Origin of the sequence: Clostridium brassicae, assembly GCF_026738875.1 — a bacterium.
GTDB lineage: Bacteria > Bacillota > Clostridia > Clostridiales > Clostridiaceae > Clostridium_H > Clostridium_H brassicae.
The window spans coordinates 230,686-288,356 of sequence record NZ_JAPQFJ010000001.1 but is presented as its reverse complement, the minus strand read 5'-3'; the positions used below and the strand labels follow the sequence as shown (position 1 = coordinate 288,356).

Here is a 57,671-nt window from a genome sequence, read left to right as displayed (position 1 = left end):
GAAGGAATTCCCCAAAGGCCTACATCTGAACGTTTTTGTAATAAGACTCTATTTTCTTCATCAAAAATAATTATAGCAACTCCTGGCCAAATATTATCAATTTGTTGTGTCATTTGTATTACTCCTCTCAAATTAAAAATTTTGTTGTACACTCAAAAGCTTAATACATTGACATAAAAATACCCTTTAATATAGCATTAGTGTATATTACTACATTATTCTATGTATATACATTATTTTACTCTATTATATGTGAAATGTAAATTTCAAATAGCTTATCCATTAATAAAATAAGTATCATATTTAACACACTCTGTATATAAATTTATACTCTATTCATATCTATACTAAACTTAGAATTATTTTAAAAAGTATTTTACCCCTGGAGTAATCCAGGGGTGTGTTCTATAAAAATATATTTTTCATTTCTTCATATTTTTCATGGGTAAGAAGCGCATCCTTATCAGTGTTTCTAAGTTTTGCAATATATGTCCATCTTCCGTAAGGGTATATTTTTTGTATCATAGAAAGATTAATAATGTATGATTTATGACTTCTAAAAAATTGTGTTTTATCAAGTTTTTCTTCTAAAGAACTTAAAGCTTCAGAAGTTACATAATTATTATCTATAGTATATATAACTGTACTCCTGTCTTCCCTTTGAATCATAATTATATCTTTTATATCTACAAAACTTAGACCCTCTTTATTTTTTATCAAAATTTTGTCTAATCCTTTTTCATGACGAATTATTTTGTTTATGGATTGTTCTTCTTTTAATTTATTAATATCTTTGATTTTTTGAAGTGTTTGATAAATTCTCTCTAATTTAAAAGGCTTTACTATATAGTCAAAGGCATAAAGTTCAAAAGCTTCTGACATATATTCATTGTAACCTGTTGCAAATATAATAATAATTTTAGGATCTATATCAGCTATTTTCTTTGCACATTCTACACCACTCTGTTTTGGCATTTCAATATCGAGAAATACTATATTAGGACGAGTTTCTTCTACAAGTTCGATGACATCTTCTCCATCTTCAGCTTCCCCCACTATTTTAAATCCATCAATTTTTTCTACAGCTTTTCTTAAAACTGTCCTCATGCCAAACTCATCGTCACAAATTAATACCTTTAGATCCAATTTTTACGCCTCCTTCTACTTTTGGCTTTAGGCTTATCTAAAATTTCAGAATATATTAAGGAATTTCTTAATGCCTCTGTATTAAAGTTCAGATTGCTACTAACTACTTCATCATTATATATCTCTTTATTTGGTTCAATATCATAATATAAATTATTGTGACTGCTTTGTTGATTATCACAGACTAAGCCATCTTTACCAATTTGCTTAACATTGTAAACCTCAAGTAAATTATTATCTAATCCTAAATTTCCAACCTTACTTGAATAATTTACTTGTTCCTCTTGATTTACTTCATATAATTGATTTTTTTCATCCTCTAGTTTTTCTTGGCTCGTTTGATTCCAGTCAGATACTTCATTCCACTTATCTACTACCTTCCATTCCTTTACTTCATTCCATTTATCTTCCCCATCTTCACTTTTGCCAGACGTTTCATATACAAATCTATCATCACTTTCTTCACCTTTAAATTTTTTCTTAGATGATTTAGTTAAGAACCCTAATATACCTTCTAATAGCTCTCCTATAATATCCATAATTAATTCCATAAATTAATCACCACTTATTTTTTTATTTTGGAATTATCATCTCTAATTATTTTCTCTTGACTTCCAGTCTTAGAAATAGATTGTCTCATCTTAGTGTCTGAGATAACATTCTCCATATCATAATAATCCATTACTCCAAGATTACCATCCTTAAGTGCAGCTGCTATAGCTTTTGGTATTTCTGCCTCTGCTTCTACAAGGCCAGCTCTCATTTCCTGCTCTTTTGCAACAGCCATTGCCCTTCTTTCCTCCGCTTTTGCTTGAGCTATATTCTTATCTGCCTCTGCTTGAAGTGATTGAAGTTGTGCTCCTATATTTCTTCCAATATCAATATCTGCTATATCTATAGATAGTATTTCAAAAGCAGTTCCCGCATCTAATCCCTTTGATAAAACTGTTTGAGATATCTTATCTGGATTTTCTAAAACTTCCTTATGGGACTGAGCGCTTCCTACAGTAGTAACCACCCCTTCACCTACTCTTGCAAGTACAGTAGCTTCTCCTGCACCACCTATTAATCTTTCTAAATTTGCTCTAACAGTTACTCTTGCCTTTGTTAACAATTCTATACCATCTTTGGCCACCGCTGAAATACTTGGTGTTTCAATTACTTTTGGATTAACACTCATTTTTACAGCATCTAATACATCACGACCAGCAAGATCAATTGCCGCTGCTCTTTCAAAAGGTAACTTAAACTCTGCTCTATGTGCCGCTATAAGAGCATCTACCACTCTGTCTACATTTCCGCCTGCAAGATAATGAGCTTCAAGTTCATTTATATTAACTTTAATTCCTGCTTTTGTTGCCTTTATTAATGGACGTACAATTTTCTTTGGAACAACTCTTCTAAGTCTCATTCCAACCATATTACCTATACTTACTTTAACCCCTGCTGCTAAAGCTGAAATCCAAAGTCCAAGTGGAACAAAGCTAAAAAATAAAGCTAAAAAAGTTACAACTAATGCTAAAATTATTATCATACCTATTGTACTATTCATAAAAATTCTCCCCTCATTAATAGTTTTTTTATAATCCTTTTTCTTTATATAATCTCTTTTACTACTATACGTCTTCCCTCAACCTGTATTATTTTCACTTTCTTTTCTCTTTGTATAAATTCACCTTCTGAAACTACATCAAGTTTTATGCCATTAAAATCTGCAGTACCTGAAGGTCTTAAAACTGTGGTAGTTACCCCTTCTTCATTAAGAAAAAAATTAAGATCTTCCACACATATATATCCTAATTCCTTTTTTTGTATATCCTCTAAAACAAGAGTCTTAGAAAGTTTTCCCTTTGAAAATGATTTCAGAACTATAGTAAGAGATATACCTAACACAGTCAATATAATAATAAGCATAATCAGTGCCTGTACTATAGTTTTAGCACTAAATACTATACCAACTATAAGCAATATTCCTCCAATAACTCCTGGGAACCCAAAACCTGGATGAAACATCTCTATTATCATAAGTAAAAAACCTATAACAAAACATATTACAGAAAGTGTTGAAATATCAATTGCCACTCCTTAATCACCTCCTAAATAAATTCACTCTTAATTAAATGTTTTGTATATCTTGCTTATACCTTACTACCTAACCTCACATTCTTAAATACAAAAGAGCTAAAAAGTACATATTAGAGTCTGAAATGTCCTTTTTAGCACCTGAACTACTTCTTTATCCAACCTTCAAAAACAGTTACATTTTCATCACTTTGTAAATAAATATCTCCTCCGTAATTTGTGATTATCTGCTTTACGATAGCAAGTCCCATTCCTTCTCCTCGTTCTCCTTTAGTAGTAAATCCTACATCAAATAATTTACTTCTAATATCCTTTGGAATTTCAGGACCATTATTTTTTATTCTGAATCTATACATCTTTACATCTTCATACAATTCCACCTGTAAAAGCCTATTTTTATCTTTCTCATGAAGAGCAAATATAGAATTATCAATCATATTTCCAAGTACTCTGCAAAACTCCCATGAAGGTATTTTTAAACCTTTAAGTTGAGAGGTTACAACAATCTCCATATTTATCCCTCTCTTTTCTGCATATAAAAGCTTTGCCTGAAGAAGTGCATTAACAGCTGGGTTCAATGTTTTTAATGCTTTATTAACTTTTTGAATATCTTTAAAAACTTTATCAATATAACCTTGTGCTTCATTATATTCTTCTAATTCCATAAGACTATACACCACTTGCAGATGATTCATAAAATCATGCCTCTGAGCTCTCAAAGTTTTATTTAGGTTTTCTACCTGCTCTAATGATTTTTTCATCATATCGTATCTATAATTATGTTTGTTTAATAGGTAAAAATCCCTTACTATAATGAAACCATTCAGTATTACTATAGATAAAATTAAATATATAAAAATATTTATCTTAAAATTCTCCTCTTTTACTAATTGTTTTTTTATTGAATATTTAAACAGTACAATTGCTATAATACTCCCTAGTTGTATTATATTTAACATTACTATTGTTATAATGGTTTTATTTATATTTAAGTTTTTGTTAAGTCTCTTTTTCATAATATATCTCAGCCTCTCTATTTCAGCTTTTTATCAGCTTTCCTTAAAATTATAACAAAATAATATAAGACAGTTAACAAAAATTTAAAAACATATCATATAATGAGAAAAAATTGAAAATAGTTAATAAAAAATAAAAGAACCTCTTAAAGTATCATAGGTAAAGCTCACCTATATATGTAACACTTTAAGTAGTTCTTTCACACATTGAAAACTGTTAGTATATGTTAATATTCTATATTTTAAATTTCACTTCTTTGGATTCTTGTTCAGTACCTAATGCTATATTTAGCCCTTCTTTAGCATTCTCAGCTACATTAATTATGTCTTGCTACTATTGTTGCCATAAATGAAGCAAGAAAAAAATCAAAGTATATTTGCTTAATAAATGTACACTCCATATACCCTTAATGTTCCATTAAAGCTTTATAAAATTTTTATAAGTCATTATCATTATTATTTTCTACTCTTTTTATTTCTTTACTATGAACCCTAAAACTTTCTTTGCCTGAATTGCTCAACAATAAAACCATATCATCTAATTTAATAGAATTTTTTAATGATACAGCTTCTAGAACTAAAGGTAAATTCACCCCGGTAATTATGTCCATATTCCTCTTGTTATAAGAATATTCTGCAACTACGTTATAAGGAGTCCCTCCAAAAATGTCAATCATAAATAGAACTTCATTATCATCTTCACCTTTTCCTAAAACATCCTCAATTTTCTTTTTCAAATCATCTGTTCCTTCTCCATTGAAAAAAGGAACAGCAAAAACCCCTTCCTGTTCTCCAAAAATCATATTAGCTGCATTTAAAATTCCTGGGGCAATGCCTCCATGACCACATACTATTAATTTCATATATATTCACCCTTTCTAAAATATTATCATATAGCTTCAACCTTTATAGAGTCTAGATACTTAAATGACAAAATTTCAAATGCAAAATACAAGTTTTATCTCATGTTTCCAACTCCTAGATAAAGTTTACTAACGTTTATCTACATAAAAATTTTCTACGGTTTTAGGATTATTCAAATTTCTCAAATAGTAAATTTAAATTTATCTCCTAATATATATTGAAAAGCTTTATGTGAAATTTTTCCGTAATTGTCTTCAGCAATTCCTTTAATTAATATTATTGGGTAATCTTTTTCTACCTTTAGATATTCACTTAAAATATCATTTGCCCAAACTAGTTCAATTGTTCTTTTTGCATTTATAAAATAAAGTTCTTTCTCTTCATATAAAAGTTTATATAATGAATTATTATCTAGGTTTTTGGTCAGTAAAAATTTAAAGCTGCTTGGGAATTTTGATATCTCATAAGAAATAGGAATCTCATTCATATATCTAATTCTTTTAATAACTACTATAAGTTCCCCTTCTTCTAAATTAAGATCTTTTATATCGTCATCTGTTGGAATTTCTAAAGATGCACTTATTAACTTAGCTCCTGGTTTAAATCCTTCTTTCTCAATTAGCTCACTAAAACTATGAGATCCTTCAATAGGTTGATTTAATCTATTGTCTTTTATAAAAGTACCCTTTCCTACCTCTCTAGAAATTAGATTTTTATCTTCTAACAATTTAAGCGCCTGTCTAACAGTAATTCGGCTTACATCATATGCTTTAGCTAACTCATTTTCAGTTGGTAATTTAAAATTTTCATCATATTTCTTGTTATTTATCTCTACTTCAATAACCTGTGCTAATTGTTTATATAATGGAACATTTGTATTTCTATTTAATTTAATTTCTTTCAATTATTAACCCACCTTTTTTATTTGTTATATCCTTTGATTATAATGATTTATGTTTATTACTTTTAAATATTTGTTATATCCTTTTATTACAATTATTAGTATAGCATAACTTAGGCCAATATACTAGCATATCTAAATAAAAAAACATTGTTATAACCATTGCGCACAATACAAATTTGTGCTATAGTTATAATACAATATAGTACAAATTAAATAATTATAAATAAGGGGGCTTTTTTATGATTAAACTTTTGCGCATAGATCACAGACTACTTCATGGACAAGTAATTTTTTCATGGTGTAAAGCTTTACAGATTACAAGAATCATCGTTATTGATGACGATTCTGCTAACAACGAGTTTAAAAAAATGTCACTAAATTTAACTAAACCACCAGAAATAAAACTAAATATTTTTACTGTTGATGCTGCAATTTCTAAAATGGATAAAATAGAAAACTTAAGTGACAATGTAATGATTATATTTGGTGGAACTAATAGTACCTTAAGATTTTGTGAACAATATCCTAATATTAAAGAAATTAATTATGGTGGAATAGCAAAAAAAGATAACTCAAAACAATTTAGTACAGCCATTTTTTTAAATGATTCTGAAATAGAGGATAGTAGAAAATTAAAAGACATAGGAATCTACTTATATATGCAACAAGTTCCTACTTCTAGAAAAGAAGATTTAAATCCAAAACTCTAAAATTATGAGGATAGGGGGATAAAAGATGTTTCTTAAATCAATACTGATAGGATTAGTTGGAGTATTTTGTATATTAGACTCACGTCTTCTTGGAAGACTTAACTTTGAGAGACCCTTAATTGTTAGTACCCTAGTAGGAATAATATTAGGAGATATAACAAAAGGACTTATGGTAGGTGCATCTTTAGAATTAATATCATTAGGAATTGTAAATATAGGTGCAGCAGCACCCCCTGATATGAACTTAGGATCAATTATAGCAACCTCTTTTGCAATCTTAACAAATGCTAGTGCTGAAACAGCTTTAACTATCGCTATACCTATTGCTATATTAGGACAAATGCTCGGGATTGTATTAAGAATGTTGTTATCACAATTTACTCATATTGGAGATAAATGCATTGAAGATGGAAAATTCAATAAAGCTAAAAACCTTCATATAGTTTGGGGAGTAATTCTTTATTCTTTAATGTATTTTGTACCTATTTTTATAACCATTTACTTTGGAACGGATTTAGTTAAACAAATAGTAGATATGATTCCAACTTGGCTAACAAATGGATTAAACCTTGCAAGTAAGATATTACCTGCTTATGGATTTGCACTATTATTAACATCAATGTTAACAAAAAAAATGTTGCCATTTTTACTAATTGGGTTCTTTATAACTGTTTATTCTGGTATAAGCTTAACAGGTGTCGCAATATTCGCAATACTATTAGCATTTATTTTATCCGAGATAAAATTTAACAACAATAATACTAGCGTAGATACTCTTGATTAGATAAGGAGGTATAAAAATGTCAACTGAAGCAAACAAACCAATTAAAAAAGATCCTAATAAGAAAAAATATTGGAACTTCTTTTGGAGGTCATGGGCTATACAAGCTTCTTGGAATTATGAAAGACAAATGAACATGGGATATATGTACGGTATGGCTCCTATAATAGATGAAATATATAAAGACCCTAAAGATTTAGAATTAAAAAAGGAAGCTTACAAAAGGCATATGGTGTTCTTTAATTGTACTCCTCAAACCACTTCTTTTATTATGGGTCTTACTACATCTATGGAAGAACAATATTACAAAGATAAGGAAAATTTTCAACCTGATACTATTAATGCTGTAAAAACCAGTTTAATGGGTCCACTATCTGGAATAGGAGATTCATTCTTTCAAGGAACAGTTAGAATCCTTGCTTTTGGATTAGGTGTTAACTTTGCAAAACAAGGAAGTATATTAGGACCTATTTTAGCAATGCTTGTATCTTTTATCCCTTCTTTTTTAGTAACTTACTATGGCGGTAAAATCGGATATACTATGGGAAATACATACCTTTCAAAATTATATAAAGAAGGTTTGATGGACAAGCTAATGTATATATCAACAATTGTAGGTTTGATGGTTGTTGGATCTATGATAGGAAGTATGATCGGTATTACAACACCTATAAAAATAGGCACCTCATTTGAGCTTCAAAAAGTTTTAGATGGTATTATACCAGGCATGATACCTTTAGGTTTAACCTTCTTCATGTATTGGTTGCTTCAAAAGAAGGTTAAAACCGGTTGGATTCTATTCTTATGTATTGCCGGAGGAATATTATTAAATTCCCTTGGTATATTCATATAGCTTAAATTTTAATCCGGCTGTTAAGGTTTAGATATTCAATAAAAATATTAAATTTATTTGCTCAATAAAAAGCAAAATATGTTAAAAACCTTACTGTGGTATTTTAAATTTATGTGGTGTATCTTTATTATATCACAGGAGAGGAAAATATAAAAGCTAGGGAAATCAACACTCACAAAGCTTTGCATAGTTCTAGCTAAATATACTTTAAAGGAGGAAATTTTTATGACACCCAAAAACATTATCACAACTATAAAAGAAAGACAACCTAATATAAAAAGTATTGTTTATGTTGGTTGTGGAGCTTCTCAGGCAGATTTATATCCTGCTAAATATTTCTTAGAGGAAAATAGCAAAGATATCCGTGTAAGCTTATACACCGCAAATGAATTCAATTATGCAACTCCAAAAGCTGTTGATTCAAGTTGTATTGTTATTACAGCTTCTTTGGGGGGAACTACTCCTGAAACAGTTGAAGCTACCTCTAAGGCTAAAAAATTAGGAGCCCATGTTATAACTTTAACTCATATTGAAAACTCTCCAATAACTAAAGATGCTGATTATGTACTAGTACATGGATTTGAAAAAAATTATGCTGCTAAATTAGAAAAAATGACTTTAGCAGTACAATTGGCAGTAGAAATTTTGTATCAGTTTGAAGGTTATGATAATTATAAAGAAATGATTAATGGTTTTGATAAAATATATAACTTAATAGAAGAATCTGTATCAACTGTACTGCCTGAAGCTAAAAAATTTGCTAATTCTTATAAAGACGACAAGCTAATTTATCTTATGGGTAGTGGTGCAACAGCTAAAGTAGCATATTCAACTTCTCTTTGCTTACTTATGGAAATGCAATGGGTTAATTCTGGCAACTTCCATAACGGAGAATTTTTCCATGGTCCTTTTGAAATAGTTGATAAGAATGTTCCTTTCTTACTATTTATGAATGATGGTAAAACTCGTCCAATGGATAGTAGAGCTTTAACATTTCTACAAAGATTCGATGCTAAAATAACAGTTATAGATGCTAAAGATTTTGGTATATCTTCTGTAATTTCTCCAAAGGTTGTTGATTATTTTAATCCAATGCTAATTTCAGGAGTTATGAGAGTATATGCTGAGCAATTAGCTATTGCTAGAAGTCATCCATTGACTAAAAGAAGATACATGTGGAAATTGGAATATTAAATATACTTAGCTTAGAAAATTGTATAATTTTAAAACTGTATAAGCATATTCAAATTTTAATTATACAATTTTCTCAACCATATAAAACTACATGAAAAAACGATCTATCATTTTATGATGGATTGTTTTTTCATTAATATAATGATATATTTAATACTTAGATAAATCTAAATTATCTAAGTAACCATTTATTGACGATTGCAGAGACACCCTACTGACTAAATACTAACATTAATTAAGTTTATTATTGGCTATGTTTTAATAAATTGTTGATTTTGTAAATTTCAACAGCAATACTCTTTTAAAACAGAACCTTGTTATTTAGATAAAGGAAAGGGATGAAAATAAATATGATTAAAGCAGTGATTTTTGATATGGACGGGCTTATGTTTGATACTGAAAGATTAGCAAAAGAATCCTGGCAAAAAATTGGTGAAAAATATGGATATATTTTTAATGATGAGCTTTTCAACAAGGTAATGGGTCTTACTATAAAAGCTACAGAAAAAGTTTTTAAAGATACCTATGGTGACAACTTTCCTTACACTAATCTTAAAAGTGAAAAAAATAAAGTTATGCTAAAAGAAATTGAAGAAAATGGTGTAGGTATAAAAAAAGGCTTAATTGAATGCATTAAATACTTAAAAGAAAACAATATTTTAATAGCTATAGCCTCTTCAAGTCAAAGATCAGTAATAGATTTTTATTTAGAATCAGCAAATTTAGTTGATGAATTTGATTATATAATAAGTGGACAAGAGGTTACAAATGGCAAACCTGATCCAGAAATATTTCTAACATGCTGCGAAAAGCTTAATGTAAATAAAGAAAATGCTTTGGTACTAGAAGACTCCATTAATGGAATAAAAGCAGCCTATGATGGCAATATCAATGTTGTGTTAATACCTGATTTAGTACAAGTACCTAAAGAAGTTGAAAGATTAACCTTAAAAAAACTATCTGATTTATCATTTGTTCCAGAATTAGTAGAAAGCATTAATAGAATATAATTATTTTTTTAATTAAACATCCTGTTCATCGTTTTTTTACCATATGTATAGTTATCATAATTGTTATACACAACTGAATTTTTTTAATCAACATATAATTTAATTGTTTATATTGTACTAATACTCTAAAAACCTAAAAACACCCAAATCTTCTAGAGTATTAGTACTACTATACTATTAATTATATTTTTTCAATTCAATAAAATATTCTAAAGATATTTTATAACATTATTTCCTCTAAGGATAATTTTTTTATAGATTTAGGCTCTTCATTTGGATATCCCAATGTCAGCATACTCACAAATTTTATATTTTCATCCCAACTAAATAATTCTTTAATCTTATTTTCATCAGCTATTTTCACCCAACAACTGCCAATACCAAGTTCAGTAGCTCTCAATACAATATGTTCAATTGCCATTGCTACATTAAAAGACACTTCTACTGCTAGTTTTTCAGCTTGTATTTTCTTAAGACCATTGCTTCTATTCTTAATCATTTTATAAAGGTCTTTATCAATAACATCTAGGTTGTATAACTCATCACTACCAAATAAAGATTCTCTAACATACTCCTTCAGATTAGCACAGCATACAAGTACTACTGGTGCTTCTGAAATATGCTTTTGATTAAATGAAATTTTAGATAAAGTTTGCTTTGTTTTTTTGTCTTTAACTATTTTAAAACGCCAAGGCTGCGAATTACATGCAGAGGGTGCAAGTCTAGCACAATCAAGCAAGTCAAAGATTAATTCATCAGGAATATCATCTTCTTTATATTTTCTTATACTTCTTCTCATAGTTATACATTGTTTTATACTCACGCTTACTCCTCCTTATAATAGACCGGTTGGTTCATATAGAATAAAAAATAACTTCATGGAAGTTGATTACTACTTCAAGATTTATTATCCTATTTTAGAGATAATAAATCTTGAAGCATATATTCAAAAGACTTTTCATCTTTACTTATTCTATAATAAAGTACATACCCTTCATATATAGCAAAAGCTTTTCTACCAATTAAATCAGCTTTATCTTTCGTTAATCCAGATATTTGTAGAGAATTTGAAAAAATACTGATTAATTTACACATACCTTTTGAGTATGCCTCTGATAGATCATTTTCAATAAAAGCTATTTCTAAACCCAATACAGCTATTGGGCAACCAAAATAATTACCTTGTGACACTGAGTTTTTTATATCCATAACCATATTATTGATAAATACATTCCAAGGATTATTTGATAATGGTTCTATCCAATCTCGTAACATTACTTTTCCATAATATTTTGCTACTTCAAATCCAAGTTCTTTTTTACTAGAAAAATAAAAATAAAACGAACCTTTTGACACATTAGTTTCATGTAATATATCATTTATTCCCGTATTTGAATATCCATTTTTTAAGAATAATTTAGATGCCGTTTCTATTAACAACTGTTTTGTCTTTTCCCCTTTACCTGATTTCATTACATACATTCCTTCCATAAAAGTTATTTAACACAATAATAAACCAGTCGGTATATTTTTGTCAATAGATTTTTAGTCTCTATGTAAATTACAATATCTATGTTCTAAAAAAATAAATAACAAGCAACTTTTAAATATTTTAAAAGCTGCTTATCTATTATTTTTACCATTTATTCACTTCATCTGCTATTATTATTTTGCAAGCTTTTCTAAAATTTCATTACTTCTTTCTATAAACTTTGTCATTTTCTCAGCATCCAAAGTTTTATGACTCATTAAAGCAAGATCATAAATATGTCTGCATATAAGCTTTACATCTTCTTTTCTATCTTCTTTTTTATTAATTTCAAGTAATGATCTTACTAGGCTACTATTCCTATTTACAACTATACTTTCTTCACCGCTAGGCATATTCATATTAATTCCACCAAACATCTTAGCCATTTCTTCCATTCTTCTTGATTGTTCGTCTAGTAGAATAACTGCTGGTATACTTTCTGTTTTTAAACCTTCTACCTTAACATTAAATTTATCATTATCAAAGGTTTCTTTAAATATAGTAGTTATTTCATTAACTTGTGCATCTAGTTCCTCTTTATTTTCCTCTTCAGATAGTTTATTATCCTTCATTGTTTCTGATAAATCTGAATCAATTCTATTGAATTTAACACCGTTTTCCTTCATTTCTAAGAAACTTACAAAATGAGAATCAATAGGTGCATCAAGTACTATAGCCTCTATATTATTTTCTTTAAACATTTTAATATATTGTGCTTGTTGCTGTTCATCTGTTGTATAGAATACTTTATTTTCATGGTTTTCCTTGTTCTTTTCAAGATATTCCTTAAGAGTTATATATTCTCCATTTGTAGTTTTATATATTAGAATATCCTTAACTTTGTCATAAAAATCTTCTTCTTTCATGCAACCATATTTTATAAATACATTTATATCTTGCCAATTTTCATTGTATTTATCTCTAGAATTCTTAAATAACTCATTAAGTTTATCTGCAACTTTTTTACTTATGTGCTTTGAAATTTTCATTACACTTCTATCATTTTGAAGAAAACTTCTTGAAACATTAAGTGGAAGATCTGGGCAATCAATAACACCCTTTAGTAGCATTAAAAATTCAGGAATTACTTCTTTTATATTATTAGCAACAAATACTTGATTGTTGTATAATTTAATTTCACCTTCAATAGTATTTAATGTATTGTCCATTTTAGGGAAATAAAGAATTCCTTTAAGATTAAAAGGATAATCTACATTAAGATGAATCCAAAATAATGGATCTTTATAATCATGAAATACTTTTTTATAAAAATCTTTATATTCATCTTCTGTACATTCGTTTGGACTTTTACGCCAAAGAGGTTTTGTATCATTTAAAGGCTTTGGTTCTTCCTTTTTAACTTCTCCATCTTTAGACTCTTCCTTTACTTGTGCTTCTGCATTTTCATCCTCAAGATATATTTCTATAGGTAAAAAACTGCAGTATTTTTCAATTATGCCTCTTATTTTAAACTCTTCAAGAAACTCTTTACTATCATCATTAATATAAAGTGTTATTTCAGTTCCTCTACCCTTTTTATCTGAAGGAGCAATTTCATATTCAGTACCTCCACTACATATCCACTTTACAGAAGAAGCACCTTCTTTATATGAAAGTGTATCAATTTGTACTTTATCTGATACCATAAAAGCTGAATAGAATCCAAGTCCGAAGTGACCTATTATTTGATCCTTCTCGTCTATTTTATCTTTATATTTAGATATAAAATCTTCTGCTCCAGAAAACGCCACTTGATTTATGTATTTTTTAACTTCTTCATCTGTCATTCCAATACCATTGTCAATAAATTTAAGGGTTTTATTAGTTTTATTGTAAACAACCTTAACATAGTATTTAGGGTCATTCTCAACCTTTGCTTCTCCCATCATAGATAGGCTCTTTAATTTGTTTATAGCATCACAACCATTACTTATAAGCTCTCTTATAAATATGTCCTTATCTGAGTAAAGCCACTTTTTAATAATAGGAAAAATATTTTCAGTGTGAATAGAAATATTACCTTTTTCTGCTGCCATATTGTTCACTCCTTACCTTTATTTTATCTCATGTCTATATCCACTAATACGTGAATACTTAATATTAAAATCCCATATAATGGGTATAAGCCTCAGATAGAACCTAAAAAAGCCCCACTTGAAGCTTAAAACTTACTCATATAATACAATATATATTTTAATGTTCATTGCAATATATGTCAATATAAGTAAAATAGTTATTTATCTTTTATAAATTTTTGTAAACTAAAAAAATTTAATTCATAAAAAATCCCAACACTCAGTTTCCTAAGTATTGGGATTTATGGTTTTACAAGTATATACTTGTTTTATAATATTAGTTTTCCGTAAGTTTTAAACTTATAAAAACTAATGTTACATCTAAAGAGCATAACAATCTAAGTTACACTAATATAGATAGCTTATTACCTTACTATAATCTTTCGACTACAATAAAGCAGGTCACAACCTATACTAATGGTTTCCTCGACCATATAACATATCTCATAAACTTTATAAAATCTTTCGACCTTATAAAACCTATTTCAATACATCATATAATCTTAGCTCGACCTTACACTATAAGTTTCAACCTCATTATAATGAATTTATTTTTCAAAATTCACTATAATAAAGCTTTACCCCACAGTGTAAAATCTTCTCTCTGACCTTATATAAGCCTCTATAGACCCATATAAAATCTTTGACCGACCCATATATACCCCAAAACCTTAAGAGCATATATAAGTCTTGACTCAACTGTCATGTTCCTTATGCTATTATTATGTTCATTTATAAAAAAATAATTCACAATTATTTTTGGTAAATTTCCCTAAAAATAATTGTGAAACATCTCTATATTACCTTCTATATTTATATTTCTTTTTTAAACCCGATTTTTGTTAACTTCCCCTTATTCTATTTTGCTTTTTGTTACTTATAGCGAACTACTACTATTCTATTGTTTTTCTCTTGATACACTATTCCGATTATATAATTATAACCTTTCATCATTATTACAAAAACGTAAGTTACAAAACTCTAAATGTAATTCAAATCAATGGTTGCTAAAACACTTAGAATATATAATTAATACATAAAGAGAACTAAAGATAAGTTACAAAATAAAAAAACAAATTACAGGGGGCAATATAAATGAAAATATTTAAAAATTTATTAGATAAATTAGTTAAAGCTATGAATGAAAATGAATTAGGAGCTACAGATTACTTAGAAGAAGTTGAATTCAAACTTAATAATGATGAGGAATACAATCTGAAAGCTTGTGAAACTTTAATAAACATGAACAATATGTTTAGTGTTTAATTCTTTTCAATGTATTAGTATTTTATATAAGTTTACATAGACTTATTCATTGTATCAACAAATCTATTAATGTTTTCATCTAAAATATCTGATACATTTTTATTTATATTTAGTCGAGGAATACTCTTGTCTTTTTTAGATATCATCTTTATTATAAATCTTTCCATAAAATTCATCTTATCAAACCTAAACTCTCCTCCAAAAGATTCTGTAACAACAGCATTAATTAATAATTCTTGTGGAAAGCAATCATTAATCTGCATTTTTGCTTTGTCTCCCTTTAACATACCACATATAAAAAATCCTACTTTTCTATCTTTTAACATACAAATATTTTTTAAACAAAATTCACTCACTTCTTTTTGAATTTTTCCTGCATAAATTGATCCACCAATAATAATTTTATCGTATTGTAAAAGTTCTGGAACTTTTTCAACTTTTAAATTGCATAAATCAACTTTTCCCATTAATTTTTCTGATAAAATCTCAGCGCATTTTTCTGTACACCCATACTTAGTAGCATAAATTATTAAGTTATTCATATTTTTTCCCTCCATTAATTAATCGATATAATTCATAATTTAATATTTATTAATAGCAACTTCTACTGCTTTACGAATTACATTGCTACTTAATGTAGAACCACTAATACTGTCTACATCTAAGGATTGCTTACTTATGATCTTATCTATTATTTTTTCTGCGTTCTTTCCCATACCATTCTTATGCTCCATAATAATTATGTTCACTATCTTGTTATTCTTCACCTGAACCTTAACAACAGCTTTTACTGGATTAGCAAAATATTCACCAGTATATGAACCATCACTAACATTTTTCAAGTCTACATTAACAACAGGAATCTCTGGCACTTTTATTGATTTGATATAAAAAAAAGCTATAGACATAACAATACATAATGTTAAAAATACTATTCCTAATATTTTTATTACTCTTTTCATATTTTTACTCCTCTTTTGTTAAAATTACTCCATTAAATAGTAAAGTAAAATGCCTTTCTATCAGATTGTCCACTTGTTCTTTTGGAGTGTTCTTTTCAATTATTAGTCTTATTATTAGTCCAAATGTCGATGTCCATATAATTTGAGCTGTAAGTTCAGCGTCACAAGGTATATATCTTCCTTGCTTTACTCCTCTTTGAATATTGTTACACAATAACTGTAAAGACTGTCTTTTTTGAGAAATTCCTTTTTCCAGTATTCCTATTCTATTTAATATAGAAGGATTATCATTTAACATAAAAGCCTTATATTCTTCTGAATACTCTAGCGCTGCTTTTATATAATTTGTAAATACTTCCTTAATTTCTTTTTCTGGCTCATCATAATTTATTTTTGCTTTTTTAATTGAATTAAGTATTTTTTTATACCCCTCCATCATTACTGACTCTACAATCTCATTTTTATCTTTAAAATAATGATATATGATAGCCGGGGAGTACTCTATTTTATTAGTAATTTTACGTATTGACAATCCTTCAATCCCCTCTTTTGAAATTATATTTCTCGCAGTATCCATAATTAATTTTTTTATTTCTTCCTGCTTACGCATTTGTCTTTCCTTACCCATAATCGTCACCTTCTTTTTTATTAAACACCGTTAATAAATTAAACACTGTTTAATTTATTATATTTATAAATATATATTATGTCAATCATATCTTTAGAAAATATAATTTATCATAGCATTATTAAAATTTTTTTGTTAACTGTTTCTTATTATTTACAATTATTCAAACTTTGTTAACTATCCTCTTTTCTTTATAAATAATGAAATTTCAGATGAAGTTTTAGAAATATCAAAAGGATGGTAAATAATTGAACCTTTACTTTACAGATTTATTTACATTTTTAAACTTGAATGATATTATAAATTATACCCATTTATTTCCATTAATTAAAAGTAAAAGGGGGGAACTTTTTATGATTAAACATTCTTTACCATTGATTACAACTACAGAATATAAAAATACTCTAAACACTTATCCCGTAATTTTAGTCCATGGTTTCAGGGGGTGGGGAAGAGATGAAGCCTTAGGTTTCAAATATTGGGGAGGGTTTAGAGACTTAGAAACTGAACTAAAAAACAAAGGCTATAAAATATATACAGCTTCTATTGGCCCCATATCAAGTAACTGGGATAGAGCTTGTGAACTTTATGCATACATAAAAGGTGGTCAAGTAGATTATGGAGAAAAGCATTCAAAAGAACATGGACATAATAGATTTGGCAGGATTTATCCTGGTATATATAAAGATTGGGGAGAAAGAGATAACAATGGTAAAATAAAAAAAGTTCATTTAATAGGCCATAGTATGGGTGGACAAACTATTCGTGTACTAGATCAACTTTTAGCTAAAGGTTCAAAATCTGAAAGAAGTTATAGCCACTATAGTATGTCTTCATTATTTTCGGGAAAAAAACATTGGATTTGTAGTGTATCAACTATATCTGCTCCCCATGACGGAACAACCCTTGCAGATTCTAACTATTTATTAGCTTATGCTAAAGAACTAACTGCTTATTTAGGAACGTTATCAGGGAACATGTTAAATCATTTACTCGACTTTAAATTAGAACACTGGGGATTGAAAAGAGAATCTGGAGAATCAGCCGTAAAATATATCCATAGAGTTTTAGAAAGTCCTCTTTGGGAAAATAACCGCGATATTGCTGCTTATGATCTAACTACTGAAGGTGCAAAAGAGCTAAATAAGTGGGTACACACTCAAGCTGATGTATACTATTTTGCATACTCAACAAAAGCCACTAGAAATAATTATTTAACTGGAAATGTGGTTTTTGATTCTCGTATGAATCCTTTCTTTTTATTATTTTCAAATAAAATGATTTATTATAGACGTAATGACCCTATTAAAGTTATCATAGGTAAAAATTGGGCACATAATGATGGCATTGTAAATGTTATAAGTCAAAATGGTCCTAAGGAAGGTTCTAATGATAAAATAGTAAAGTTTAATGGTCAATCTAAAAAAGGAATATGGCACGATATGCCTATGTTAAATAATATGGATCATGGCGATATAATAAATATCTTCAACACCTTTGGTAATGATATACTACCTTGGTATACAAACTTAATGGAACACTTAATATCTCTACCTGAATAATAAAATCTATAATCTCTTTTAGCAAATTAATAAAATGGGGTATTTTTGATTTTACTTCGTCTTAAAAAATATAATTGTTTGTTAACTATCCCCTATGATTTGTTATAATGTAAATAAGTTTTATACTAAAAGGTATTAGAGAAAAATAGAAATATAATGAAGAGGTATGGTAAATATATAATGAAAAAAGATATATTAGTAGAACAATTATATCCATCACTTGTCACAAAATGTAATAATTCTGATAAAACTTTTAATGATATACTCCTAATGGCATTAGATTCAGTAAACGATGGCATATCATTTTGTGATAAAAATGGATATTTATTATATGTAAATAATGCTTGTTGTGAAATAGTCGGGGCTACTAAAGATGAGCTACTTAATAAAAAAGTAGATAGTTTATCTCCAGATAAACCCATGTTAATAGAAGTTATTGAAAAGAAAAAAAGCATTATAGATGTAGAATATTTTTGGAATTTTAAAGGTAAAAAAACACATCTTATAAATTCGGGTTATCCCATATTTGATAAAGATGGTAATATTATTGGAGCCATAGATATATTTAGGAGTATTGAACGTTCTAGAGAACTTGCAAATACAATTGCAGGTCATCAAGCATTTTTCATGTTTGATGATATTATTGGAAATAGTAATACTTTAAAAAAAGTTATAAATTTAGCTAAGTCATTTTCGAAAAGTAATGAAAGTATTTTAATTTATGGGGAAACAGGAACTGGTAAAGAATTATTTGCCCAATCTATACACAATTATAGTAACAGAAAACGTAAACCTTTTGTTGCGCTAAATTGTGCAAACTTACCAAATGAGCTTATAGATAGTGAACTTTTTGGATATGAAGAAGGTTCTTTTACTGGAGCTAGAAAAGGTGGAAAACCTGGAAAGTTTGAACTAGCAAATGGAGGAACCTTATTTCTTGACGAACTTGGAGAAATGCAGATAGATATTCAAGCTAAATTATTAAGAGTACTTGAAACTATGTGTATAAATAGAATTGGTGGAAATAAACCCATAAACGTAGACGTAAGAATAATAGCGGCTACAAATAGGAATTTAGAAGAAATGGTTGAAAATGGTCAATTCAGACGAGATTTATATTATAGGTTAAAAGTTTTATATCTTGAAATTCCTCCCTTAAAAAATCGAGGAAATGATATACTTTTACTTGCAGATTATTTTGTACAGAAACTTATAGATAAAGGTAATAAATATGTTAAAGGAATAGATGATAAAGCAAAAGAAATTCTTATGAAACATAGCTGGAATGGAAATATTAGAGAACTTGAAAATGTAATTTCTAGATCTATGTTTGTATGTGATGAGAAGTGGATTACAGAAAAAAACCTCTCTATGGCTGGATTTAAAGAACCAAATTACGAAGAAATTATAAAAAAAGAATCAGTAATAATAAGTAAAGAAATTTTAATGAATACATTAAACTCAACTGAAGGCAACAAGAAAAAAACAGCGGAAATTTTAGGAATTTCGAGACCAACACTATACAAGTTTTTAAAAAAATATAATTTGTAATTAAGTGTAAAGTGTTTACATGTAAATACTTTACACTTAATATCTGTAGTAAATCCCTTATAAATAGTAATGTTTTAAAATAATAAAAAGAATGGCAGTGTAAATAGCTTTACACTGCCATTCTTTTTGTTCATATGATTAAATAGCCCTCGTAGTGGATAATAGCAGGCTTAATGGTACTTTCCTCATATTTTGGAGCGATTCTTGCAAGTAGAATATTTTAAAGCAAATCTAACAACTGAATTAACTTAAAGGAGGAACCAAAATTGAATAAAAATATTGATAAATGTAAATCTATTGTAGAAAAAGATAAAGAAATATATGCACAAGCAGGTAAACTTCCCTATTTCCCATTAGCAGTAAAAAAAGGACAAGGGGCAATAATTGAAGATGCTGATGGCAACCAATATATTGATATGCTTGCAAGTGCCGCTATGCTTAATACTGGTCACTGTCACCCTAAAATTGTAGAAGCAATTACAAATCAAGCAAAAGATTTTGTTCACTATATTTATCCTTATGTATATCATGAGCCACTTGTAGAACTTGCAAAGCAAATTATAGATATTACTCCTGGCAACTTTGAAAAAAGAATTATTTTTGGACTTACAGGATCTGATGCTAATGATGGAATGATAAAATTTGCAAGAGCATATACAGGAAGAAGTAAAATAATATCCTTTATTGGTTCTTATCATGGTTCAACCTATGGAGCCATTTCTCTTTCAGCATTAAATCTTAATATGCGTAGAAAAATAGGACCTTTACTTCCAGAAATACATCATATTCATTATCCAGACTGTTATCGTTGTAGATTTGAAAAAAAAGAATGTAATTGTAATTTAGAATGTATCAATGAACTAGAAAACGCTTTTAAGTATTATTTAGCACCAGAAGAGGTTGCAGCTATATTAATAGAACCTATAGCTGGAGATGCTGGGTTTATAGTACCTCCTAAAAAATACATGGATAAACTCTATAGTATCTGTAAAGAAAATGGAATATTATTTGTTGTTGATGAGGTACAACAAGGCTTCGGTAGAACTGGAGAATGGTTTGGAATAGATAATTTTAATATAGAACCGGATATGGTTGTTCTTGGGAAATCAATTGCATCAGGTATGCCTATGAGTGCTATTGTAGCTAGAAAAGAAATTATGGAATCCTTAGATGCACCCGCTCATACATTTACTGGTACAGCAAACCCTATTTCTTGTAAGGCAGCAATTGCTACTCTTCAAGTTATACGTGAAGAAAAACTTATAGAACGTTCAAAAACTTTAGGGGAGTATATGAAATCAAGATTCAGAGAGATGCAAAAAAAATATGAAATCATTGGAGATGTACGTGGTGTTGGAATGACTATAGGAGTTGATCTTGTTAAGGATAGAACTACTAAAGAAAGAGATGCTAATGCAGCTGCAAAAATTTGTTATAGTGCATGGGAAAATGGAGTATTAGTTACTTTCGTTTCAAGTAATGTTCTGAGAATACAACCACCACTTGTAATAAATAAAGAGCAAATAGATATATCGCTAGATATTATTGAGGAAGCTATAAAATCATACTTAAACAATGAAATTTCAGATGAAGTTCTAGAAATTTCAAAAGGTTGGTAAGCAATTCACATGAATTTTTAAGAAAATCCCGATACTTTATGAGGTAAAGTATCGGGATTCTAGGTCTTTACGAACATATATCTACATTCGTTTTATAATATTAGTTCTGTAAAATTTTTTAATTTTTCAAAACTAATGTTACATCTAAAGAGCATAACAATCTAAGTTACACTAATATAGATAGCTTATTACCTTACTATAATCTTCCGACTATAATAAAGCAGGTCACAACCTATACTAATGGTTTCCTCGACTATATAACATATCTCATAAACTTTATAAAATCTTTCGACCTTATAAAACCTATTTCAATACATCATATAATCTTAGCTCGACCTTACACTATAAGTTTCAACCTCATTATAATGAATTTATTTTTCAAAATTCACTATAATAAAGCTTTACCCCACAGTGTAAAATCTTCTCTCTGACCTTATATAAGCCTCTATAGACCTATACAAAATCTTTGACCGACCCATATATACCCCAAAACCCTAAGAGCATATATAGGTCTTGACTCAACTGTCATGTTCCTTATGCTATTATTATGTTCATTTATAAAAAAACAATTCACAATTATTCTTAGTAATTTTTTCTAAAAATAATTGTGAACTGCCTCTATTTTTGAATTACAAAATCCATTTTTGTTCTTTCCTTTAATACTTTTCCTGAAGTTGATTTTAAATCTTTAATGTATAAAGTATATGTTTCTCCTCTATTATAATTTTTAACAGGTGTTACACTTATTTTATTATTTTTTACAGTATCTAATACATAAAGCATAGGAACTATATTTTTATTACTATCTAAAACATATATATTTTTTTCAGTTATTGTTTTAATATCTAATGCCCCACTAAAATTAATTTCCCATGTCTTATTTGGTGAAATATTAGTTTGAGTTGGTTTTGACTTAAATCCCTCTGTATCGATAGTTGAAGAAGATGAATCTCCGATTACTTTTATAGAGTAATCTAAATCATTCTCAAAATAGCTTAAAGGAAACAAAAATACATGAACATAATATGTCCCTTTATCTAATGTTACCTTATAAGAAACATTGTCAAGATAATCAGGAACTAGTCTAGTATTTACAACTTCTTTTTCAGCAGCATCCACTATCTTAATTTGCATAAGAGTTGGGTACTTAGTTTTTATATTGTAATTATATAATTTGATTTCAACTGGTTGAGGTTTTCCTACAACAAATGAATAATAATCATTATCTAATTTAGAGGATATGGACCCATTATATTCTCTATTTAAATCAATTGGTGTAGCGTATTTTAATGAATCATTAGGCTCTTTTTCATATGTATTATCTGAAGAAAATTTAAGCTTTAATGAATAATTTAAATCTACACCTTTGCCAGAGTAAGGCTTGATTTTTACTAAGTATGTTCCTTTGCTTAGTGATATGTTTTTTTCAAAACTAGTATCATCTGTTTTAGTGATATACTCACTTATTAAAGTTCCATAAGTATCTTCTATACTTATCCTCCAAACTCCTTTTTCTACTCCTTCAACTAAATCATAAGAAAAATTTATTGTAATTTTTCCATCCTTATTTATATAAAATTTATAATAATCTTCATCATAATAATCATCACTGGTACCTGTATAACTAGTATCTAAATTTATATCATTAGCAGTTTCTATAGAACCATTAGGCTCTTTTTCATAATAATTTCCATACTTTAAATTAACCTTTATATCAAAACTTACAGAACTTATTGAAGCATATTTTAGAACATAAATATAGTAAGTACCTTTTGGTAAATATGTTGTATTTCTGTATTCTTCTCCTTTAGTTTGAGATGATTTTATTTTATATCCATTTTCATCATATAACTCTATTAATAAAGTTTTATCAGAATAAGCTTTATCATGACTTATTGTTAAATCAACCCGACCATCCTTGTCCATATTAAATTTATAGTACTTTCTATCATCTCTAAAATTTTTATTAGTTAAAGTTTCAGATACCCTTTTATCATTGCTTAGTAATGTGGCTTTATCCATATTACTTTGTGTTATAATGGCATGTGCTTTAGTAACTGGGATTAATGTCATTAAAAACGTAAAAATAATCATAGTTATAATTGAAATATTTCTAGATTTTTTCATTAGTTTTTTTCCTTTCATTATGTATAATTTTTCTACATAAGTATACAACAGCCTGTAAAATGTTTCAATATTACCTATTTCATATATTTTTCAACCAATTGATAACATCTATTTTTTGTTGATTCCCCTGATGAAGCAAGATAAGTTAGTGACTCCATTGTTCCACCTTTAAACTCTAGAGAATCTTTTTTAGCTTTATTATCTCTATAAGATATCCACTTACGCTGTTCTTCTTTTAATTGTTTCATGTCACTAGATGATAATTGTGACTCTAATACACCATATATTTCATTCAAAGAAGTATCCCATCTTTTATACTCTTCTTGAGCAGCTTGTTTCATTTCCGATGTTGATCCACTGTACTTAACTTCTAAATCTTTTAGCCCTTCTTTAATATTATCTAATTTATTTATATATAATTTTTTTTGATTTTTAGGCACTGATACTTGTGTGTTTGTTGTATTTAAATTTTTTTCTTTACTATTTGCTGTATTTTTATTACTTCCTAAATTTTTTTCTTCACTAATAATTTTATTATTTATACTATTTATTTCTTCTTTTTGTTTATCATTTAACTGATTTTTATTTAATTCTAAAATAAGATTTTTTGCATCATCATACTTGTGATTAGCATATAACGCATTTAATTTAATAATGTCCTCATCAATTGTTTTATTATCTTCTTTAGCTTTTTCTATTTCTGTTTTTAATTTATTTATATCATCTTTTATTGAGTATTCATTATACTTAGAATCAATTCCTTTAAGTGTGTTTTGTGCTTCTTCTACTTTACCTTGTTGTAAATATTCTTTAGCTGTTAAGTATCCATTTATAATACTTTTCAAAGTATTAGCTTCTTCATTTTTGCTATCTTTATCTAACACTATATCAAAGGAAGCTAATGCCTTATTATAATCTTTATTTTGAAGTGCTTCTTTTCCTTGTTTTATTGAATCTTTAACAACACTATTGCTACATCCAACTAATCCAAATATAAAAAACATGGTGAAAATTAATAAGCTTATTCTTTTCTTCATATTTCACTCCTCCTCTTATGTATAAATGATATTTTACATCTTTTTTATTAAAAATTCTACATTTCAAGTCAAATTATATCAAGTTATCCTATAATGATGAAAAATATAAACATACACTACCCTTAGTATATGTTTCCTTAAGCTTCCCTTACTAATAATTAAACTTTTACATAAATTATCTCTATATTGTATTTCATGCTATCTATCTTTAAAATTGTTAAATACCTCATATACTTTTTATTTTACAACAAACAACTCATATGCTATAATAAAGTTGTTTGTAAAAAATATAAAAATTTTATATAATATAAGAATTTCATTAGAGAGGAGAATGTTATGTCTGAACAAAATGAAAAGCAAAATATTAATTCAATTAATTGGGAGGAAAAATACTCTAGTTGGAAAGACTGGAAATGGCAGATAAACCACAGTGTAAAAGATATAGAAACCTTTGAAAAATTATTAAATATTAAAATAGATGAGAAAGAAAAAAATGATATAAAAGCGACAATGGGCAAATTCCCCATGTCTATAACTCCATACTATCTGTCTTTAATAGACATTAATGACTATAAAAATGACCCTATCTATAAACAAGCATTTCCATCCTCACGAGAGCTAATCATAAACAAATATGATATGGCAGATCCATTAGCTGAAGATAAAGATAGTCCCGTAGAAGGTGTTACTCACCGCTACCCTGATAGAGTTTTACTTCATATAAGTAATGTCTGTGCAATGTACTGTAGACATTGTACTAGAAAAAGAAAAGTTGGAGACATAGATTGTATTCCTGATAAAGAAACTATAAAAAAGGGAATTGATTATATAAAAAACACTCCACAAGTAAGAGATGTATTGTTATCAGGTGGAGATCCTTTTTTATTATCTGATGAATACTTAGAATGGATTTTAAAAGAAGTTAGCAGCATACCACACGTTGAAGTTATACGAATAGGTACAAGAACCCCTGTAGTATTACCTTACAGAATTACAGATAATCTAGTCAACATGTTAAAAAAGTATCATCCACTATGGATAAATACACATTTCAACCACCCAAGAGAAATCACAAAATCATCAAGAAACGCACTAAAAAAATTAGCTGATGCCGGAATTCCACTTGGTAATCAATCTGTATTATTAGCAGGTGTCAATGACTGTCCTCACATAATGAAAAGATTAGTTCAAAAGTTAGTACAAAATAGAGTTCGACCATATTATATATATCAATGTGATATGTCAGAAGGATTATCTCACTTTAGAACCCCTATTGGAAAAGGAATTGAAATAATGGAATCTCTTCGAGGACATACAAGTGGATTTGCAATCCCAACCTTTGTTGTTGATGCGCCTGGTGGCGGCGGTAAAATTCCTGTTATGCCAAATTATCTAGTATCTTGGTCTCATAATAAAGTTATTTTAAGAAATTATGAAGGAGTTATAACCACTTACAAAGAACCTGATTCATATAAAGCTAATTTATGTGATTTAGATTGTGATAATTGCAATTTAACCTTAAATTTAGATGAGGTGGAAGAAATAAAAGCTATAGGTATTGAAAAATTACTTTGTGATTATGATAAAGCTATTTCTTTTGTCCCAAATAACAACGAGAGATTGGAGAGAAGGAAGAATGAATAATACAATAAGTAAAATAGGTAAATCCATAATTCAACATGATAAAGAAAATGATCGTGTATACTTAATGAAACTCCATAAAGATGATATTTCCGATATTACCAACAGCTTAGAAGAACTATCAAAACAAAAAGGATATACAAAGATATTTGTAAAAATCCCTTCTGGTGCAAAATCAACTTTTTTTGAAAAAAATTACTGTATAGAGGCTATAGTTCCTAATTTATATAAAGGAAAAGATGATGGATTATTTATGGCTAAATATTTCTCTGAAGATAGACATGAAAAAAAAGATAAAGAAATTATTAATAATGTTTTAGATAAAGCTAAAGAAAATAAAAATACCAAAAAAGATTATCACCTACCCAAATACCTTAGCTATAGAAAAGCCTGTGCAGAAGACGCAAAAATAATTGCAGAATTTTATAAAGATATTTTTAAAACATACCCTTTTCCTATACATGATTACAAATATATTTTAAAAACTATGAATGAAAATGTAATTTATTTTACTATTTGGCATAATGATAAGCTTATAGCTATATCTTCTTCAGAAATGGATGAAGAGAAACTCAATGTCGAAATGACGGATTTTGGCACAAATCCTAAATATAGAGGTAATGGACTAGCTATTTATTTATTAGACAAAATGGAAGAAGAAATGAAAAACAGAGGAATTAAAACAGCATATAGTATAGCCAGATCCATATCCTATGGTATGAATATCACATTTTCTAAAAGTTGCTATACCTTTGCTGGAACTTTGATTAACAATACTAATATTTCAGGTGGAATAGAAAGTATGAATGTGTGGTATAAAGAACTCTAATAATAAAATCAATTATGTTATTGATTACTATGTAATTCATTTTATCAAAATAAATATAAAATAATTTTATATTTAAATTAAGTTTTTGTGGCTTGTTTTATTTAAAAATTTCAAATTTTAATTTTTCGATTATTAAAAAATGAGCAGAATAAAACTCTCTGCTCATTTTATGTTTATTTCATATCTATCCTACTCTAATACTCTACTCTTCTTTAATAATTTAATTGAAGGAGTAATTAATAAAACGAGATTACCTGCTATTTAAAACCTATTTTTAGTTAGCTTTAAAATTATAAACTGGCTTTATAGTACTTATGACATCTACCGTATCTATTATATTTTCTATTATCTCATATATAGGTTTATAAACCATTGGGGATTCATCTAAAGTGTATTGTGAAACACATGATGTCCATACTCCATTCATCTTATTTTTAAATTCTTCTAATGAAAGCACCTTTTTAGCTTGTTTTCTAGAAAATATCCTTCCAGCTCCATGAGGCGCTGAAAAATTCCAGTCCTCATTTCCTCTACCTATACAAATCAAAGCCCCATCTTTCATGTTTATAGGTATTACTAGTTTTTCACCCTTCTGAGCTGAAACTGCACCTTTTCTTAAAACCATATTTTCTATGTCAATATAGTTGTGTATAGTTGAAAAGTAATCTTCTACTTTCCATCCCATATTTTTTAATATTATATCTGCCATAGCCCTGCGGTTTGTTTTAGCATAGTTTTGAATTATATTCATATCATGTATATAATCCTTAAAATTAGCTCCATCAACATACATAAGTTCTTTAGGATTTTGTGGTGGATGCTTTAGTTTCTTTAAAGTTTTTTCAATTTTACTAGCTTTTCCACAGGCTTTTAATTCATTTATTATTTTTTCTCTTTCATTCATGACTTTATCTCTGTTAAAATTCTTAACTGCTAAATCTTGATAATATTTAGCAACTTGTCCTCCAAGATATCTACTTCCACTGTGTATAAGAACATAGTATGCTCCTTCAATATCAACATCTACTTCAATAAAGTGATTTCCTCCACCAAGTGTTCCAATACTATTTATAGCTCTGCTGCAATTAACATGCTTAATACATTTTAGTTCTTCTAAATTTATATCTTTTGAAAATCTATGAGATTTATCATGAATATTCATTCCATAAGGAATATTTTCTCTTATTACCTTATCTAACTTTTCAAAATCCATTTCTTTACTATCTATTTTTATAACATCTACGCCACATCCAATATCAACACCAACTAAATTAGGTACCACCTTATCTTTAATTGTCATAGTAGTACCTATAACACACCCCTTACCACTATGAGTATCTGGCATAATTCTTATTTTGCTATCTATAATAAACATTTGATTTAACAGAGTGTATAATTGAGAAATAGTTTCACTATCTATATTATCAGTAAATACCTTTGCTGAATTATATCTCCCTTTAATTTCTTGCATTCTTAACACCTCATCCAAATCGTATTTAATTTTCAAGGGAATCTATTTCCTAATTACATTTTTCTCACTCCTGCTTTAAATAATCTAGATTAATTTTAGCATTTATTACTATTTAATTCAAACTTAATAATTTAGGAAATTGTGTAGTTACAAAACTTTAATAAATACTAGGCTTAGTACTTAATATGTAAATTTTCATAATCTTAATATTAACTTAAAGAGAATATTACAAACAGGTATTATAATTTAAGTGTAATATTAAAAATAGTTGCATATAAAAGGAGATGATCTAATGTATTTGTATGATTACCATACACATTCTACAAAATCAACTGATGGACATAATTCAGTTGTAGAAATGTGCAAATCAGCTTTAGAAATGGGATTAAAAGAAATTGCCATTACAGATCACTTTGAACCTACTAGAAAAAATGAAAATTACTCTTTTTATGATCCTAAGGACAATTTATTAGAAATTTTAGAGACAAGAAATTTTTTTGAAAAGCATCTTAAAATTAAGTTTGGTATAGAACTTGGTCAGCCTCATATATATTCAAAATCTTCAAGAGAAATACTTGAAAATAATCCTTTCGACTATGTATTAGCATCTGCACATAAAATGAGCGATGATGTAGATTTCGGAGAATTAAATTACTCAAAGATAGACGTTGATTATTATTGCAGAATATACCTAAAAGAATTAAAAAAACTTGCAGAATGGAATTTGTTTGATTGTATTGCTCATCTAGACTTGGTTAAAAGATATAGTGCTAAATATGGAGTTGAGATAAAACTAATCGATTATAAAGAAGAATTAGAAGAGATATTAAAAATTTTAATTAATAACGGGAAGGGAATTGAAATTAACACTTCAGGTCTTAGACAACACGCAAAAAAATGTCTTCCCGATTTAGATATTGTTAAATTCTATAGAGAACTTGGAGGTGAAATTATAACAATAGGTTCTGATGCTCATTATGCTGTAGATGTTGGAAAAGGAATAAAAGAGGCTATTGAAATAGCTAAAATAGCTAACTTTAAATATATAACTATATTTAACAATAGAAAGCCTGAGTTCGTTAAAATAACAGACAATAAGTCTATATATTATACAAAAAACCAACTAAAATTAGCTTAATAAAAATAACCTACTATTTATAGTCAGTACACATAACTCCCTAAGGATGTGATTAAATGATAATTTTAAAAGATAGTAGCTACTTGATAAAAAAAAGTAAACGTGGATATATAGTAATTAATTTGGAAGGATATTATAAAAATCACAGTCACTTTAAAAACATTGAAGCAGCAAAAAAATGTATATACTTAACTAAAAACAGAATAATCCCAAAATCATTTTACATGATGGTGGCATGTCTAAGATTGTCCACAGATGAATTATATATAAAGAAGATACAAAAATTAAAATGGATAAAAGAAAATAAGCAAAAAATTAAATACAGAAACAAAAAAATATCAGCTAAAAAAACTAATTATGCTTCAGCATAGAAAAAATTTATAATTTACACATAGATATTCAGCCCTCTCTTAACCTTATAGAATACCTACTAACAACATATCTACAAATACACATAACCATCTATAGTACTCCGAATTTTATTATTTATGGAAATATATTTTAATTATCCTTTACTCAACTACACATATAGTGTAAAATTACACTATATGTGTAGTTAGGAGAGGGTTTTTTTGAATAAAACAGATTTTATAAAAAAGATAGATGAAAAGCTAAAGCTTATAAGAAATGAAAAAGAATTTACTCAAGACAAAATGGCAGAAATAATAGGAATATCAAAAAAAACATTGGTTCAGATAGAAAAAGGTAGATCAAGCCTTGGATGGACTGGTGCTGTAACAGTATGCACTATCTTTAAGGATTCAGAAATACTTGAAATGGCTTTTGGAGGGTCTTCTGAAGATTTAATACTGTCTATCGCCTTTAACAATTATGAAGAGAACTATAAAAATACTTTGGGTGGAAAAGTATGGTGGATACCAATTAATAGCAAAGGAATTTATAGAATACAGCAAAATATAATAACAAATCATTATAGAATCTTAGATAATAAGGATAGAAGAATATGTTCCTCTTTTGATCTAGAGTATATGGAAAAAAGATTACAAGAACTATATACATAAGGAGAAAATAAATTATGATTACAGATATATTTAGAAAGTTAATACTTAAAAAGAGAGATAAATTTATATTTAAAGGCTATAAAAATGGTATGGTAGATTTTAATAAAATAGAGGAAAATACAGGTTTATACATACATATACCCTTTTGTAAAAGCATTTGTCCTTATTGTCCATATAATAAAGTAGTTTATGAAAAAGAAAAGGTAGAAAAATATAAAAATGCTTTACTAAATGAACTCAATTTCTATAAGAAACATTTAAAAAACAAAAATATTTCTTCCATATATATAGGGGGAGGAACCCCCACTCTTTTAATTGATGAAATAAAAGAAGTATTAGATTTTATAAAAAAAGAATTTAATTTTAATGGGGATGTTGGGATAGAAGTATATCCTACAGAAGTAACAGAAGAACTCTTAAACAAAATACAACTTGCAGATATAACCCTTATAAGTTTAGGAATTCAAACTTTTAATGATGATAAATTAAATTTCCTAGGTAGAAGATATAAAAAAGCTGAAGCTACAAATGCATTAGAAAAGATAATTAAGTTTAATTTTAAATGTGTAGATGTAGACATTATGACTAATATACCTGGACAAACTATTGATGATATTGAAAATGATTTAAGAAAGGTTTATTCATACAACATTCATCAACTTTCTATATACCCACTTATAATATTTCCTATGACGTCTATGGATAGAATTATAAAAGAAAAAAAGTTAAGTAGGTTTAGTGAATTTGGGGAGAAAAAAATTCTTAATCTAATTGAAAATGTATCAAAAGAATATGGATATGAAAGAAGTTCTATATGGACATATGGTAAAGCTGAAAATAACAGATACACCTCTGTCACCAGGGAAAGTTTTATAGGAATAGGCGCAGGCGCTAGCTCTCTTTTTTCTAATTATTTTTATTTAAACACATTTAATGTAGATGAATATATAAAGTGTAACTCAATAGAATCTCCAACCCCTCCAATAAATCTAGTAAATACTATGACATCTAGGGAAAAGATGATATTTTGGATATTTTGGAGATGCTATGATGGGATAATTGATAAAGATAGATTTTATGAATTATTTAATAAAGATATGGAAAAGGAATTCAAACTTTTATTTACAATTCTTAAGACATTAAGAATGTGTACTAAAAAAGGAAATAAAATTTTTCTAACTAGATTTGGACAATTTGCGTATCATTATGTAGAAAAACAATACTCCATATACTATCTAAACTATTTATGGCATGAATCCATGAAAAGTCCTTGGATAGAAAGACTGGAATTATAAGGAGAATATATATGAAAAAATTAGAGTTTTTAAAGCTTGCTTTATTTGGAATAAAAACAATTATATTTAAAAAGAAGAAGCCTATATTAGGGACTATAATTTTAACAGATTACTGTAATCTTCATTGTAAACATTGTGCAGTAAATAATATAAACCAAATTATGAATCCTTATGAAGATATAGTAGAAGAAATGCAGGATTTTTATAATGATGGTATCCGAATTTTATTTTTTTGTGGTGGAGAAACCTTACTTTGGGAGCACAATGATAAAACTATAAGAGATCTAATTAAAAAAGCTAAGGAAATTGGATTTTATATAGTAAATATTGTAACCAATGGAACTATTGATTTAGATATCCCTGAAGCAGATGTTATATTTTTAAGCATTGACGGTAATAGACAAGCTCATAACACTATAAGAGGAGATACTTTTGATACTATAATAAATAATATTTCTAAAGCTGATAATTCTAATATTTGCATATACATGGCTATAAACAAGCTTAATTACAAAACTGTTACTGAAGTTTGCACATTGGCAAAGGAAAATCCTAATATAAATTCTATCTCTTTTAATTTTCACACTCCTTACAAAGGTACAGAAGACCTCTCCTTAAGTCATTCTGAAAAAGAAGAAACAATATATACCATAAAAAATATGATTAAAAAAGGCTTTCCTATTTTTAACTTGCAATGTGCTTTAGATAAATATCTAAAAAACACTTGGCAAAGACCTTGTTATCAATGCATAGTTTCAGAAAATAATAAAAAATATGTATGTGGAAGATGTGTCGAAATAGAAGGTTTATGTAAAGAATGTGGATATCTTTTTGCTGTGGAGTTTTCTATGTTGTTTGACGGTAATATAAAAGCTATATTGCAGATGTTAAAAACTTATTTAAAGTATGTGTAATTTTAGGTCATTATTTTGACACAACACCTCCATATTCAATACATCTATAGATTAATTTCACTTTCATTAGTATTATTAATCTAAAAAGATATTTCATATAAACACTTGTTTTTTTGCAAAAATAAAACTTCTTAAGGATTTAAATTTCTAAGTCCTTAAGAAGTTTTATAACTCTTGCCCCTCTGAGTCCTTTACACTTTTATCCAATAGTCTAGGCCCTTAGTAAAAGACATATCCGACTCACTGATAATTAAAACAAGAAAGTATTCTCTTTAAAAACATTAACTTTCCTCATCTATATATAAATATAATTAGTAATAAAATATTAAAAAGTTTTACTTTGAATATTCCTTAATTAATGTTTTTGTTACTTCAAGAACATAGTTTTGACAATACTCTCCTGAATTTCTATCATACTCTTCATTATTCACTTCACTATTAGATAATATTCTAATTCCTAGGAAAGGAACATTATATGATTTGGCCACTTGCGCTGCTGAAGCTGTTTCCATCTCTTCTACTGATGTTCCATACTTTTTATTAAGCCATTTGATTCTATCTAACTCACGGTTCCACTGGTCAGCAGATCCAATAACTCCTTCTACCACTTTACCCTTTTTATATAAATTTGCTACACTTTTAGCAGATTTAATAAGCTGAGCATCTCCTTCAAAATCTTTAAATTCCTTTATTTCTCCATTTACATTAACCTCAATATTCATAGGAATCCAATTTTCAGAGTGAATTCCTTTATTGTAGTCACCATGCTCAGATCTAAAAGCTCCAAAATTAACAGATTTTTTTCCTATAACAATATCACAACGATGTAATTGAGGATCATGTCCTCCAGCAGTTCCTTGATTTATTATTGCCCTAGGATTAAATTTTTCAATAGCTAACAATGTTGATGCTGCAGCATTTGTCATACCTATTTCTGTTTTAGCAATAACTACAGGAAATTTATCTATTGTTCCTTTCCAAAAAGTCCAGCCACCATATGTAACTTTCTCAGCATTTTGCAGCTGTTTTACTAAACTTTGTGTTTCTACATCCATTGCCCCTTGAATTACAATTGGCCTAACTGCCTCTTTAGTTTTAGAATTACTGCATCCTATAAATGCAAATGTCATTATAATTCCTAAAATTACTGCTAAAAACCTTTTTCTCATGTTCATCTCTCATTATCCTTTCTTATGTAAAAAATAATTTATTTATAAATCCTCTTTTATGTTTATATAAAGAGTATTCTTGTACCATAAGTAATGTTTTTAGATTAAATCTTAAATAATAAATCAAAATTTTAATTTCTATAAATGCATTACTCATTTGAATATACAAAAGTAAGTTTCTTAAAGCTATTCAATGTTGTCCGTCTAACAAAAAAACACCTTGTCCAAATTAATGGCATAAGGTGTTAAATACATCATACATGCATGACAATAAAACACTTATAGCCAAACTATTTACGGTAGTTGGTAGAAACTTTTAGCCCATATTGCTAAATTTATATAAGCGAACATTTTTTTGTATTTTTTATTAAATGTTTGTATTACACATTATACACTAGGTGTTTATATATTTCAACATATAATTTTATATATTTTAACATGTATTACAAATAAAAAACCCGTACAATAACCATGCTTCGTATGTATTTATATACAGTATTAAATATAATATATGATTAATAAACAAAATACACCTCTCAAAAGAAAGGTGTATTTATAATATTAAATTTAAGATATTTTCATCCAGATTTCCATATAAACAGCCTCTTCATTAGTATCGAAATATAGTTCAGCCATAAATGGTTCTGTAGTGATTTTTTTTCTTGGAATCCAGGTACTATACATGTACTGTACTGCCTTATCTAATGCATTAGTTGTAAGAAGATGAAAGTTTTCCGCTTCAAATGAACAAACTACGTAATTTCCAACTGGTATTACCCAATTGATAAATTCATTTTGATGATTGGTATCAGTTACTTCTGCTCCTACAAAATACTTAATATGCCCCTCTTTTTCACTAGGAGCACCAACCCCTATTTCATTACCACCCTGTTTTAAATTATCAATGGTATTTTTTTTGCTATGAAAATTGTGCCAAAGCTCAGCTAAATAATCTACTCCCGGATTATTAGGGAAAGGGGCATCTGTTGATATACCTGCGAAAAAACGAGAATCACTCAAATTTTTCCGACTTACTTCTAAAATAATACCATCAGCCACCAATGGTACGTCTTCGTCTACCAATTGATATTTCATAGATAAATCAGGTTTTGAAAAATGTGTTACTGGTCTTGGTTGCTTGCGAAAAGTTTCTGGTGTTAAACTGTAGGCTTCTTTAAAAGAACGAGTAAAAGTCTCATGATTTTCAAATCCAACAGTCATTCCAATATCAATAATCCGTCTATTATCATTTACTAAAAGATCTGCAGCATTAGCAAGTCGACGAAGTTTTATATACTCCTTAACAGGTTTTCCAACCAAACGACTGAACAGTCTTTGATAATAAAAAGGAGATAAACTTGCTACCGTTGCCAAATTATTAATCTCCATTTTTTTAGATAAATTTTCTTCAATATAATCTAAAGTCTTTTGAATAGATTCCCATGACTCCATAAATTAACACCTCCTGTAATCAGAATAACAAAATATCAACAACTTTTCTTGACGTACAATGCCTTTTTAAACTGATATGTGTATTATTTTATCTCATTACTAAATAATTTAAACTTATAAGAACCTAATCTTTCTATTTATAACATATATGTCCATTAAATTGATATTTTCTTACTAATATGTTAACCTAACATAGAGGTGTTTAAGATGAAAAAATTATTAAAAGTCGTTGGTGCAATAATTGAAAATGATAATAATGAAATATTGTGTGCTCTTCGTTCCCCTAAAATGACACTTCCTAACATGTGGGAATTTCCTGGTGGAAAAGTTGAAAAGAAGGAAAGTTTGGGACAGGCTATAGTAAGAGAAATTCAAGAAGAATTAAAATGTTCCGTTGAAGATAAAGAAATATTTTATGATAACACTCATGATTATGAAAAATTTATTGTAAACCTAACAACAATAAAATGTAAAATTAAAGAAGGTACTCCTACTGCTAATGAGCACTCTAAACTTATATGGCTTAAAAGAGAAAATCTTAAATCATTACATTGGGCACCAGCAGATGTACCTACAGTAGAACGTTTAGCAAATGAAAAAGTATAGTTTTGGATTGAAACTATGCTTTTTCATTTATTCCCTTATCAATTCAATTTTAACAATTAACTCTCACTTACTCCTACAAGTTTTTTAGAAAATCTTCTTTTTTAGTATAGCACAAAATCCGCTATTAGAAGTTCTAACCATACTCATTTGTACACCCATCATACCAGTTAGAATTAGCACTAGTAGAATAAAAAATCCAATCTACCCTGCAATTGAAATTATTTCTGCTCCTTTTCCTTTTCCAAGTTCTATAAATAAATCCATCACAGTTGAAAAATATACATATTAAGAGTAAATAAAAACAGGAATAGTTTTTAATACTATACCCCAAACCCACTCTTTCAAGAATGGGCTGAAATCAGGAGTAAATTAATTAGCTGTATTTACTTTATTCTTCTACTATTATGGTGTATTGACATAAATAATATAATACATGAAACTGCTGCAAAGAATATAAGAGACTGAATATATGGCACAAAATTATAGCTACCACCTTGCCAAAAATCTATAAATTCTCCACTGATATAAGTTGTCGGAAAAGCATATGACACAGCCTTTATTGAATTTGGGAAATCCTTTGCTTGCACACCAAACATTCCACTTAAAATCATTATTGCAAAATATAATATCATAGTTATTGCATAGGTTGGCGCAAATTTTTTGAAAAATAATGCTATTCCATGAGCTAATATAAATAAAAATGTAGATAACAAATATAAGGAACCTATTAAAATAAGTACTGAACTTAAAGTTGGCACCTGCACTTTTAACACAGAGCAAACTACTACTGCATACATAATCAATGATAAGGTTATAAAAATTAAATTAGCACATATTTTAGAAGTCAATACAATTTTCTCACTATATCCAAATAACCGAAAGCGCAAGGGTATATTTTTTTCTAGCTCCTGTGAAAATACAGCTGAATACCCTATAAGAATAGATGCTAATGGAATAATTAAGCTAGAAGTAATAAATATATTTGTTATAAAAATATCTTTCATATACTCTGGCACTTTACCTGCCATTGCTGTTCCAAAAAATATTGTCATACCAATTGGAAAAAACACCCCAAAAATTATTGTAAATATATTCCCCATTAAATTTCTAAATTCATATTTTATTAACCCCAAATTAAATAGCTTCGTATTCATCACAATTTTCTCCCCCTAATTCACCATTGAACCTTGCTTTAGCATTAATATACATAATTTCAATATCATTATTGCTTCTTTTAAAGTTTATATTCTCACCTATTAATACCTTTATTATTTCTAATTCCTGACTCTCACTTAAGCAAGAGATAGCTATTAAATGTTCAGGTGCTATTATTTTAGAGAAGTTCTTAGTCACTTCTTCGTTTCTTTTAGTATTTTCAATGGTTATAGTTGATTTTCCACAGTATTTTTGGAACAACTGCTCCTTACTGCCAAAGTCAACTACTTCCCCATTATCTAAAATCAATATCTTATTAGCTAATTTCTCTAGTTCTTCATAATAATGAGATACTATACAAATAGTAACTTTTTTATTCTCGTACCACTCTGTTATTTTATTCATTAATTGCTGACGAGTTTCAAAATCTAGCCCTGAAGTAACTTCATCAAAGAATACCAAAGAGGCATCTTGAATTAAAACTAATATTATTGTTAAACGTTGCTTCTGTCCCCCTGATAATGCACTAATTTTTTTGTTAAGGCACTCCTCAAAATAAAAAAAACTAATTAGTTCTTGTAGTACCTTATTTTTCTTTATCTTTGTATTCAAAAGAGCTTCAATTATATACTTAACCGCCATGGTATCCACATAATTATTTTCCTGCATATGTGCTGCCATTTCCTCTGGTTTTAAATTTGTATGAATATTTCCATTATAATTTGTAAGTCCTAATATTGATTTAACTAGTGTAGACTTTCCTGCTCCATTTGATCCTATTATCCCTATCCTATCACCAGCTTCAAAGGTTATTGGTGACTTTATTGATAATGCAATTTTTTCGCCATATTTCACTTCTAAATTTTTTATAGTTACCATAAATCTTCTCCTTATTTAACCATTCATCATAGTTAAACTGTACCAAATCTATATGGATTTCATGTGAAGATTGTATGCAAATCTTGTGATAATTACATAAGCTAATGTAAACAATACTTCTTCTTATTTAATCCTCTTAAAATCCTTAGTATTTGTAAAAAACATAATAGCTTCTACCCCATCCTTAATATTTCTAACCTCTATCTCATAGTTTAATAAGTTTGCATAATAGGCTACAATATAAAGCCCCAAGCCATGCCCCCTATTTTCACTATTACTTGAAACAAAGGGATCAAATATGTGTGGTAATAATTCTTCATCTATAAATGCCCCATAATTAATAATAGTTAATGCTTTCTCCGTTAAAGTTATTTTTATATGCCCCTCTTTAGGAGTATAATTTATAGCATTATTTATTAGATTATCTATTATTTTAAAAATAAGCTTCCTATCTGTATTTATATTTAAAAAGTTAAGATCCTTTTCTATAGTAAACTCCTTTAATTTTACTTGCACCTCATGATACAAGAGGCTTTCATCAATTATTTCACCAATATTTATATTTTCCTTCTTGATGGCTTCCATACTATTGTTAAGATTTAAAATATCATCTATTATTTTTCTCATTGATTGCAATTGAATCTTTACCTTCGGTAAATACTCCTTTGTATCTTTGTATTTTCCTATTTCATTTATCATACCCTCTACCAGTAATAAAGCTGCTGCAACTGGGGTTTTTAGCTGGTGAGAGGAAGCCCTAAGAAATACCTCTTGTCTTTTATTTTGCTCAGAAAGATAGTTATTCTTTTTTTCAAGCTCCTTAAAATTTTCATTTAATTTTAGATATAAGTCATTAAGAGTCTCACCTAAAACTGCAATTTCATCCTTTCCTTCCATTTTCATCAGTTCAACTTCTCTATTGGTATTGTCTTTCATAAACACTGCATGATTTACTAGTTTTTCTATTGGAAGCACTATTTTTCTTGAAAATAATATAGTTGATATCAATATTAATAAAAGAGCTGTAGCAATAATCATTGGTAGGCTTTGAAATATTATTGGTCTTATTTCTCCTATATTAGGAACTATTACCGAAAACATGGATACAATGATATCATTATTATGGGTACTTATGGCGATATAGTTGGCATACTGGTTACTTCCATCAGATACATTAGTTTCATAAATAACCGTATTCTCTTGTACCACATGAATCTTTGATGATGTTTCTTTATAAATATTCTTATAATCATTTGTTAAAAACTCAAAGGTTAATGGTAAATTATCCTTAAACAATTTATTTTTAAAAATATTTCCTATATTACTAGTAAAATTAAATTCCTCTTTATCTATATTTCCCATTTCTTCCTTGTGAGTAGAATAGTACCTTACTTTTTCAATATACTTTAATATCTCATTATCATTAATGGTGATTTTTATAGAAGTAAATTTATTAGAGATAAAAATCTCATTACCCTTGACTGGTATTTTAATAGTTGCTGTAGCTGTAGGATTGCTTGAGGATATATTTCTATAATTCCCGTCATTTATGTAGTTTTCTTGTATGGATTTTATTTCTTTTAAATTACTCTTTCTCATATAATCCACATATAATGAAGGAAACATAAATACAAAATATGCTATCATTAAGGTTACCATTGCCCCCGATATAATTGCACTATACACGAAGGTCTTCTTTGATAAATTCATCAATTACCCTCCTGATCAAACTTATAACCTACACCAGTTACTGTTTTTATGTATTTTTCAGGCAATTTTTTTCTCAGGTTTTTCACATGTGCATCTATTATTCTGTCATTTCCGTAATATTCCTCATTAAAAATTTTCATTATCAATTGTTCGCGAGTAAACACTCGATTTGGTTCTTTCTTTAATGTTTGTAGAAGTAAAAATTCACTTACTGTTAGTTGCAAAGATTGATTATCGTAGTAAGCTTGATAGGCTTCATCATTTATATATAAGCCTCTTACTTCTTCAGTTTTTGTTCTGTTTCCCATGGTCCTACGCAATATTGTTTCTATACGTTTAAGCAATAACAAGGGTGAAAATGGCTTTAGTACATAATCATCAGCATAAAGATTAAAGGCTTTTAACTGTGTTTGTTCATCTTCAAGAGCTGTCAGCATTATTGTAGCCATTTGAGGATTTATTTTCTTTATATGCTCAAGAACAACTAGTCCACTTACCTTGGGTACCATTATATCTAATATAGCTAAATCAAAATAATTATTTTTTAAAAATTCTAAAGCCTCTTCTCCATCCCTTGCACAAATTACTTCGTAATTCTGCATTTTCATATATTCTGTCGTTACTTCTGATATTGTGGGTTCATCCTCCAAAAATAAAATTTTCACCATATTGTCCTCTTCCTTATTTTAATTTATTTATTTTATGAGCCAGTTTTTTATTTAAAAACCATAATTATAGTTTCTATTTTGCTTTTGAGATTATTGAATTCATTATACTATAAATTTTATAATTATATCTATATCCTATCTATAGTCTTTGTTTTACTTTCATACTTTCATCTAAATGTATTTTAAATATGATTAAAAGGATTTTCAGAGAAATTTGCATATGTGGTAAAAATAATATTAGAGATGAGTTAGAGATCAAAAAAATATTGGTGCTGTTTTTGACTCAAATTTTTTTGTGATATATATGAAGAGAAAGAATGATACTGATAAAACACAATAGTAACTTAATATAAGAAATTTGAACTATAAATTAAAATAACTAGGCATTAGAATAATACTATTACCTAGTTATTCTTAAATATACTAACTTTAAATAAAATATAATTTGAATCAAGAGTTGCTGAAACACTCAGTTTTATTTCTTTAGCTAACTCAACAGCCTTAATAGCACTTTCATTTTTATTATTACTGTTATTCATAAATAGCAAAAAATATTAAATTTAACTTATCCAAATCGCTTAACTCATTATTCTTATCTATCTTCTCTTTTACATCTAAGTATATTTTATAACCACTATATTTTTTTATAAATATGCTTTCTACATAATATTTTTTTGTATATGTAAATATTTACATATACTATTCTAATATCTACATTACAAAAACGTAAGTTACGAAACCCTAAATGTAATTTAAATCAATGGTTGCTAAAACACTTAGGTTGTATAATTAAAACATAAAGTGAGTTACGAATTAAAAATAAATTACAGGGGGTAATACAAATGAAAATGTTAAAAAATTTATTAGATAAACTAGCTAAGGTTATAGATGAAAATGAATTAGGATCTGACAATTATTTAGAAGAAGTTGAATTCAAACTTAACAATGATAAAGAATACAACCTAAAAGCTTGCGAAACTTTAATAAATATGAATAACATGTTTGGTGCTTAATGCTTTTAGATATTTTTAAAAACACTAAGCTAATTGTACACTTGTTAGACTAGACTTAAATATCCATAAATAATAGATTTATAGTTTTATCTTATTGATAAGCCACTTAGCTTTATCAATAAAAACTCTGTTTTGAAACTAAAATAGTTAATTTATAATACATTCCCATATTATTTTAAAACAGACTCTAAATAAAAAACACCTCTCTAATAGAAAGGTGTTGTGGTAAAAATTAATTCGACAGGTATAAAGATAGAAAATCTCCTATAGCCCAATGTCCTTAACCTCATACCCCTGGTTATATGCAATCTGATATAAAGGATATATTGAATTTTTTAATGATTCATAAAATGCTTCTCTACCTATACTCTCCCCTTTATTTATTAACAAGGATATATTCAAGGTTTTACAAGTATTTAGATATTCTTCTAACACCTTGTCCTTTTTGAGTCCTATTAATATATTAAAAGCCATGTATTGCATATCACAAAATGGATTGAAATATTTCTCTATAGGCACTAGATTATTATTTTTACTACTATTTATATTCTTAAATGTTGGTACAAGATTCCACATCTCATCATGGAGAACAAAGCTCCATGGAATAAAATGATCTATGCTCATTACCCCATATCTATTAAAATTTTCAGCATTAAACTCTTGGTTTGTATAGATATCTTTTACTCCTACATTTTCCTGAATTACATATCTCCAAAACTTTTTTGCATAGGTCAGTTCTCTTGTATATGGTGGTTCTAACTTTAACGGTATGGCTGGTACATTAGGATTTCTCTTTTGAAGAAAATATATTAACTTATAGTTTATCCACCCTTTAATTATTGCTTGATTGCTTTCTATATATCTAAACCATTCATCATTTATTATTATTTTCCGTTCTCGATTTTCACTTACTATTTTATATAGAGCATCTTCTTTTTCATTAGATAAATTTTCTATAATCCTATTCTTTTTACCATCTTTTAGACCACGTAATTCTTCTACAAAAAACGGTGCTATCAATCTATAGGGAACCATATTGTAAAATACTTTTATTCTTCTACTTAGTTCCTTATCATCATCCTCTTCTAATCTATCTATTATTTCTTTCTCTTTTATATTGCTATCAAATCCATATCTTGAGCTAGCATATAAAATAACCTCATGTAGTTTATCAAAAAATCCAAAACTTAAATGATATTGAAGTAATGGATACCATGCATTTGCTATCATTCTACATACTATCCTCTTAAAACTTATTTTTTTATTACCTTCTAATATTTCTTTATATATCCCAATAAACCAATATATTTTATAACTAGCAACTAAATTTTCATAGCTGAGCATCTGCTCTAATTTTCTTGCTTCTACCCTTTCACTGCTAGGAAGTTCTGTATCTATATTTTTATATGTTAAATCCCAAATTGTAGTATTTTGTTTATCTATTGTATTCAAATTTTTTACCCCTTTTAACTTGTTGTCCTATATGCTTTATCCATAATATTCACATATTGTATGTAAATATATTTTATCATATAATTACAGATAACGATTGTTCTCTACACAAATTTAGTGTCTATCACATAAAGTAAATGTTTAAAATAATATAAGGAGGTCTTAAAAAATGCCTACATATAACAAACTAGTTCGTGATAAAATCCCTGAAATCATAAATAATTCTGGAAAACAATTTGATACACATATTGCTGATAACTCTGAAGCTCTTAAGCTTCTTGAAGCAAAACTTGATGAGGAAATTTTAGAATTTCATCAAGATAAGAATCTTGAAGAGCTTGCAGACATAATGGAAGTGATTTTTTCCCTTGCCAAAAGTCTTGGATTTTCCGAGGATGAACTGTTAAATAAAGGACTCTCTAAAAAAGAAGAACGAGGTGGATTTGACAAAAATATTGTATTAGAAAAAGTATATGAATAACAAAATAAACATTATCATTTCAATTGGATATGATAATGTTTATTTTCCAAGCCTCTGGAGTTATTGTTACTTAGTTAAAAATCCTTTTATATATTTATAAATTTCATTTTGCATATTTTTACTATTTTCCAAAAATTCAATTATACTCTCTATAGATGGTTGCTTATACCTATGCCCTATCTTATTCCTAATCAATCTTGTTGCATTCAGATAATTCCCTTGTTCATCATTTAATATATTATTTTCTTTAAGCTTTTTTATTGCATTATCTACTGACATGCCAATTTGATACAAATTATATTCTTTTAAAAGCATTGATATAAAATCTTCATATATAATAAACAAACTTAAATACTTGTATTTTAAGCTATTTGAAAATTCATCTTTTAGTTCTGGACTATCCATATACTTTTTTAATAATTCAATAGATTTTCCAATATCATTTGTGGTAATATCTAAATCATATATTAATTTTCTTAATCTTTCTTTATTCATTATCCAAAACCACCTTATCTAATATATACCAAAATTCTTCATTTTCTCTGTAAAGCCTGTCATATGATTTTAATGCTTCATCTAATAGGTTGTCTTTGATTATTACTTCTTCACTATTTAAAGCTTCTATTTTGATTATATTATTAATGTTTTCATCATTTATGTCTATAAAATCTATGTTTCTTCCTAATAATTCTTCAAGTTCTAATGTAATATTTAATTCAGTATTAAAAGAAATTTTATCTTCTGAAATTACTGCAATATCTATATCTGATTCCTCATTAAAAATTCCTGATGCTAGACTTCCAAAAATTATAACATTAGTAATACCATTATTTAAAAATATATTTTTAAATAAATCGCTATGGATAATTTTAAGTACTTCATCTCTATTATTCTCAGCTATAGGCACTTCATTAAAGCTCATATAAATTCCTCCTTAATTTTAAAACAAGACTATGTTTTAAAAGAATGTAAACATATATACCTGTGAACGTTCCTTTAGTAACCTAATTCTATGTCTTAAATCATTAAGTCTATTATAATGAAAATTACAATTCTTCTTTAGTATTGTTTTTGAAATCATACGAAATCAACAAATTACTAAAACACAGCTTAAAACAATTATACCATAGCCGATACTTTCTTTTAATAATATTATCCACTCTACTATACTTTAATCACTATTTGCTCATTTAATACCAAACCATAGATTATTTAGCACATTATACTTCTAATATTCTCAATATAAATTACAACTAGTAGTAATGCTTCTCATAAAAAATGGTGGTATATATTCACCTTTACTTTCTAACATCTCCCTTTCCAGAAAGATAATAACTTCTAATAAATAAATTTAATAATTCATCCCTTATGTTTTTATATTCTGTTTCCTTATCCTCTATGTCTTTAATCTTATCAAGATAACCTTTTGGATAATCAATATACTTTTTAAAATAAGATAATACGTCTTTAGAATTATTGAACTCTATTATAAAATCATCTATCTTTTGGTTTTTAACATTTAAAGGATCTAAAGTATTTAATTCTTGAAATATAAAAGACAATTTTTTATGATTAAAAATCATATTAGGCATAAGTAATTTTATATAATTCAAATCATTAAGATTAGAAATTTTCCTTTTAAACATTGGAGAATTAACATCAATATATGTTTCTGGAACTATTAACTCATATATAACATTTATTAATTCTTTTGTTGAAATTGTTATATTGTTTTTAATAATACATTTACCCAATAAATCTACTATTGAATCTTGTACATTTTCATTGCTTAGTAATTCATAATTTGCCTTAATGGGACAACAATCACAATTGCTGCACTTAGTACAATTTTTTTTGTACGAATTATAGAAAATATTAAGCTCTGATGAATCTGTAATTTTAGTTATTAAAGATTTTATATAACTTGAATGAACCTTGCCATCTTTTAATGTTAGTATATTACACTCACTAAAATTTATAGATTCTAACTCTTCTTTAGTCCCACTTTCGATGTTCATATACTTTTCAAGATTAGTAAACTCACCTGATTCTTCACTAGTTTCTTTTGAATACTCTTTTAGTTTAGATAATTCTTGTATTAAACATTTTTTATCTGATTCGTTATTAATAATGCTTTCAATCATAAGGTCTTCAAAAATATTCTCTGCTTCCTCTTTTTCATTTATGTCAAAAACATCCATGGCTTCTTCATTCTTTTTATCATCATCCTGTGTTTTAGCTATTGTATTTTCCATATTTTTTATATTTTTTATGACTTTATATATAATTTCTAAATTAATATCATACGCTTTATTTTCTAATGGCATTGGAATTTCATATGTATCAGTTTCAAACTTACTGTCAATATAAGTTTGAACAAACCAAGCAGTAATTTTATAAATATTTTTATGTATATTTAAAGCTACTTCTAATTCTTCTTCAACATCAGCATAATTTTCTTTGTTACTAAGCATTCTAATTGTATGAAATGATTTTAATATTTCCCCCTCTAATGTTCCTTCATTCTCTAATTGTACCAATCTTTCCTCTTGAGTCATCCTGTTTAATAATCCATATCCTACTAGTTTACATGCTTCTCTAGTTAGATTTTCAGTAAAAGTTTTCCCTTTAATAATTGAGCTATGTGGAGAAATAAATAATTCCTCATTAAAATCCCTTATATAATTATTTAAATATCTATAATTTTCATCTAAGTAACTAAAAGTATCTTTTTTCAATTATAAATCGCCCTTCCTATAATTTAACTTTTACCATTTACATCGTTATGTATATTTTATCATATAATACGCTATCATATTACATATTTCCCCACAATAAAAGCACCCATTTTAAATATATCCCTCTTTACTTGATAGAGATGTATTTAAAACAGATGCTCTTTTTAGTCAATCTTACTTTGTTACAATCCTAACAACTCTTTAACATCTTCTTCTTTTTCAAATAATAAACATCCACCATCATGATCTCCAAGTAACATTTCATTATCTTTAAGTTTTTTAAATAATGGTGATTTTAAAGCTTCTCTTAAACTACATTCTTTTAAATTAATATCTGAATATGGCGAAAATGGACATGGCTCTGCTCCACCATTAGCATTTATATGAAAAAAACCTCTTCCAGCGGATAAACATCCACCTGCATATTTCTCATCACCGGGGAATGATAAAAACACCATATTTTTAAATATATTTCTTAACTGTACTATATTTTCTTCTAATATTAAACGTTCTTTATCTGTAGGTGCAAGATTTCTAGTAGATTTAGTTACTGGAACATACTCTACAAATACTAATGCTCTTGTTCCTTTATTGTAAAGCTCCTGTATAAACTTTTTACTTGTAACAGTCATTATATTTTCAGTTGTTACAGTTACAGAACATCCAAATAAAATTCTTTTTTTATTTAAATTATCCATGGCAGTCATTATTGAATTATAAGTTCCTATTCCCCTTCTGTTATCAGTTTGATATTCATCACCTTCAATACTTATCATTGGCACAAGATTTCTATTTTTATCGAATAAGTTTATATACTTTTCATCAAACATAGTTCCATTTGTAAAGATTGGAAAAACTATTTCTTTAACAGAAGAAGCTTTTTCAATAACCCCTCTTCTCATTAATGGTTCTCCTCCTAATAATAATGCAAATGAAATTCCGAGGTCCTTTGCTTCATTAAATATCTCTCCCCATCTTTCTTCTGATATCTCACTGCCTTTTATATTATTTCCACAGGATTTATTAGCTCTTGCATAACATCCTTTACAATATAAATTACAACTAGTAGCAATGCTTCCCATAAAAAATGGTGGTATATGTTCACCTTTACTTTCTAACATATCCCTTTTATTTTTTGCATCCTTTACTGCTAACATATATTTTATTACAAATGCACTCTCCTTTGGATTTTTTATGGATGCTTTTAAAATGTTCTTTACTATATTTTCAATACCTTCACTCATATATTCAGATAAATTAAATTCTTTGCTCATTATTTACTCCCATCCCAAACTCTTTATTTAAACGATAAATCTAGATATATATTTTATCATATAATACTCTACCATATATGCTTTTAACTATAATATTATATTAATGTCAACATTTTTTTGTACAATTGTGCCAATATTTTTATATACAGTTTTGCTAGTTAGCCTTGTTAGATATATTAGATAGAGCAGAAGCTGTTCTATAAGAATTTCCTAGTATATTTACAATACTGGAATGATGAGTTTTTTCCACACCACTGTTTCCTATTAAAATTATATTGCTGTTACTCTCCAAAAATCTTAAACTGTGAAAATCTAAAAACTGTTTTTTATTTATTTTAGGTTGAAAGTCGAAATCAAAGTCCTTCATTTCCTTTAAGTGTGGAAATCCAGCTACCTTAACCATTGCATTAGTAGCATTAAAGTTTTTTATTTCTATTTCCTTTGCTGTAAGCTCGTAGAGCGCATCTACGATGCTTATATAAATGATTTTGGGTAGTTGAAGGATAAATAGTCCATACTTTAAATCTAGATGCTGATAACACTAAACTACCTACATTTTAGCTGATGATGACTCTAACATTTGCTCTCTAATAGGTTTAGCCGCCCCCTTAGCTATCCCTTTTTCATTCCCAATAATCTTTTTTGTTATATTCTTAGCTAAATTCTCAATTCCACTAGACTTACCTACACCATTCATAGCAAATACAATTTCTTCACTTACTTTTCCTGTTGTTTCTTCTACTCCTAATGCCCTTCCTACTTTTACACCCTTATATATCTTTCCAAGCAAGCTTACTGCACCTACGGTACCTACAGCAAATAACTGTTCTCCTATACTATAGTGTCTTCCTGATACCAGATCCTTTCCTTCAATTATTTCAGCTGCCATTTTATATTGACCGATAATTGGTATGAAATTTACTCCTATAGATAAGGTTCTTTCATCATCTGTTTCATAATCAAAATCTGATAATGTCACCATTTTATTTATATAATCATCATAACTATTAATTTTTTCTTTATCTATCTCAGCATCAAATATAAATTTACTAATAAAGTCTGGCAAAAACTTTGAAGATTTTTCTGAATTATACTCTGGCAGACTCTCATTATACTCATTATTGAGCCTAGATCTTCCTTGCCTATCAGGTTACACATATCTTTTATGCTCATTTTACTGGTTTATAAAGTCACTAGGCTTAATTATCTAGAAAATCTTTTATTAGATACTTTTATCTACTGAACCATTAAACCTTTTATCTTACACATACTATTGTTATGAAACCAATCAACTTTTAATCAGAATTATTAAGCTTAGGTTTTCTTAGCTCATCAACCTACACATCGCTTTCAGCCTGGTTTTACTAACTCCTAAAGTTGCTAGTGTTGATTGTATAGTAACTCCTTTATCAGATGCTTATACTTAAGATATTGCTAAAAAGATTTTAATCACCTATCAATTTCTATTAAATCAGTTGTTTTTGCCTTTATTCATCACTTTTAAATTCAATGCCACTCTTATTCACAGTCCTTTAACACTCTGTTTTCTGATGTGTTATCGTTGCTTTTTGATATAGTTCTTTTGAATGGTGTATTTATAACATATGTTAACTACTAAAAAAATAATGAACCAGCCTACTCAAATTCAGCTAGTTCACTTCATCTTTTCAATAAATTATTTATATTATGCTACTAATTCTACCTTATCATTTGTTGATTTTATCATACTGTTTCAAGTAGTATCATTATGCAGTTACTTATATTATAATTTTGCATTGTTACTACCAATTGCCTTCATCAAAATCATCTTCATCCAGTTCTTTAACATATACTGAAATCCATATTGCCTTATCTTCATCTGCATCTGTTTCAATGAAAACCCCTTTATCACATTCATATACTTCTTCAAAATCATCATACTTAAATGATGGCTCAATTTTAATGAATTCTTCTGCTTTCATTCCAACACTAATTTTATTCCACAACAACCCTTTATAGCCATTAAGTGTAGTTATTCTAAATAACTTACCATTTACTAAATTAAAAAATAAATGTAAATAATCTTCTATATCATACCTAATCCATAAATTATTTAACACTGTAGCCTTTACATTATCACCACTTAAAATTTCTTTTAATTCCTTAATAGTACTATATAGTTTTATCCCTCCCATTCCTTCATATGGAATAATTGGTGCATTTATATCAATCATTTAGTTCCCTCCTGTAAAAATTACTGTAACATTTTTTTCTCCACTAGCCTTATAAAACTCTTCAGTTCCATTAACTATCTTTATTTTTCCAACCTCTGATGATGTTGTACTTATTTTAATATATGGGAGTTCTCCATGTCTTCCTCCACCTGGTGATACTTGTAGCATTTGAATATTTCTACCTCCACTTTCAGAAGCATTATTTACCCTAACAACTACTGCTCCTGACCTTGACCTCTTTGACTTTTCAACTACTACATCATAACCACTCTTCCTCATAGCTTCGGCTATTTCGTAAGCTGATTTCCCTTTGAACATATCTAGATTATTTTTAACACTATCTATTGTAATTTTTTTATTGAAGATTTCAGGGTTACCCGCTCCCTTAGCTATCCCTTCTTCATTCCCAATAATCTTTTTTGTTATATTCTTAGCTAAATTTTCAATTCCACTAGTCTTACCTACACCATTCATAGCAAATACAGTTTCTTCACTTACTTTTCCTGTTGTTTCTTCTACTCCTATTGCCCTTCCTGCTTTTACACCCTTATATATCTTTCCAAGCAAGCTTACTGCACCTACGGTACCTACAGCAAATAACTGTTCTCCTATACTATAGTGTCTTCCTGATACTAGATCCTTTCCTTCAATTATTTCAGCTGCCATTTTATATTGACCGATAATTGGTATGAAATTTGCTCCTATAGATAAGGTTCTTTCATCATCTGTTTCATAATCAAAATCTGATAATCTCACCATTTTATTTATATAATCATCATAACTATTAATTTTTTCTTTATCTATCTCAGCATCAAATATAAATTTACTAATAAAGTCTGGTAAGAACTTTGAAGATTTTTCTGAACTATACTCTGGCAAACTCTTATTATACTCATCTATTTGAGATTTCATATCTTCATACTCTTTATGCATAGCTATTAATATTCTTCCAAATCCAAACAAGTCTTCTAAACCAATCTTTTCCTTGTCAATTCCATCTGATACTTTTGTTTGCATAGCAAATAAAGATAACGGTCTTTCACCTTTTATTCCTACGTTATTATCCACTCTTATATCTTGAAGCTTTGAATCCCTTAATTTTTGTATAGTTTTAACCTGAGCATTATAAAATTTATCATCTACTTCTCTTTGATATTCTCCTATAAATCCATCATTACTACTATAACCAACAGTGCTACTTTCATATATAGTACTCTTATTATAATAATACCCCAAACTGCTATTTTGTCCAGCTCCACTGGTTACTACTCCGAAAACTTTATATTTATCCATATATTCTTTAATGTGTTGTATATTACTTTTTATTGATATATAATCTTCATTTCCTAATTCATCATGGCTATTTATTTCTTCAAAAGCCTGTCTGCTGGTTTCTTCTATATTATTTAGAAATGTTGTCATATAATACAGTATAGAATAGGCATCAGTAGTTTTCTTAGACAAAAGATCTGAATCTAAAATATAATTTCTCATTTTATTTTCTCCTATACCGCATTTGAATTATAACTTTCCGCTTCTTCTTTATCTTGAGCTCTTAAATTTTCTAAGCAATAATTCACATAATACTCTGCTTGTCCATAAAAATAATTTAATGTATTTAAAGCTTTAATAAAACTACTTGCCAGCACTTTTTCATTATTTTCTGCTTTCCCTAAATATATTCCTATAAAACTTTCAAAAGATTCTTGATAGATTTTAGTCGCATCATTTACTAGTTCTGCCGCTTCATCTATTTTATCTGCAATATTTTTTAGTTCATCACTTACCTTTATCGTATCCTCCATTTATTTACTCACCCTTAGTTCAAATATATTTGCAAGTTCTAGCCGTATGTCTCTAGGATTTATTTTAGTTAACTGCTTATTTAATAAATCATATTTATATACATAATCTTCTTTATAGTAAATGTTACATACACTAAAACTTTCATTTTCTTTTTTTTGTATACATAATACTTCATTTTCTTTTTTATCTAACAGTTTATTTAAGATAAAATCATTAGGTTTTATTATTTCTTTTTCACCATCTTCTACCTTTGTACTATTCCATAAAAATTGATATTTTTTTATTATTTCACATAGCATAAGAGATTTTATTGTCCTTTCAATGATAACTTGTCCTTTTTTACTATTCTTTAAAAATATTAAAAAGTCGGTCTCATCTATTGCTATTAATAAATCATTAATCCATATATGCTTTTTAGCCTTTTTATATTTTTCTAAATCATTAATAATTCTAAATGATTTTTCATTTAATCTATCATTACTTTCTAATATTTTTTTCCTAATTAATGATTCTTTTGGTGAATCTTCACATTCATCATTATTTATCAAAGTCTCAACAGGATTTATACCCAAAATCGGTGTTCCATCTAGCGCCCTATTTAGATAGTATAATTCACTTGCACTAATCATCTTTTGTTCCTCCATACTATTTCCATAAAGATGGCATTTTACCATTGTGCATATATTCATCAGCATTGTTTTCTAATTTAATCATTGCATCTACATTATCTTCCGCTACACTTAAAAGCATTTCGTGATATTTTTTTAATATTGTCATCAAACTTATTGCTGATTCTTTACTTTTTCCCTGCCATATATCTGTGTCTAAAATTGATATTACTTCATTAACTTTATCTAAAGAGTCTTGTAACGTTTTATTACCCTTTATAAAATTTCCTATGTCATCATGTATACTATTATCTAATTTATAAAGCATCTTTTATCTCCTAACTAAAACAATTATATTACTAATGATGTCTACATGCAGCTTCATATAATTCTCTATATTTATTATATAAGTCATTCGCTCTAATCTTTTGGTTATTAACAATTCTTATATCATTTTCAATTTTATCAAATAATTGATTAATTTCTTTGCTAAAATTTTCTGATTTATAATTAAAATTATCCATTACTTCCCCTTGCAGATTATATTCTGCTTCATACACAGTACTAAAACTTCTGAAATGTGTTATAGCTTTATCTAAATATCTATCAAGTTCTTGTTTATATAATTCCAATTCATTTTTAGCTTTTTTATATTCCTTCATTTTTCTTCTATAATATTCCTTTTTACTCATTATTCCTCACAATTCACCATAATGTATTTTTTCATGATTATATAATACAATAAAACTATATATTTTTACAAGAATATATAATCATTTCCATATATAAAGAGTAATTTTATTGCGATAAGCTTCTTTTCTATACAATGAAAAAACAATGAAGCTAATTGATCCTAAAACCCCTAAAATATCTATAACATAGCTTTTATATTTACATGGACATAAAATTAAGTTTATCAAAGAAATTGACCATATAATAGCAAACATAGAAGATATGATTATAGTGCTTTTATATTGTGCATTTTTGTTTTTAATAAAAATAACCAAAAATCCAATAATATAAAATAATACAATATAAGTAATATCCCATATATCTACTCTCATTGGTATATCACCTGTAAAAATAATTTCTAAAATAAATTGAATAGATAAAACTAAAAATAATATAAATCCTCTAATCGTATCCACTCTCCTTTTAGAAAATTATTTTTATGAAATATAAATTGATAAACAAAATCTAATGAAATCACACCATAAAATTACATTTGCTCTATTAACTTTAAAATACATAACACAACAAACAAAAATCCTTGTACTCGAAGTATAAGTATATCTTTACTTGTTATATTTACCCGATAGAAAGCTTTTAGAGAAAGATTAGGTTTAATAAGAAAACATAGATTAGTAAATCCAAGACAAATATACATTAATATTAAATCTAAGTTGTTTTTTAATAATGGATTAATAAATAATCCTAATGAATAAATTAGTTATATTATTTTTTATAAAAATACCAGTAATCTAGCATAAAAAATATAGCATATACTGTAGGCACTATTATTGGAATAATGCGTAGATCAGAATCTTTACAACCAAGTAAAATAAAAAAACAACCATTTATAATTTTAAACAATTTTTGGGATAAAAAATATTTAGACAATTTTTCTTCATAAACTCGCTCAACACTTATAGAAGCTTTTTTTAATGTGAATCCTTTAAATATACTTAAACATCCCAATAGTACAGTAATTACTCTAAACATCAAATTTAAATTCATATTTATCTCCTTTTTTAATACAGATTATTCATATTGTAAAGGATACATGTAATATAGTAGCTTAAATTATAACTTATATGTAATTTAAAGTAAATAAAATTTAAGTCATTCATTAATCTACCCCAAATTACTCCTCAAATAAATAGGATTTTTAGCTTCAAATGAAGTTTTAAACTCCAATTGAGGCTTAGAATCCATTATCCAGGGTCGTAGCGCCGTTTATTTAATACATAAAAAAAGTAGGACTATTCTTCTTTATAATCCTACTTTTCATCCATTAAATATTATCTATATCCGTTTTTCTTATCCCTTGCTTCATCTTCAATTTCTCTTCTCATTCCATTAAGAGCTTCTTTTCTTCTTACATTTTTCTCTTTTAATGTTTTTTTCATTTTTTCATCACTTGTTTCTGCAATCATTTCATCTGCAAGCTCACAGTTTTGAATAGTTTTACTAATATTGTATTGGATTTTATCTACATTATCTTTTCTATCATCTGGGTTTGGTTTGTTTTTCATAACTTATATCTCCTTTAATATAAAAAATATAGTTTTTGTAGACAAACACTTCTCTTTTATTATTAGTAGAAATATATTTTGTTATACAGCGAAAATTTAACACTTTTGTTTATTATATTAGCTAAATTTATTATTTTAATTACGATGGCTACAGTAAAACTCGTTTATATCTCATAGATACATTTCTAAAATAAAATTATATTTAAAACAATTAATTGTATTTTGTAATTTTTTCCATTTTTCCACAACCTGTGGATTATTCTGTGTATAACTTTTTAAATAAAAAATCAACTAAATTTGATTTTCTATCAAGTCTAGTTGATTTTATTATATATCACATTTTATTTGCTTACTTAAAATAATTATAAAGCTAATATTCTAACTATATTTTCTACTGATCTTTCCATATTTTTAATTCCTTCTTTAAGGGCTGTTTCTAAATCCACTGCTTCAGGTAAAATTCCTATAATAGAATCTATAGCAGAGTTATAAAGAACTTCAACATTATCTCCTATTTTCCCAGCAAAAGCGATTACTGGAATACTAAATTTTTTAGCTGATACAGCCACTCCATAAGGAGTTTTTCCACAAATAGTTTGAAAATCTATGCTTCCTTCTCCAGTAAAAACATAATCTGCACCCTTCATTTTTTCTTCTAAATCCGTAGCTTGTATAACTAAATCTACTCCACGTTTAAGTTCCGCATCTAAAAATGCCATTAAGCCTGCTCCAAGTCCACCCGCTGCTCCTGCTCCAGGTACTTTAGCTATATCTTTTCCCAGGCTTTCTTTTATTACATTTGCATAATTATCAAGATTCCTATCAAGAATCCTCACCATTTCTAAACTTGCCCCCTTTTGAGGCCCAAATACATGAGAAGCTCCATTTTCCCCTACTAAAGGATTATTTACATCACAAGCCACTTCTATTTTTAAATTCTGTAATCTTGGATCAATACAAGACAAATCTATTTTAGCTAGATTACTAAGCGCTCCTCCACCAAACGAAATATCTTTTCCGTTTTTATCAAGAAGTTTTGCTCCTAATGCTTGTATCATTCCTGCACCACCATCATTAGTAGCACTTCCTCCTATACCTATTAGTATATGGTCAGCGCCTTTATCTAACGCAGCTTTAATAAGCATACCTGTACCATAAGTAGTAGTTATAAGTGGATTTCTAGCTTCTTTTTTTACGAGATGAAGTCCACTTGCACTAGCCATCTCTATTACTGCTGTTTTTCCATCTCCTAAAATTCCAAATGAGGCTTCTATTTCATTTCCCAAAGGTCCTATAACCTTTTCTTTTACTAATTCTCCTGAAGTAGCATCTATAAGAGATTGAACCGTTCCTTCTCCCCCATCAGCCATAGGGACTTTAATACATTCCGCATTAGGCAATATCTTTTTTATTCCTTTTTCCATAGCATCTGCTACTTCTTTTGCAGTCATACTCTCTTTAAATGAGTCTGGTGCTAATACAAATTTCATAGTAATCTTTAGCAAAACATATTAAATACTTACTATTTGTCTATGTCTTTGCTAAAGTCCACCCCCTTCCATTTACTTACATCGAATTTTTACTATTTTAATACAAATCCAAAAATAATTGTAGACACTATGGTCATTGTCAATCCTACAATAGATTCATAAGATATAAGCTTAAGTCTTTCTTTCATGTCCATAAACACACTTCCGCCTGTAGCATGAAAGAAACTTCCATGTGGTAAATGATCTATTACTGTAGCTCCTGAATGAATCATAGCTCCAGCTGATAGAGGCTTAACTCCAAGTTGAAGTATTGTTGGTCCAAATACTTGACTTGCAACAGCTGAGCCTGAAGTTGTGGATGCTGTAGCACCTGCCATAAGAATACCTGCTACTGGAGCTAATGCAAAAGAAGGAAGTCCTGCTGCATTTAATCCATTTATTATAACATTCTTAAGTTCTGAATTTGCAATAATTCCTGCTAATGTCCCAGTTCCTAAAAGAAGTATAGCCACTCCGCTCATCTTTGCTAATCCTGCACTAGCATATTTACTAATGTTTTTTATTTTACCCATACATAAAGCTCCTACTATACCTCCAACAGGTAAAGCTATTAAAGGATCAATACTAATATTTAACATAGGTCTTAGTGATAATATTATGATTGCAGTTAATGGTCCTATTATAGCTGCAAAAAAGTTTGGCTTTTCTTCTGACGTAACTTGTATTTCATTTTCTGTAACTTTAGAACCTGTATGAGCAAGCTTTTTTGCTATAATACAAGTAACTATAAATCCAAATATTGCCGGGATTATTCCTGCTGCCATCACTGAAGTTAAAGGCACTTTAAAACTATCTGAAATTGCTATTGCGTTAGGATTTGGTGATATAATATTTCCAGCTTTACCTCCACCTATCATAGCAATAAGTATTGCTGTTTTAGTAAGATTTGCTCTTTTAGCAATAGCTAATGCTATAGGCGCAACAGTAATAACTGATACATCTACAAATACTCCTACTGAAGTTAAAACCAACGTTGCAATAGAAAGTGCTATAAGTGAGTTGGATTCTCCAAGCTTATCTACTATAGTCTCTGCAATTTTTGCCGCTGCTCCAGATTCTATAAGAACTCCTGCTAATACACCTGCTGTTAATATCCTAAGTACTGCTGGAATTATACCTTTTGCCCCATTCATCATTAAGGTAACAGTATTGGTAAGCCCTGCTCCCCCTACTAATCCTCCTACTATAGCTCCAATAATTAAGCCATAAGTTGGATGTACTTTTTTAATAATAAGTATAATAGCTAAAACTAGTCCTATTAATGCCCCTAAAGCTGTAACTTCCATTTTAAATTCCTCCTTACACAAGCATTTTATGATTTCGTTTTCATGTTAATCTTATAATATAAGTGTTCACACATCATCGTGTAAGGGATAAATTATTAGAATAATATTTTTGTTCATTTGCACAAAAG

At 27.9% G+C, this 57,671-nt stretch carries 60 protein-coding genes and 1 riboswitch (1 of these 61 running past the window's edge); of the genes, 19 read left to right on the top strand and 41 right to left on the bottom strand.

Annotated elements, in window-relative coordinates; all coding sequences use genetic code 11:
* The 8 genes from OW729_RS01370 to OW729_RS01335 all read right to left on the bottom strand — a co-directional run.
* Nucleotides 1–113 carry the beginning of an NUDIX domain-containing protein gene (locus tag OW729_RS01370; RefSeq protein WP_268059603.1) on the bottom strand. 331 nt of this gene lie to the left of the window's left edge, so 113 of the gene's 444 nt are visible here — the first part of the coding sequence; its start codon is at nucleotides 111–113; its stop codon lies off the left edge, out of view.
* 292 nt (nucleotides 114–405) lie between these two features.
* Nucleotides 406–1,146 (bottom strand): LytR/AlgR family response regulator transcription factor, encoded by a 741-nt coding sequence (locus OW729_RS01365; RefSeq protein ID WP_268059602.1) that lies wholly within the window; start codon nucleotides 1,144–1,146, stop codon nucleotides 406–408.
* A complete protein-coding gene (locus OW729_RS01360) occupies nucleotides 1,137–1,697 on the bottom strand; it encodes a hypothetical protein (protein WP_268059601.1) in 561 nt (186 codons plus the stop codon). Before OW729_RS01360 ends, OW729_RS01365 begins: the two co-directional genes overlap by 10 nt.
* 14 nt (nucleotides 1,698–1,711) lie before the next feature.
* Nucleotides 1,712–2,698 (bottom strand): flotillin-like protein FloA, encoded by a 987-nt coding sequence (gene floA, locus OW729_RS01355; RefSeq protein ID WP_268059600.1) that lies wholly within the window; start codon nucleotides 2,696–2,698, stop codon nucleotides 1,712–1,714.
* A gap of 44 nt (nucleotides 2,699–2,742) precedes the next feature.
* Nucleotides 2,743–3,228, bottom strand: a complete 486-nt coding sequence (locus tag OW729_RS01350; RefSeq protein ID WP_268059599.1) for an NfeD family protein — start codon at nucleotides 3,226–3,228, stop codon at nucleotides 2,743–2,745.
* A 146-nt stretch (nucleotides 3,229–3,374) separates the two neighbouring features.
* On the bottom strand, nucleotides 3,375–4,244 hold the full coding sequence (locus OW729_RS01345) for a sensor histidine kinase (protein WP_268059598.1): 870 nt from the start codon (nucleotides 4,242–4,244) through the stop codon (nucleotides 3,375–3,377).
* A 437-nt stretch (nucleotides 4,245–4,681) separates the two neighbouring features.
* Nucleotides 4,682–5,107: a PTS sugar transporter subunit IIA gene (locus tag OW729_RS01340; protein ID WP_268059597.1), complete on the bottom strand. Its 426-nt coding sequence runs from the start codon at nucleotides 5,105–5,107 to the stop codon at nucleotides 4,682–4,684.
* Nucleotides 5,108–5,289: 182 nt separating this feature from the next.
* Nucleotides 5,290–6,012, bottom strand: coding sequence for a GntR family transcriptional regulator (locus tag OW729_RS01335; RefSeq protein WP_268059596.1), 723 nt, complete (start codon nucleotides 6,010–6,012; stop codon nucleotides 5,290–5,292).
* Nucleotides 6,013–6,251: 239 nt separating this feature from the next.
* On the opposite strand from OW729_RS01335, the gene OW729_RS01330 reads away from it, so the two are divergent.
* From OW729_RS01330 to OW729_RS01310, 5 genes are all read left to right on the top strand, one after another.
* On the top strand, nucleotides 6,252–6,722 hold the full coding sequence (locus OW729_RS01330; protein WP_268059595.1) for a PTS sugar transporter subunit IIB: 471 nt from the start codon (nucleotides 6,252–6,254) through the stop codon (nucleotides 6,720–6,722).
* Nucleotides 6,723–6,747: 25 nt separating this feature from the next.
* The gene (locus OW729_RS01325) at nucleotides 6,748–7,506 is read left to right on the top strand and encodes a PTS mannose/fructose/sorbose/N-acetylgalactosamine transporter subunit IIC (protein WP_268059594.1); all 759 of its coding nucleotides are present in this window, start codon (nucleotides 6,748–6,750) and stop codon (nucleotides 7,504–7,506) included.
* Nucleotides 7,507–7,522: 16 nt separating this feature from the next.
* A complete protein-coding gene (locus OW729_RS01320; RefSeq protein ID WP_268059593.1) occupies nucleotides 7,523–8,356 on the top strand; it encodes a PTS system mannose/fructose/sorbose family transporter subunit IID in 834 nt (277 codons plus the stop codon).
* Between the two features lie 225 nt (nucleotides 8,357–8,581).
* On the top strand, nucleotides 8,582–9,550 hold the full coding sequence (locus OW729_RS01315) for an SIS domain-containing protein (protein WP_268059592.1): 969 nt from the start codon (nucleotides 8,582–8,584) through the stop codon (nucleotides 9,548–9,550).
* A gap of 350 nt (nucleotides 9,551–9,900) precedes the next feature.
* Nucleotides 9,901–10,560 (top strand): HAD family hydrolase, encoded by a 660-nt coding sequence (locus OW729_RS01310; RefSeq protein ID WP_268059591.1) that lies wholly within the window; start codon nucleotides 9,901–9,903, stop codon nucleotides 10,558–10,560.
* A gap of 220 nt (nucleotides 10,561–10,780) precedes the next feature.
* Here OW729_RS01310 and OW729_RS01305 read toward each other — a convergent pair whose 3' ends face one another.
* The 3 genes from OW729_RS01305 to htpG all read right to left on the bottom strand — a co-directional run bounded on the left by OW729_RS01305 (nucleotide 10,781) and on the right by htpG (nucleotide 14,127).
* Nucleotides 10,781–11,383 carry a nitroreductase family protein gene (locus OW729_RS01305; RefSeq protein WP_268059590.1) on the bottom strand — a complete coding sequence of 201 codons (603 nt, stop codon included), beginning with the start codon at nucleotides 11,381–11,383 and terminating at the stop codon, nucleotides 10,781–10,783.
* 89 nt (nucleotides 11,384–11,472) lie between these two features.
* Nucleotides 11,473–12,033, bottom strand: coding sequence for a TetR/AcrR family transcriptional regulator (locus OW729_RS01300; protein ID WP_268059589.1), 561 nt, complete (start codon nucleotides 12,031–12,033; stop codon nucleotides 11,473–11,475).
* A gap of 192 nt (nucleotides 12,034–12,225) precedes the next feature.
* A complete protein-coding gene (gene htpG, locus OW729_RS01295; protein ID WP_268059588.1) occupies nucleotides 12,226–14,127 on the bottom strand; it encodes a molecular chaperone HtpG in 1,902 nt (633 codons plus the stop codon).
* 1,134 nt (nucleotides 14,128–15,261) lie between these two features.
* On the opposite strand from htpG, the gene OW729_RS01290 reads away from it, so the two are divergent.
* Nucleotides 15,262–15,432: a hypothetical protein gene (locus tag OW729_RS01290; protein ID WP_268059587.1), complete on the top strand. Its 171-nt coding sequence runs from the start codon at nucleotides 15,262–15,264 to the stop codon at nucleotides 15,430–15,432.
* 32 nt (nucleotides 15,433–15,464) lie between these two features.
* Here the strand turns inward: OW729_RS01290 and OW729_RS01285 are convergent, their stop codons facing one another.
* From OW729_RS01285 to OW729_RS01275, 3 genes are read right to left on the bottom strand one after another with little or no spacing between them, the layout of a single operon-like run.
* Nucleotides 15,465–15,974, bottom strand: coding sequence for a flavodoxin domain-containing protein (locus OW729_RS01285; RefSeq protein WP_268059586.1), 510 nt, complete (start codon nucleotides 15,972–15,974; stop codon nucleotides 15,465–15,467).
* A 39-nt stretch (nucleotides 15,975–16,013) separates the two neighbouring features.
* A complete protein-coding gene (locus OW729_RS01280) occupies nucleotides 16,014–16,394 on the bottom strand; it encodes an FMN-binding protein (RefSeq protein ID WP_268059585.1) in 381 nt (126 codons plus the stop codon).
* A 4-nt stretch (nucleotides 16,395–16,398) separates the two neighbouring features.
* On the bottom strand, nucleotides 16,399–17,022 hold the full coding sequence (locus OW729_RS01275; protein WP_268059584.1) for a TetR/AcrR family transcriptional regulator: 624 nt from the start codon (nucleotides 17,020–17,022) through the stop codon (nucleotides 16,399–16,401).
* 353 nt (nucleotides 17,023–17,375) lie between these two features.
* Here OW729_RS01275 and OW729_RS01270 point away from each other — a divergent pair, with 353 nt between their 5' ends.
* From OW729_RS01270 to OW729_RS01260, 3 genes are all read left to right on the top strand, one after another.
* Nucleotides 17,376–18,584, top strand: coding sequence for an esterase/lipase family protein (locus OW729_RS01270; RefSeq protein ID WP_268059583.1), 1,209 nt, complete (start codon nucleotides 17,376–17,378; stop codon nucleotides 18,582–18,584).
* A gap of 180 nt (nucleotides 18,585–18,764) precedes the next feature.
* Nucleotides 18,765–20,135 carry a sigma-54 interaction domain-containing protein gene (locus OW729_RS01265; RefSeq protein WP_268059582.1) on the top strand — a complete coding sequence of 457 codons (1,371 nt, stop codon included), beginning with the start codon at nucleotides 18,765–18,767 and terminating at the stop codon, nucleotides 20,133–20,135.
* Nucleotides 20,136–20,401: 266 nt separating this feature from the next.
* The gene (locus OW729_RS01260) at nucleotides 20,402–21,754 is read left to right on the top strand and encodes an aspartate aminotransferase family protein (RefSeq protein ID WP_268059581.1); all 1,353 of its coding nucleotides are present in this window, start codon (nucleotides 20,402–20,404) and stop codon (nucleotides 21,752–21,754) included.
* A gap of 618 nt (nucleotides 21,755–22,372) precedes the next feature.
* On the opposite strand, the gene OW729_RS01255 is transcribed toward OW729_RS01260, so the two are convergent.
* Nucleotides 22,373–23,881, bottom strand: a complete 1,509-nt coding sequence (locus OW729_RS01255) for an Ig-like domain-containing protein (protein WP_268059580.1) — start codon at nucleotides 23,879–23,881, stop codon at nucleotides 22,373–22,375.
* A gap of 74 nt (nucleotides 23,882–23,955) precedes the next feature.
* On the bottom strand, nucleotides 23,956–24,918 hold the full coding sequence (locus OW729_RS01250) for a lysozyme inhibitor LprI family protein (protein ID WP_268059579.1): 963 nt from the start codon (nucleotides 24,916–24,918) through the stop codon (nucleotides 23,956–23,958).
* A gap of 336 nt (nucleotides 24,919–25,254) precedes the next feature.
* Between OW729_RS01250 and kamA the strand changes: the two genes are divergently transcribed.
* Both kamA and ablB read left to right on the top strand, forming a co-directional pair.
* Complete coding sequence (kamA, locus tag OW729_RS01245) at nucleotides 25,255–26,562, top strand: lysine 2,3-aminomutase (protein ID WP_268059578.1); 1,308 nt, start codon at nucleotides 25,255–25,257, stop codon at nucleotides 26,560–26,562.
* Entirely contained in the window at nucleotides 26,555–27,388 is an 834-nt protein-coding gene (gene ablB / locus OW729_RS01240; RefSeq protein WP_268059577.1) for a putative beta-lysine N-acetyltransferase, read from the top strand. Before kamA ends, ablB begins: the two co-directional genes overlap by 8 nt.
* Before the next feature lie 274 nt (nucleotides 27,389–27,662).
* On the opposite strand, the gene OW729_RS01235 is transcribed toward ablB, so the two are convergent.
* Nucleotides 27,663–28,859: an RtcB family protein gene (locus OW729_RS01235; protein ID WP_268059576.1), complete on the bottom strand. Its 1,197-nt coding sequence runs from the start codon at nucleotides 28,857–28,859 to the stop codon at nucleotides 27,663–27,665.
* A gap of 292 nt (nucleotides 28,860–29,151) precedes the next feature.
* On the opposite strand from OW729_RS01235, the gene OW729_RS01230 reads away from it, so the two are divergent.
* The 5 genes from OW729_RS01230 to OW729_RS01210 all read left to right on the top strand — a co-directional run bounded on the left by OW729_RS01230 (nucleotide 29,152) and on the right by OW729_RS01210 (nucleotide 33,228).
* Complete coding sequence (locus tag OW729_RS01230) at nucleotides 29,152–29,997, top strand: histidinol-phosphatase HisJ family protein (protein ID WP_268059575.1); 846 nt, start codon at nucleotides 29,152–29,154, stop codon at nucleotides 29,995–29,997.
* A gap of 56 nt (nucleotides 29,998–30,053) precedes the next feature.
* A complete protein-coding gene (locus OW729_RS01225) occupies nucleotides 30,054–30,368 on the top strand; it encodes a hypothetical protein (protein ID WP_268059574.1) in 315 nt (104 codons plus the stop codon).
* A 201-nt stretch (nucleotides 30,369–30,569) separates the two neighbouring features.
* On the top strand, nucleotides 30,570–31,019 hold the full coding sequence (locus OW729_RS01220) for a helix-turn-helix transcriptional regulator (RefSeq protein WP_268059573.1): 450 nt from the start codon (nucleotides 30,570–30,572) through the stop codon (nucleotides 31,017–31,019).
* A gap of 14 nt (nucleotides 31,020–31,033) precedes the next feature.
* Nucleotides 31,034–32,314 (top strand): coproporphyrinogen-III oxidase family protein, encoded by a 1,281-nt coding sequence (locus OW729_RS01215; protein WP_268059572.1) that lies wholly within the window; start codon nucleotides 31,034–31,036, stop codon nucleotides 32,312–32,314.
* Between the two features lie 11 nt (nucleotides 32,315–32,325).
* A complete protein-coding gene (locus OW729_RS01210) occupies nucleotides 32,326–33,228 on the top strand; it encodes a radical SAM protein (protein ID WP_268059571.1) in 903 nt (300 codons plus the stop codon).
* A 335-nt stretch (nucleotides 33,229–33,563) separates the two neighbouring features.
* Here OW729_RS01210 and OW729_RS01205 read toward each other — a convergent pair whose 3' ends face one another.
* Together OW729_RS01205 and OW729_RS01200 are read right to left on the bottom strand one after the other, a co-directional pair.
* Nucleotides 33,564–34,397, bottom strand: a complete 834-nt coding sequence (locus OW729_RS01205; protein WP_268059570.1) for a 5'-methylthioadenosine/S-adenosylhomocysteine nucleosidase — start codon at nucleotides 34,395–34,397, stop codon at nucleotides 33,564–33,566.
* Between the two features lie 262 nt (nucleotides 34,398–34,659).
* A riboswitch (purine riboswitch) is annotated at nucleotides 34,660–34,760 on the bottom strand.
* A 204-nt stretch (nucleotides 34,761–34,964) separates the two neighbouring features.
* Complete coding sequence (locus tag OW729_RS01200; RefSeq protein WP_268059569.1) at nucleotides 34,965–35,849, bottom strand: AraC family transcriptional regulator; 885 nt, start codon at nucleotides 35,847–35,849, stop codon at nucleotides 34,965–34,967.
* Between the two features lie 207 nt (nucleotides 35,850–36,056).
* On the opposite strand from OW729_RS01200, the gene OW729_RS01195 reads away from it, so the two are divergent.
* Entirely contained in the window at nucleotides 36,057–36,455 is a 399-nt protein-coding gene (locus OW729_RS01195) for a (deoxy)nucleoside triphosphate pyrophosphohydrolase (protein WP_268059568.1), read from the top strand.
* Nucleotides 36,456–36,838: 383 nt separating this feature from the next.
* Here the strand turns inward: OW729_RS01195 and OW729_RS01190 are convergent, their stop codons facing one another.
* From OW729_RS01190 to OW729_RS01175, 4 genes are all read right to left on the bottom strand, one after another.
* Nucleotides 36,839–37,609, bottom strand: coding sequence for an ABC transporter permease (locus OW729_RS01190; RefSeq protein ID WP_268059686.1), 771 nt, complete (start codon nucleotides 37,607–37,609; stop codon nucleotides 36,839–36,841).
* Nucleotides 37,590–38,489, bottom strand: a complete 900-nt coding sequence (locus OW729_RS01185) for an ATP-binding cassette domain-containing protein (RefSeq protein ID WP_268059567.1) — start codon at nucleotides 38,487–38,489, stop codon at nucleotides 37,590–37,592. Before OW729_RS01185 ends, OW729_RS01190 begins: the two co-directional genes overlap by 20 nt.
* 123 nt (nucleotides 38,490–38,612) lie before the next feature.
* Complete coding sequence (locus tag OW729_RS01180) at nucleotides 38,613–40,199, bottom strand: sensor histidine kinase (protein ID WP_268059566.1); 1,587 nt, start codon at nucleotides 40,197–40,199, stop codon at nucleotides 38,613–38,615.
* On the bottom strand, nucleotides 40,199–40,849 hold the full coding sequence (locus tag OW729_RS01175) for a response regulator transcription factor (protein WP_407647609.1): 651 nt from the start codon (nucleotides 40,847–40,849) through the stop codon (nucleotides 40,199–40,201). The genes OW729_RS01180 and OW729_RS01175 overlap by 1 nt, the downstream gene beginning before the upstream one ends.
* 860 nt (nucleotides 40,850–41,709) lie before the next feature.
* Here OW729_RS01175 and OW729_RS01170 point away from each other — a divergent pair.
* Nucleotides 41,710–41,880 (top strand): hypothetical protein, encoded by a 171-nt coding sequence (locus tag OW729_RS01170; RefSeq protein WP_268059564.1) that lies wholly within the window; start codon nucleotides 41,710–41,712, stop codon nucleotides 41,878–41,880.
* Nucleotides 41,881–42,144: 264 nt separating this feature from the next.
* Here the strand turns inward: OW729_RS01170 and OW729_RS01165 are convergent, their stop codons facing one another.
* Nucleotides 42,145–43,332, bottom strand: a complete 1,188-nt coding sequence (locus OW729_RS01165) for an HNH endonuclease domain-containing protein (protein ID WP_268059563.1) — start codon at nucleotides 43,330–43,332, stop codon at nucleotides 42,145–42,147.
* Between the two features lie 169 nt (nucleotides 43,333–43,501).
* On the opposite strand from OW729_RS01165, the gene OW729_RS01160 reads away from it, so the two are divergent.
* A complete protein-coding gene (locus OW729_RS01160) occupies nucleotides 43,502–43,813 on the top strand; it encodes a nucleoside triphosphate pyrophosphohydrolase (RefSeq protein WP_268059562.1) in 312 nt (103 codons plus the stop codon).
* Nucleotides 43,814–43,879: 66 nt separating this feature from the next.
* Here OW729_RS01160 and OW729_RS01155 read toward each other — a convergent pair whose 3' ends face one another.
* From OW729_RS01155 to OW729_RS01075, 17 genes are all read right to left on the bottom strand, one after another.
* The gene (locus tag OW729_RS01155) at nucleotides 43,880–44,308 is read right to left on the bottom strand and encodes a hypothetical protein (protein ID WP_268059561.1); all 429 of its coding nucleotides are present in this window, start codon (nucleotides 44,306–44,308) and stop codon (nucleotides 43,880–43,882) included.
* Nucleotides 44,301–44,735, bottom strand: a complete 435-nt coding sequence (locus OW729_RS01150; protein ID WP_268059560.1) for a nucleotidyltransferase family protein — start codon at nucleotides 44,733–44,735, stop codon at nucleotides 44,301–44,303. Before OW729_RS01150 ends, OW729_RS01155 begins: the two co-directional genes overlap by 8 nt.
* A 376-nt stretch (nucleotides 44,736–45,111) precedes the next feature.
* Nucleotides 45,112–46,551, bottom strand: a complete 1,440-nt coding sequence (dptF, locus tag OW729_RS01145; RefSeq protein WP_268059559.1) for a DNA phosphorothioation-dependent restriction protein DptF — start codon at nucleotides 46,549–46,551, stop codon at nucleotides 45,112–45,114.
* A 182-nt stretch (nucleotides 46,552–46,733) separates the two neighbouring features.
* The gene (locus OW729_RS01140) at nucleotides 46,734–47,825 is read right to left on the bottom strand and encodes a radical SAM protein (RefSeq protein ID WP_268059558.1); all 1,092 of its coding nucleotides are present in this window, start codon (nucleotides 47,823–47,825) and stop codon (nucleotides 46,734–46,736) included.
* 154 nt (nucleotides 47,826–47,979) lie between these two features.
* Entirely contained in the window at nucleotides 47,980–48,297 is a 318-nt protein-coding gene (locus OW729_RS01135; RefSeq protein WP_268059685.1) for an ATP-binding protein, read from the bottom strand.
* Nucleotides 48,298–48,375: 78 nt separating this feature from the next.
* Entirely contained in the window at nucleotides 48,376–48,891 is a 516-nt protein-coding gene (locus OW729_RS01130) for a pre-toxin TG domain-containing protein (RefSeq protein WP_268059557.1), read from the bottom strand.
* Between the two features lie 715 nt (nucleotides 48,892–49,606).
* Nucleotides 49,607–50,038: a hypothetical protein gene (locus tag OW729_RS01125; protein WP_268059556.1), complete on the bottom strand. Its 432-nt coding sequence runs from the start codon at nucleotides 50,036–50,038 to the stop codon at nucleotides 49,607–49,609.
* The gene (locus tag OW729_RS01120) at nucleotides 50,039–51,532 is read right to left on the bottom strand and encodes a pre-toxin TG domain-containing protein (protein WP_268059555.1); all 1,494 of its coding nucleotides are present in this window, start codon (nucleotides 51,530–51,532) and stop codon (nucleotides 50,039–50,041) included.
* A gap of 11 nt (nucleotides 51,533–51,543) precedes the next feature.
* The gene (locus tag OW729_RS01115; RefSeq protein WP_268059554.1) at nucleotides 51,544–51,843 is read right to left on the bottom strand and encodes a hypothetical protein; all 300 of its coding nucleotides are present in this window, start codon (nucleotides 51,841–51,843) and stop codon (nucleotides 51,544–51,546) included.
* Nucleotides 51,844–52,473 (bottom strand): DUF5081 family protein, encoded by a 630-nt coding sequence (locus OW729_RS01110; RefSeq protein ID WP_268059553.1) that lies wholly within the window; start codon nucleotides 52,471–52,473, stop codon nucleotides 51,844–51,846.
* A 16-nt stretch (nucleotides 52,474–52,489) separates the two neighbouring features.
* A complete protein-coding gene (locus OW729_RS01105) occupies nucleotides 52,490–52,780 on the bottom strand; it encodes a hypothetical protein (protein WP_268059552.1) in 291 nt (96 codons plus the stop codon).
* 31 nt (nucleotides 52,781–52,811) lie between these two features.
* Nucleotides 52,812–53,144 carry a hypothetical protein gene (locus tag OW729_RS01100; RefSeq protein ID WP_268059551.1) on the bottom strand — a complete coding sequence of 111 codons (333 nt, stop codon included), beginning with the start codon at nucleotides 53,142–53,144 and terminating at the stop codon, nucleotides 52,812–52,814.
* 81 nt (nucleotides 53,145–53,225) lie between these two features.
* Nucleotides 53,226–53,600 carry a hypothetical protein gene (locus OW729_RS01095; RefSeq protein ID WP_268059550.1) on the bottom strand — a complete coding sequence of 125 codons (375 nt, stop codon included), beginning with the start codon at nucleotides 53,598–53,600 and terminating at the stop codon, nucleotides 53,226–53,228.
* A gap of 307 nt (nucleotides 53,601–53,907) precedes the next feature.
* Nucleotides 53,908–54,189, bottom strand: a complete 282-nt coding sequence (locus OW729_RS01090) for a hypothetical protein (RefSeq protein WP_268059549.1) — start codon at nucleotides 54,187–54,189, stop codon at nucleotides 53,908–53,910.
* Nucleotides 54,190–54,473: 284 nt separating this feature from the next.
* Nucleotides 54,474–54,707 (bottom strand): small acid-soluble spore protein Tlp, encoded by a 234-nt coding sequence (tlp, locus tag OW729_RS01085; RefSeq protein ID WP_268059548.1) that lies wholly within the window; start codon nucleotides 54,705–54,707, stop codon nucleotides 54,474–54,476.
* A 362-nt stretch (nucleotides 54,708–55,069) separates the two neighbouring features.
* A complete protein-coding gene (locus OW729_RS01080; protein WP_268059547.1) occupies nucleotides 55,070–56,197 on the bottom strand; it encodes a glycerate kinase in 1,128 nt (375 codons plus the stop codon).
* A gap of 92 nt (nucleotides 56,198–56,289) precedes the next feature.
* Nucleotides 56,290–57,543, bottom strand: coding sequence for a GntP family permease (locus tag OW729_RS01075; protein ID WP_268059546.1), 1,254 nt, complete (start codon nucleotides 57,541–57,543; stop codon nucleotides 56,290–56,292).
* Nucleotides 57,544–57,671: the final 128 nt, after the last annotated feature.

Bases quoted from the DNA above. Each gene is read 5' to 3' on its own strand.
- OW729_RS01105 (WP_268059552.1), bottom strand. From the start codon at position 52,780: ATGCTTTATAAATTAGATAATAGTATACATGATGACATAGGAAATTTT.
- OW729_RS01155 (WP_268059561.1), bottom strand. From the start codon at position 44,308: ATGAATAAAGAAAGATTAAGAAAATTAATATATGATTTAGATATTACC.
- OW729_RS01120 (WP_268059555.1), bottom strand. From the start codon at position 51,532: ATGAGAAATTATATTTTAGATTCAGATCTTTTGTCTAAGAAAACTACT.
- OW729_RS01325 (WP_268059594.1), top strand. From the start codon at position 6,748: ATGTTTCTTAAATCAATACTGATAGGATTAGTTGGAGTATTTTGTATA.
- OW729_RS01280 (WP_268059585.1), bottom strand. From the start codon at position 16,394: ATGAAAAGAGTAATAAAAATATTAGGAATAGTATTTTTAACATTATGT.
- OW729_RS01315 (WP_268059592.1), top strand. From the start codon at position 8,582: ATGACACCCAAAAACATTATCACAACTATAAAAGAAAGACAACCTAAT.
- OW729_RS01140 (WP_268059558.1), bottom strand. From the start codon at position 47,825: ATGAGCAAAGAATTTAATTTATCTGAATATATGAGTGAAGGTATTGAA.
- OW729_RS01275 (WP_268059584.1), bottom strand. From the start codon at position 17,022: ATGGGTAAGGAAAGACAAATGCGTAAGCAGGAAGAAATAAAAAAATTA.
- OW729_RS01300 (WP_268059589.1), bottom strand. From the start codon at position 12,033: ATGAAATCAGGTAAAGGGGAAAAGACAAAACAGTTGTTAATAGAAACG.
- OW729_RS01110 (WP_268059553.1), bottom strand. From the start codon at position 52,473: ATGATTAGTGCAAGTGAATTATACTATCTAAATAGGGCGCTAGATGGA.
- OW729_RS01215 (WP_268059572.1), top strand. From the start codon at position 31,034: ATGATTACAGATATATTTAGAAAGTTAATACTTAAAAAGAGAGATAAA.
- kamA (WP_268059578.1), top strand. From the start codon at position 25,255: ATGTCTGAACAAAATGAAAAGCAAAATATTAATTCAATTAATTGGGAG.
- OW729_RS01115 (WP_268059554.1), bottom strand. From the start codon at position 51,843: ATGGAGGATACGATAAAGGTAAGTGATGAACTAAAAAATATTGCAGAT.
- OW729_RS01170 (WP_268059564.1), top strand. From the start codon at position 41,710: ATGAAAATGTTAAAAAATTTATTAGATAAACTAGCTAAGGTTATAGAT.
- OW729_RS01180 (WP_268059566.1), bottom strand. From the start codon at position 40,199: ATGAATTTATCAAAGAAGACCTTCGTGTATAGTGCAATTATATCGGGG.
- OW729_RS01330 (WP_268059595.1), top strand. From the start codon at position 6,252: ATGATTAAACTTTTGCGCATAGATCACAGACTACTTCATGGACAAGTA.
- OW729_RS01080 (WP_268059547.1), bottom strand. From the start codon at position 56,197: ATGAAATTTGTATTAGCACCAGACTCATTTAAAGAGAGTATGACTGCA.
- OW729_RS01290 (WP_268059587.1), top strand. From the start codon at position 15,262: ATGAAAATATTTAAAAATTTATTAGATAAATTAGTTAAAGCTATGAAT.
- OW729_RS01255 (WP_268059580.1), bottom strand. From the start codon at position 23,881: ATGAAAAAATCTAGAAATATTTCAATTATAACTATGATTATTTTTACG.
- OW729_RS01200 (WP_268059569.1), bottom strand. From the start codon at position 35,849: ATGGAGTCATGGGAATCTATTCAAAAGACTTTAGATTATATTGAAGAA.
- OW729_RS01075 (WP_268059546.1), bottom strand. From the start codon at position 57,543: ATGGAAGTTACAGCTTTAGGGGCATTAATAGGACTAGTTTTAGCTATT.
- tlp (WP_268059548.1), bottom strand. From the start codon at position 54,707: ATGAAAAACAAACCAAACCCAGATGATAGAAAAGATAATGTAGATAAA.
- OW729_RS01230 (WP_268059575.1), top strand. From the start codon at position 29,152: ATGTATTTGTATGATTACCATACACATTCTACAAAATCAACTGATGGA.
- htpG (WP_268059588.1), bottom strand. From the start codon at position 14,127: ATGGCAGCAGAAAAAGGTAATATTTCTATTCACACTGAAAATATTTTT.
- OW729_RS01090 (WP_268059549.1), bottom strand. From the start codon at position 54,189: ATGAATTTAAATTTGATGTTTAGAGTAATTACTGTACTATTGGGATGT.
- OW729_RS01205 (WP_268059570.1), bottom strand. From the start codon at position 34,397: ATGAGAAAAAGGTTTTTAGCAGTAATTTTAGGAATTATAATGACATTT.
- OW729_RS01100 (WP_268059551.1), bottom strand. From the start codon at position 53,144: ATGAGTAAAAAGGAATATTATAGAAGAAAAATGAAGGAATATAAAAAA.
- OW729_RS01185 (WP_268059567.1), bottom strand. From the start codon at position 38,489: ATGGTAACTATAAAAAATTTAGAAGTGAAATATGGCGAAAAAATTGCA.
- OW729_RS01235 (WP_268059576.1), bottom strand. From the start codon at position 28,859: ATGCAAGAAATTAAAGGGAGATATAATTCAGCAAAGGTATTTACTGAT.
- OW729_RS01320 (WP_268059593.1), top strand. From the start codon at position 7,523: ATGTCAACTGAAGCAAACAAACCAATTAAAAAAGATCCTAATAAGAAA.
- OW729_RS01340 (WP_268059597.1), bottom strand. From the start codon at position 5,107: ATGAAATTAATAGTATGTGGTCATGGAGGCATTGCCCCAGGAATTTTA.
- floA (WP_268059600.1), bottom strand. From the start codon at position 2,698: ATGAATAGTACAATAGGTATGATAATAATTTTAGCATTAGTTGTAACT.
- OW729_RS01270 (WP_268059583.1), top strand. From the start codon at position 17,376: ATGATTAAACATTCTTTACCATTGATTACAACTACAGAATATAAAAAT.
- ablB (WP_268059577.1), top strand. From the start codon at position 26,555: ATGAATAATACAATAAGTAAAATAGGTAAATCCATAATTCAACATGAT.
- OW729_RS01225 (WP_268059574.1), top strand. From the start codon at position 30,054: ATGATAATTTTAAAAGATAGTAGCTACTTGATAAAAAAAAGTAAACGT.
- OW729_RS01210 (WP_268059571.1), top strand. From the start codon at position 32,326: ATGAAAAAATTAGAGTTTTTAAAGCTTGCTTTATTTGGAATAAAAACA.
- OW729_RS01190 (WP_268059686.1), bottom strand. From the start codon at position 37,609: ATGAATACGAAGCTATTTAATTTGGGGTTAATAAAATATGAATTTAGA.
- OW729_RS01360 (WP_268059601.1), bottom strand. From the start codon at position 1,697: ATGGAATTAATTATGGATATTATAGGAGAGCTATTAGAAGGTATATTA.
- OW729_RS01195 (WP_268059568.1), top strand. From the start codon at position 36,057: ATGAAAAAATTATTAAAAGTCGTTGGTGCAATAATTGAAAATGATAAT.
- OW729_RS01345 (WP_268059598.1), bottom strand. From the start codon at position 4,244: ATGAAAAAGAGACTTAACAAAAACTTAAATATAAATAAAACCATTATA.
- OW729_RS01310 (WP_268059591.1), top strand. From the start codon at position 9,901: ATGATTAAAGCAGTGATTTTTGATATGGACGGGCTTATGTTTGATACT.
- OW729_RS01285 (WP_268059586.1), bottom strand. From the start codon at position 15,974: ATGAATAACTTAATAATTTATGCTACTAAGTATGGGTGTACAGAAAAA.
- OW729_RS01125 (WP_268059556.1), bottom strand. From the start codon at position 50,038: ATGATTGATATAAATGCACCAATTATTCCATATGAAGGAATGGGAGGG.
- OW729_RS01150 (WP_268059560.1), bottom strand. From the start codon at position 44,735: ATGAGCTTTAATGAAGTGCCTATAGCTGAGAATAATAGAGATGAAGTA.
- OW729_RS01265 (WP_268059582.1), top strand. From the start codon at position 18,765: ATGAAAAAAGATATATTAGTAGAACAATTATATCCATCACTTGTCACA.
- OW729_RS01250 (WP_268059579.1), bottom strand. From the start codon at position 24,918: ATGAAGAAAAGAATAAGCTTATTAATTTTCACCATGTTTTTTATATTT.
- OW729_RS01160 (WP_268059562.1), top strand. From the start codon at position 43,502: ATGCCTACATATAACAAACTAGTTCGTGATAAAATCCCTGAAATCATA.